General features: G+C 59.8%; 54 protein-coding genes and 1 riboswitch (1 of these 55 only partly in view). Of the genes, 31 read left to right on the top strand and 23 right to left on the bottom strand.

Annotation, left to right across the window (positions count from 1 at the left end):
- A protein-coding gene (locus V7066_RS05665) for a conjugal transfer protein TraG N-terminal domain-containing protein (RefSeq protein ID WP_292637032.1) crosses the window boundary here: on the top strand, positions 1–2092 show its 3' portion. The gene continues 746 nt to the left of window position 1, outside the view; the window shows 2092 of its 2838 coding nt (coding positions 747–2838); the start codon falls outside the window, past its left edge; the stop codon is at positions 2090–2092.
- On the opposite strand, the gene V7066_RS05660 is transcribed toward V7066_RS05665, so the two are convergent.
- Positions 2082–2285, bottom strand: coding sequence for a hypothetical protein (locus V7066_RS05660; protein ID WP_132470484.1), 204 nt, complete (start codon positions 2283–2285; stop codon positions 2082–2084). The two genes, V7066_RS05665 and V7066_RS05660, sit on opposite strands and share 11 nt — an antisense overlap.
- A gap of 257 nt (positions 2286–2542) precedes the next feature.
- On the opposite strand from V7066_RS05660, the gene V7066_RS05655 reads away from it, so the two are divergent.
- The 4 genes from V7066_RS05655 (at position 2543) to V7066_RS05640 (ending at position 6396) form a co-directional block, all read left to right on the top strand.
- Positions 2543–3625, top strand: a complete 1083-nt coding sequence (locus tag V7066_RS05655) for an IS630 family transposase (protein WP_054434212.1) — start codon at positions 2543–2545, stop codon at positions 3623–3625.
- A 179-nt stretch (positions 3626–3804) separates the two neighbouring features.
- The gene (locus tag V7066_RS05650) at positions 3805–3948 is read left to right on the top strand and encodes a benenodin family lasso peptide (protein WP_132470482.1); all 144 of its coding nucleotides are present in this window, start codon (positions 3805–3807) and stop codon (positions 3946–3948) included.
- Positions 3949–3997: 49 nt separating this feature from the next.
- A complete protein-coding gene (locus V7066_RS05645; RefSeq protein WP_082370052.1) occupies positions 3998–4651 on the top strand; it encodes a lasso peptide biosynthesis B2 protein in 654 nt (217 codons plus the stop codon).
- A 71-nt stretch (positions 4652–4722) separates the two neighbouring features.
- Complete coding sequence (locus tag V7066_RS05640) at positions 4723–6396, top strand: asparagine synthase-related protein (protein ID WP_334182233.1); 1674 nt, start codon at positions 4723–4725, stop codon at positions 6394–6396.
- Here V7066_RS05640 and V7066_RS05635 read toward each other — a convergent pair.
- The 10 genes from V7066_RS05635 to V7066_RS05590 form a co-directional block, all read right to left on the bottom strand.
- Entirely contained in the window at positions 6354–8390 is a 2037-nt protein-coding gene (locus V7066_RS05635; protein ID WP_334182232.1) for an Atxe2 family lasso peptide isopeptidase, read from the bottom strand. The two genes, V7066_RS05640 and V7066_RS05635, sit on opposite strands and share 43 nt — an antisense overlap.
- Positions 8390–10942, bottom strand: coding sequence for a TonB-dependent receptor plug domain-containing protein (locus V7066_RS05630; RefSeq protein WP_082370054.1), 2553 nt, complete (start codon positions 10940–10942; stop codon positions 8390–8392). The genes V7066_RS05635 and V7066_RS05630 overlap by 1 nt, the downstream gene beginning before the upstream one ends.
- Before the next feature lie 86 nt (positions 10943–11028).
- Entirely contained in the window at positions 11029–12051 is a 1023-nt protein-coding gene (locus V7066_RS05625; RefSeq protein WP_334182231.1) for a FecR family protein, read from the bottom strand.
- Entirely contained in the window at positions 12048–12584 is a 537-nt protein-coding gene (locus V7066_RS05620) for an RNA polymerase sigma factor (protein ID WP_165913359.1), read from the bottom strand. Before V7066_RS05620 ends, V7066_RS05625 begins: the two co-directional genes overlap by 4 nt.
- 588 nt (positions 12585–13172) lie before the next feature.
- Positions 13173–14303, bottom strand: a complete 1131-nt coding sequence (locus V7066_RS05615) for a hypothetical protein (RefSeq protein ID WP_132470124.1) — start codon at positions 14301–14303, stop codon at positions 13173–13175.
- Positions 14304–14434: 131 nt separating this feature from the next.
- On the bottom strand, positions 14435–15358 hold the full coding sequence (locus V7066_RS05610; protein ID WP_132470126.1) for a HEPN domain-containing protein: 924 nt from the start codon (positions 15356–15358) through the stop codon (positions 14435–14437).
- Positions 15355–16350, bottom strand: a complete 996-nt coding sequence (locus V7066_RS05605; protein WP_334182230.1) for a HEPN domain-containing protein — start codon at positions 16348–16350, stop codon at positions 15355–15357. Before V7066_RS05605 ends, V7066_RS05610 begins: the two co-directional genes overlap by 4 nt.
- Positions 16334–16795: a TA system VapC family ribonuclease toxin gene (locus V7066_RS05600; protein WP_054435592.1), complete on the bottom strand. Its 462-nt coding sequence runs from the start codon at positions 16793–16795 to the stop codon at positions 16334–16336. The genes V7066_RS05605 and V7066_RS05600 overlap by 17 nt, the downstream gene beginning before the upstream one ends.
- Positions 16792–17016 (bottom strand): CopG family transcriptional regulator, encoded by a 225-nt coding sequence (locus V7066_RS05595; RefSeq protein WP_054435590.1) that lies wholly within the window; start codon positions 17014–17016, stop codon positions 16792–16794. Before V7066_RS05595 ends, V7066_RS05600 begins: the two co-directional genes overlap by 4 nt.
- A 53-nt stretch (positions 17017–17069) precedes the next feature.
- A complete protein-coding gene (locus V7066_RS05590; protein WP_165913360.1) occupies positions 17070–18860 on the bottom strand; it encodes an ATP-binding cassette domain-containing protein in 1791 nt (596 codons plus the stop codon).
- Between the two features lie 415 nt (positions 18861–19275).
- Here V7066_RS05590 and V7066_RS05585 point away from each other — a divergent pair, with 415 nt between their 5' ends.
- The 5 genes from V7066_RS05585 (at position 19276) to V7066_RS05565 (ending at position 21851) form a co-directional block, all read left to right on the top strand.
- Positions 19276–19845: a helix-turn-helix transcriptional regulator gene (locus V7066_RS05585; protein WP_054435585.1), complete on the top strand. Its 570-nt coding sequence runs from the start codon at positions 19276–19278 to the stop codon at positions 19843–19845.
- Between the two features lie 56 nt (positions 19846–19901).
- Positions 19902–20249: a hypothetical protein gene (locus tag V7066_RS05580; protein WP_054435583.1), complete on the top strand. Its 348-nt coding sequence runs from the start codon at positions 19902–19904 to the stop codon at positions 20247–20249.
- Positions 20250–20293: 44 nt separating this feature from the next.
- Complete coding sequence (locus V7066_RS05575; protein WP_054435581.1) at positions 20294–20728, top strand: hypothetical protein; 435 nt, start codon at positions 20294–20296, stop codon at positions 20726–20728.
- 84 nt (positions 20729–20812) lie between these two features.
- On the top strand, positions 20813–21181 hold the full coding sequence (locus V7066_RS05570; protein ID WP_054435580.1) for a winged helix DNA-binding protein: 369 nt from the start codon (positions 20813–20815) through the stop codon (positions 21179–21181).
- Between the two features lie 262 nt (positions 21182–21443).
- Positions 21444–21851, top strand: a complete 408-nt coding sequence (locus V7066_RS05565) for a hypothetical protein (RefSeq protein WP_054435578.1) — start codon at positions 21444–21446, stop codon at positions 21849–21851.
- A gap of 45 nt (positions 21852–21896) precedes the next feature.
- Here the strand turns inward: V7066_RS05565 and V7066_RS05560 are convergent, their stop codons facing one another.
- Both V7066_RS05560 and V7066_RS05555 read right to left on the bottom strand, forming a co-directional pair.
- Positions 21897–23159 (bottom strand): Y-family DNA polymerase, encoded by a 1263-nt coding sequence (locus V7066_RS05560; RefSeq protein WP_054435576.1) that lies wholly within the window; start codon positions 23157–23159, stop codon positions 21897–21899.
- Positions 23160–23162: 3 nt separating this feature from the next.
- Positions 23163–23612 carry a LexA family protein gene (locus V7066_RS05555; protein ID WP_054435604.1) on the bottom strand — a complete coding sequence of 150 codons (450 nt, stop codon included), beginning with the start codon at positions 23610–23612 and terminating at the stop codon, positions 23163–23165.
- A gap of 447 nt (positions 23613–24059) precedes the next feature.
- Here V7066_RS05555 and V7066_RS05550 point away from each other — a divergent pair, with 447 nt between their 5' ends.
- Positions 24060–24746: an alpha/beta hydrolase gene (locus V7066_RS05550; RefSeq protein ID WP_231635598.1), complete on the top strand. Its 687-nt coding sequence runs from the start codon at positions 24060–24062 to the stop codon at positions 24744–24746.
- Positions 24747–24811: 65 nt separating this feature from the next.
- On the opposite strand, the gene V7066_RS05545 is transcribed toward V7066_RS05550, so the two are convergent.
- Positions 24812–25003, bottom strand: a complete 192-nt coding sequence (locus V7066_RS05545) for a DUF6771 family protein (RefSeq protein ID WP_082370165.1) — start codon at positions 25001–25003, stop codon at positions 24812–24814.
- 240 nt (positions 25004–25243) lie between these two features.
- On the opposite strand from V7066_RS05545, the gene V7066_RS05540 reads away from it, so the two are divergent.
- Positions 25244–25762: a MucR family transcriptional regulator gene (locus V7066_RS05540; RefSeq protein ID WP_054435575.1), complete on the top strand. Its 519-nt coding sequence runs from the start codon at positions 25244–25246 to the stop codon at positions 25760–25762.
- Positions 25763–25953: 191 nt separating this feature from the next.
- Here V7066_RS05540 and V7066_RS05535 read toward each other — a convergent pair whose 3' ends face one another.
- Complete coding sequence (locus V7066_RS05535) at positions 25954–27294, bottom strand: anti-phage deoxyguanosine triphosphatase (protein WP_054435601.1); 1341 nt, start codon at positions 27292–27294, stop codon at positions 25954–25956.
- 608 nt (positions 27295–27902) lie between these two features.
- Between V7066_RS05535 and V7066_RS05530 the strand changes: the two genes are divergently transcribed.
- The 7 genes from V7066_RS05530 to V7066_RS05500 all read left to right on the top strand — a co-directional run bounded on the left by V7066_RS05530 (position 27903) and on the right by V7066_RS05500 (position 36832).
- Positions 27903–29102, top strand: a complete 1200-nt coding sequence (locus V7066_RS05530) for an AAA family ATPase (RefSeq protein WP_054435572.1) — start codon at positions 27903–27905, stop codon at positions 29100–29102.
- Entirely contained in the window at positions 29099–30112 is a 1014-nt protein-coding gene (locus V7066_RS05525; protein WP_054435570.1) for a ParB/RepB/Spo0J family partition protein, read from the top strand. Before V7066_RS05530 ends, V7066_RS05525 begins: the two co-directional genes overlap by 4 nt.
- A 160-nt stretch (positions 30113–30272) precedes the next feature.
- Complete coding sequence (locus tag V7066_RS05520; RefSeq protein WP_132470132.1) at positions 30273–31535, top strand: replication initiator protein A; 1263 nt, start codon at positions 30273–30275, stop codon at positions 31533–31535.
- A 2579-nt stretch (positions 31536–34114) separates the two neighbouring features.
- Positions 34115–34234, top strand: coding sequence for a type II toxin-antitoxin system prevent-host-death family antitoxin (locus tag V7066_RS05515; RefSeq protein WP_243692782.1), 120 nt, complete (start codon positions 34115–34117; stop codon positions 34232–34234).
- Positions 34235–34619: 385 nt separating this feature from the next.
- Positions 34620–34958 carry a GFA family protein gene (locus V7066_RS28770; RefSeq protein WP_165913361.1) on the top strand — a complete coding sequence of 113 codons (339 nt, stop codon included), beginning with the start codon at positions 34620–34622 and terminating at the stop codon, positions 34956–34958.
- Between the two features lie 1258 nt (positions 34959–36216).
- Positions 36217–36498 (top strand): type II toxin-antitoxin system Phd/YefM family antitoxin, encoded by a 282-nt coding sequence (locus V7066_RS05505; RefSeq protein WP_054435564.1) that lies wholly within the window; start codon positions 36217–36219, stop codon positions 36496–36498.
- Complete coding sequence (locus tag V7066_RS05500; protein WP_292637007.1) at positions 36491–36832, top strand: type II toxin-antitoxin system RelE/ParE family toxin; 342 nt, start codon at positions 36491–36493, stop codon at positions 36830–36832. The genes V7066_RS05505 and V7066_RS05500 overlap by 8 nt, the downstream gene beginning before the upstream one ends.
- A gap of 13 nt (positions 36833–36845) precedes the next feature.
- Here V7066_RS05500 and V7066_RS05495 read toward each other — a convergent pair whose 3' ends face one another.
- Complete coding sequence (locus tag V7066_RS05495; RefSeq protein ID WP_054435558.1) at positions 36846–37763, bottom strand: hypothetical protein; 918 nt, start codon at positions 37761–37763, stop codon at positions 36846–36848.
- A gap of 459 nt (positions 37764–38222) precedes the next feature.
- Here V7066_RS05495 and V7066_RS05490 point away from each other — a divergent pair, with 459 nt between their 5' ends.
- From V7066_RS05490 to V7066_RS05465, 6 genes are all read left to right on the top strand, one after another.
- Complete coding sequence (locus V7066_RS05490) at positions 38223–39140, top strand: recombinase family protein (protein WP_017503726.1); 918 nt, start codon at positions 38223–38225, stop codon at positions 39138–39140.
- Between the two features lie 131 nt (positions 39141–39271).
- Positions 39272–39342: riboswitch (Fluoride riboswitch) on the top strand.
- 23 nt (positions 39343–39365) lie between these two features.
- Positions 39366–40754, top strand: a complete 1389-nt coding sequence (locus tag V7066_RS05485; RefSeq protein WP_010339505.1) for a voltage-gated chloride channel family protein — start codon at positions 39366–39368, stop codon at positions 40752–40754.
- Entirely contained in the window at positions 40747–41148 is a 402-nt protein-coding gene (locus tag V7066_RS05480) for a DUF190 domain-containing protein (protein WP_008830660.1), read from the top strand. Before V7066_RS05485 ends, V7066_RS05480 begins: the two co-directional genes overlap by 8 nt.
- 74 nt (positions 41149–41222) lie before the next feature.
- Positions 41223–41960 (top strand): universal stress protein, encoded by a 738-nt coding sequence (locus tag V7066_RS05475; RefSeq protein ID WP_008830659.1) that lies wholly within the window; start codon positions 41223–41225, stop codon positions 41958–41960.
- 75 nt (positions 41961–42035) lie between these two features.
- Positions 42036–42869, top strand: coding sequence for an IS5 family transposase (locus V7066_RS05470; RefSeq protein WP_054434066.1), 834 nt, complete (start codon positions 42036–42038; stop codon positions 42867–42869).
- A gap of 89 nt (positions 42870–42958) precedes the next feature.
- Entirely contained in the window at positions 42959–44272 is a 1314-nt protein-coding gene (locus V7066_RS05465; RefSeq protein ID WP_008830658.1) for a phospholipase D-like domain-containing protein, read from the top strand.
- 67 nt (positions 44273–44339) lie between these two features.
- On the opposite strand, the gene V7066_RS05460 is transcribed toward V7066_RS05465, so the two are convergent.
- The 3 genes from V7066_RS05460 to copM are packed head-to-tail and all read right to left on the bottom strand — an operon-like array spanning position 44340 to position 46908.
- Positions 44340–44912: a DedA family protein gene (locus V7066_RS05460; RefSeq protein ID WP_008830657.1), complete on the bottom strand. Its 573-nt coding sequence runs from the start codon at positions 44910–44912 to the stop codon at positions 44340–44342.
- The gene (locus V7066_RS05455) at positions 44909–46345 is read right to left on the bottom strand and encodes a YVTN family beta-propeller repeat protein (protein WP_008830656.1); all 1437 of its coding nucleotides are present in this window, start codon (positions 46343–46345) and stop codon (positions 44909–44911) included. The genes V7066_RS05460 and V7066_RS05455 overlap by 4 nt, the downstream gene beginning before the upstream one ends.
- A complete protein-coding gene (gene copM, locus V7066_RS05450; protein ID WP_243692798.1) occupies positions 46342–46908 on the bottom strand; it encodes a CopM family metallochaperone in 567 nt (188 codons plus the stop codon). The genes V7066_RS05455 and copM overlap by 4 nt, the downstream gene beginning before the upstream one ends.
- Here copM and V7066_RS05445 point away from each other — a divergent pair.
- The 5 genes from V7066_RS05445 to V7066_RS05425 all read left to right on the top strand — a co-directional run bounded on the left by V7066_RS05445 (position 46908) and on the right by V7066_RS05425 (position 51432).
- Positions 46908–47504 (top strand): uracil-DNA glycosylase, encoded by a 597-nt coding sequence (locus V7066_RS05445; RefSeq protein ID WP_008830654.1) that lies wholly within the window; start codon positions 46908–46910, stop codon positions 47502–47504. The genes copM and V7066_RS05445 overlap by 1 nt on opposite strands.
- An 83-nt stretch (positions 47505–47587) precedes the next feature.
- Positions 47588–48457 (top strand): LysR family transcriptional regulator, encoded by an 870-nt coding sequence (locus tag V7066_RS05440; protein WP_008830653.1) that lies wholly within the window; start codon positions 47588–47590, stop codon positions 48455–48457.
- A complete protein-coding gene (locus V7066_RS05435) occupies positions 48454–49608 on the top strand; it encodes a TDT family transporter (protein WP_230588550.1) in 1155 nt (384 codons plus the stop codon). Before V7066_RS05440 ends, V7066_RS05435 begins: the two co-directional genes overlap by 4 nt.
- Positions 49609–49693: 85 nt before the next feature.
- Positions 49694–50944 (top strand): molybdopterin-dependent oxidoreductase, encoded by a 1251-nt coding sequence (locus V7066_RS05430; RefSeq protein WP_008830651.1) that lies wholly within the window; start codon positions 49694–49696, stop codon positions 50942–50944.
- An 11-nt stretch (positions 50945–50955) separates the two neighbouring features.
- Positions 50956–51432, top strand: a complete 477-nt coding sequence (locus V7066_RS05425) for a hypothetical protein (RefSeq protein WP_008830650.1) — start codon at positions 50956–50958, stop codon at positions 51430–51432.
- A gap of 230 nt (positions 51433–51662) precedes the next feature.
- On the opposite strand, the gene V7066_RS28765 is transcribed toward V7066_RS05425, so the two are convergent.
- The 4 genes from V7066_RS28765 to V7066_RS05410 are packed head-to-tail and all read right to left on the bottom strand — an operon-like array spanning position 51663 to position 55372.
- Entirely contained in the window at positions 51663–52802 is a 1140-nt protein-coding gene (locus V7066_RS28765) for a TniQ family protein (RefSeq protein WP_080727012.1), read from the bottom strand.
- Positions 52799–53722, bottom strand: coding sequence for a TniB family NTP-binding protein (locus V7066_RS05420; RefSeq protein ID WP_334182229.1), 924 nt, complete (start codon positions 53720–53722; stop codon positions 52799–52801). Before V7066_RS05420 ends, V7066_RS28765 begins: the two co-directional genes overlap by 4 nt.
- Positions 53719–54813, bottom strand: a complete 1095-nt coding sequence (locus V7066_RS05415; protein ID WP_334182228.1) for a Mu transposase C-terminal domain-containing protein — start codon at positions 54811–54813, stop codon at positions 53719–53721. The genes V7066_RS05420 and V7066_RS05415 overlap by 4 nt, the downstream gene beginning before the upstream one ends.
- Entirely contained in the window at positions 54806–55372 is a 567-nt protein-coding gene (locus V7066_RS05410) for a hypothetical protein (protein ID WP_231635503.1), read from the bottom strand. The genes V7066_RS05415 and V7066_RS05410 overlap by 8 nt, the downstream gene beginning before the upstream one ends.
- Positions 55373–55684: 312 nt before the next feature.
- Here V7066_RS05410 and V7066_RS05405 point away from each other — a divergent pair.
- Positions 55685–56625, top strand: a 941-nt coding sequence (locus tag V7066_RS05405; protein ID WP_334182259.1) for a tyrosine-type recombinase/integrase, incomplete at its 3' end; no start/stop codon positions are given.

Raw genomic sequence — 56625 nt, 5'->3', positions numbered from 1 at the left:
TGCCGCAGCTGCCCAGAAGCTCCGGCAAGACGTGCCGATCGTCAACGCGGCCTTCACCGGCGCGAATTCCGACTACGTGACCGTCATGCGGCAGAACACTGCGATCAACGCCTTCATGCAGGCCCGTGATGCGATGTCCGGAAGCGCGGGCGCCGCCTCGATCGACGCATTCGCGACGACGCGCGCGGACATCCAGGCGCGCAATACCTACAATTCGATCGCGCAGCAGGCGATGTCGTGGGTGCCGATCCTCAACATCGTGCTGACCGTCGTCTTCTACGCGATGTTCCCGGTGATCTTCCCACTCTTCCTCATGCCGCAGACCGGGATCGCAGCGCTGAAAGGCTATGTCACCGGCTTCTTCTACCTCGCTGCGTGGGGGCCGCTCTACGTCATCCTCCACATGATCTGCATGACCCGCGCGACGAGCGCCGCCATGGGCGCAGCGCAAGGCGGCACGTCCCTGGCAAACTTCGCCGGCATCGGCGCCGTGAACGCCGAGACCGCCACGATCGCCGGGTTCATGCTCATGAGCGTCCCCTTCATCGCCGGCGGCCTTGCCCGCGGCGCCATGGGGATTTCCGGGCAAGCGACTTCGATCCTGGCGCCGGCCCAGAATGCTGCAGAAGCAGCAGCGCTCGAACAGACAACCGGGAACTATTCCTATGGTAACACGAGCTTTACCAACTCGACGTCGAACATGCGCCAGACCGCGCAGTGGTCGGATGCCCCCAGCTATTCGACCGGGGCCGCTGGTTTCACCACCCGGTTCGACAACGGCGCGACCGAGTCCGGTTTTGGAAATGGCTCGATCGTCACGGACACTACCGGAGCCTTGTCCAGATTGCCGATGGCGCCCTCCGTTAGCTCGGGCTTTGCGGCGGAAACCAGGCAAGCCGCATCAAGTTACATGCGGGCAGCAGAGAGCTTGGAGAATTCGGCAGCTCAAATCCGGACTGCGACCCATACCAATCGCAGCACCAGAGCGACAAGCACTGACGTATCGAACGGATCCGAAACCGGCAGCCGAACCACCGAGGGAACTAACCGAGAAGAGTTCGATAGAACCTCTTCCGGGAAGTTTGAGGGTCTCGACAATCGCAGCAGTGTCGGGACGCAGTCTCGCGTAAGCAGGGGCGCCGCGCGTACTTCAAGCACTCTCGATACTACCTCAGCATCGCTCGGAGTTGGCGTGGGTGGGGGCGGAGGCGGAGGAGGGAGCGCGAGTGGAGGAAAAGGAGCGAAAGGTAAACCTCAACCTGGCCGCAGCACAACACCACTTCGCGCTGGCGTAGATCATACCGACACCGTGCAGCAGGGATTTCAACTTCACTACAATACGGACGAAATTCGGTCGAATGATACCTCTTCGAGCGCCAGCAACGGCACTCGAGACGAACGTGGAAATGGTACCAATCTCTCTATATCCCACGGGACTGCGGATTCCGGCGGCGTATTTGCCAGAAGCTCGGTCTCCCAAACGTCGTCAGTTGGGCAAGAAGATTCCCTCTCGCTTGCAAATTCCTATGAACAACGCGCGCGAGCGTTTCGTGAGAAAGCCGAGCAGTTGTCACGAGACGCCAGCTATGCGGAGTCTCACAATCTGCAGATGAGCGAAAACCTAAGCCAGGAATTAGCAGATTGGTATCGTCGCGAAGCGGCACATAATCCAGGGCTTCAGGCCCCCAGCCTCCATGAAGTGTCTATGAGTAATCATCAGAGGGACGTTCGCGAAAGTCTGGTCGCCAAATTTCTTCGAGAACGCCAACATGCTATTTATGCCGAAGTTGCGCCATTCCTCAAGGAACCGGAACTTGCGGCGGATATCGAAGCCCCGGCGATCACCTCGTCAGCTGGCGTTACCGCAGCATATCATCCGACGGGATTGAGGGTTACTCCGACGCTTGCTGACCCAAGCGACGGCTCAGCGGTAGGCGTGGGGATTGCAGCCGGCAAGCGGGAGATCGAGGATCACGCCGAAGCTGCCCGTGTCGGTCGAGGTCAGAGCATAATCGGCGGCGTAGATCTCCAAAACGAAGTCAATCGATCGCTCGATAAAGGCTTCTTCCGCGATCCAAATCTCAGGAAATGAGCGTAGCCATCCAGATCATCACCGCTGCGACCAAAACCACGGTTAGACCGAACCCGATCTTTTGCCCTAAGGAGGCCGGCTGGTCGTCGTCATGGAAATCAGCCTCAAGATAAGCGTCATCCATCTCCCAGATGTACACTGGGCCATTTGGGAGATCGCTAGTTGCCAAATAGGTTTCGAGGTTCAGTTTCATAACTACCGTCCCTTTCCACAGAGAGGGTTGCTCGCACTCGGGAACATTGCAACCAAGAACACTAACCTTGATCAACATGCCTTTTCGACACATTCCTCGAATTGGCACCTTACCCTCTACTCGAGGGAAGCAGCTTTCAACCCCACGCGGCATACGTTCCGGTGTTTTTCGTAAAGCAAGTATGCTAATGGATTGACCGGAACGAAAGAGTCCAGTTGGGGATTCCCACTGGCTTGCTGGCGTGTCAGTCTCGGAGGATGCGTGATGGGATCAGCTTCATCGTTTCGGCCTCCGACCGTCAACGCCTGCACGACATCGTGTCGGCGCCCTTGAGTCCACAGAAACATGTCTGGCGCGCCCGTATCGTTCTTTTGAGCAGCGACGGCCTGGGCACCTCGGCGATTATGACGGCAACAGGAAAGTCGAAGACCTGCGTGTGGCGCTGGCAGGAACGTTTCATGCACGAAGGCGTCGATGGCCTGCTCCGCGACAAGTCCCGTCCGCCCGGCAAGGCGCCGGTATTGCCCAAGCGCGTGGCCGAAATTGTCCGGCTTACGCAGGAACCGCCGCCGCATGAGGCAACCCACTGGACGGCGCGCGCGATGGCCAAAGCGGTCGGGCTTGCCGTTTCGACAGTGCAGTCGATCTGGAAGGCGCATGGGCTTGCTCCGCATCGCTGGCGCAGCTTCAAGCTGTCGAACGATCCGGCTTTCGCCGAAAAGCTCACCGAGATCGTCGGCCTCTATGTCGATCCCCCCGCCCATGCGGTGGTCCTGTCGATCGACGAGAAATCGCAGATACAGGCGCTCGACCGCACCCAGCCCGGTCTGCCGATGAAGAAGGGCCGCGCCGGCACCCTGACCCATGACTACAAGCGCCACGGCACGACCACGCTGTTCGCTGCGCTCAACGTGCTCGACGGAACCGTGATAGGGCAGAACATGCAGCGCCACCGCCACCAGGAGTTCATCCGCTTCCTCAATCGGATCGAGCGTGAAGTACCCAAGGGCAAGGCGATCCACGTGATCCTCGACAACTATGCCGCACACAAGAAGGACAAGGTCCAGGAGTGGCTCGCCCGCCATCCGCGCTGGACTTTCCACTTCACGCCGACATCTTCCTCATGGCTCAATGCCGTCGAGGGCTTCTTCGGAAAGCTGACCAGGCGGCGCCTTAAGCACGGCGTCTTCCACTCCGTCGTCGACCTCCAGGCTGCCATCAACCGGTTCATCCGGGAGTACAACGCCGACAACCCCAAGCCCTTCATCTGGAAGGCCAATCCGGACGAAATCATCGCGGCTCGAAATCGAGGGTTCCAAACGTTGGAGTCAATCCACTAACTTCCTTTTAGAAATATAAATTTGGCACTTAAACCAAATTATTATGAATATTATTCAATTTCATAACCTCAAAACCACGGGACATCGGCCAACATCTGTCCCATAATGATTTTGATATAAATTGGTTCTGAAACACATTCTCCAAGTCGCGATTCAGCGACATTGGAAAGGAGAATGTTATGACCCGTGAAATCGAACAGCGTGACGAACATCTCACCGACCTCGGTGCAGTCACCGCTGAAACCAAGGGCCAGGGCGGCGTCCAGCTTCCGGACGTCGAGACCGGGCTGCGCTACAATATCGCCGGCCTCAGCGACGATTGAAACCGCACGGGGCGCGCAAATTTTTGCGCGCCCCAACCGGTACAAAGCGATGACGCTCAGCCTCCAATCCACCGTACGATATGCTTATGTCGGAGATGATATCATCCTCTTGGACATCCGAGCCAATCGCTACTTCGCAGTCCCTCCTGCTAAACGAGCCTGCTTTCGTCGAATGCTCGCGCAGACCAAACTGAGTTCGTCAGACCAAGATGAACTGCGTATCTATGTCGAATGCGGAATAGTGGTAGAGGGCAATGTCAAAAGGCCGGACCGCCCACCCTGCAACGATGACCTCGAGGTCCTGACTCTACAGGAAACGAGACCTACCGCAAACTTCGTGGTGCACGCAATCTTGGGTAGGCAGCGCTCACGGGTTGAACTCAAGTTCCGTCCCCTTTGGCGTGTCTTATCCGGAATTGAGCGCTCCAAAGAACGTTGCAGTGGCAATGGTTCGGTCGAAGCCCTGCATCGGGTCGCATCCGGCTTCCAAGGTATTTCCGGTCTATTTGGCCGACATGACCAGTGCTTGCCGCTTTCGATCGCGATTGTTCGAGAGTGCCTTCGCAATGGGCTATCAGCGAAAATGGTGCTTGGTGTCCAGACCAACCCATTCAATGCACACGCCTGGGTTCAGTTCGGCAATATCCTCCTTATTGACGATCCAAATTTCGTGAAAGATTTCACGCCGATCTTGGCCGTGTGATCATGCAAGGCCGGTACGCAATAGTCATCGGACCCGACGTACAACACCGATTTGCCCTCAGCAGCAGCCTTTTGGCAGCTGGCCTTGAAACCACCATTGAAACGGAGAACCTCGCGATCTACGTTTCTGGGGGACTTGCAAAGAGCCATCAGATCCTGGGGCCCTTCCATATATTGGGGCCTCATCGCCACAGGCGATCCGCGCGCAACGACATAAGCGTCAAATCCAGCAAGCAGCTTCTGCAATCCGTCTGGGGCGCGTATATCGCCATCGCCTCGGGCGCTCACGAAGGCGTTTCCGTTACGAGAGACCCTTCCGGACAGATCCCCTGCTATTACGCCTGCATTGGTAGCACCTGGGTTTTTGCTTCCGACGCAAATCTACTTCGCAACGTTCCGGGAACCTCATTCACGATCGATTGGGACGAACTGACCAACCTACTTTACTTCCCCGGTCATTTTAGCGGTCGCACAGCGGTAACCGGCATCTGCGAATTGCTCCCCGGAGAGACAGCAATCATCGAGGCGAATGCTGTAAGCATTTGCTCAGCTTGGAGTCCGTGGACCTTCTGCGGTCCGAATCCATGCAGAAGTGAATTGGATGCAGTCGAACTCCTGCGAGCAGCATTCCGCGAGGTGCACGAAGCTCTCGCCGATTGGTTCAAACATCCAATTGTTACCGTATCAGGCGGCCTCGACTCATCGATCGTAGCAACCGAACTCCACCGCGCCGCAGCGAAAGCCCATTGTGTCAATCTGTTCACCACCTCTCCGTCCGGCGATGAACGCTGCTTTGCCCGCATCGTAACGAAAGGATGTGATTATCCTCTGAATGAGGTTCCCTTTGCTGCGCCTAGCATCGAGAGTTACATCGGCTCCCAACCACACCTCCCGCGCCCCACCCAGCGTTTCATGGCCAACTCAAGCATGGAATTGTTTCGGTCGGAGAGCCTGTCGGGCTGCCACGATGTCATTCTCACAGGCTATGGCGGAGACAGCGTATTCTGCTTCCTGAACTCCTCTTTGCCACTCCTTGACCTGCTGGCAAATAATCCGTCCGTACGGGACCTTCGGCTATGCCTAAATGCTCTAGAAGGTGTTACTGGTGCATCGTACTTCCAGATCCTACGGCACGCTGTACGAAACGAATGGCGCAGACGACGCCTTGGGAGACCGTTCTCGTGGCCCAAGCGCTCCCTGTTCCTTCGCACAGATCCGCTCATGCTTTCTCAACCAAGAGAGGTTCATCCATGGTTGGTTGCGCCGACCGACGCCTGCCGCGGCAAATCCGCTCATATCGCCGCCATACTCCGCGCCTACAACCATCTTGAGCAAATGCCGCGTGCAAGTAATATCGCAATGCTCTCGCCCCTGCTCTTGCCCCCCATCGTCGAAGCCTGCCTTGCCATTCCGACATGGCTTTGGATTTACGGAGGCATCGATCGGTCGATCGCAAGGTCGGCCTGCGAAGTGCTACCACGAGACATTGCTAAACGGTCGACGAAAGGTACGCCGTGCGAGATACACGCCAAGTTTTTCGAGCACCACGCACCGCAGCTTATCGACCTTCTGCTTCGAGGTGAATTGGCAGCACACGGAATACTCGATGTGGACGCCATCAAGGAATACGCCGGCAGGCCCTTCCCCCGGAAAGACAGCGATTATCTCACCTTACTGGAACTCGTGGATACCGAAATTTGGCTTCAATGTTGGTCCACCGAATCATTCCCGGTCAAAAATTCATGAGCCCACTCGTTCTGCTTTCCGAGCAGATTTTGATCAAACCACGCCAAATTTCTCGCGTATGCGGCTAGCCGGTGAATGGGTTGCCAGAAAATATGGAACTCGTCTGGATATACGTACAGATCGAATGTCTTGCCATTCTGGCGGAACGCATCAAAGCTCTGTAATCCAGCAAGAAATTCCCGGTCGCCGGACTGAACAAGAATTGGAGTCTCTACCCGCCCCACATTGGGAGCAAGATCGTAGTCATTAGGCTGTTTTGAGAGGTCATCCCGCAGGCTTGGATAACCCATTTCGCGATAGGAAGCTGCCATCAACGGCCCCATAAACAAGTCGCGGCTGATCGGCCCGCCACAGCACCCGATGAAGGATGCCGCCCTATAGTTTCGTCCCTGAGACAACGTGAACATGGCCCGCGCCGTCCCGGCGCTGAAGCCCGTGATGCCGACACGGTCGCGATCAATTACGCCCTCATCATCCAGCTTGCTCAGGATGATCTCGATCGCAGATTGGAAACTTTGGTAGTCGGCCCAATTATCCAGCCCTCGACGTCCGGCTTCTGACCAGTCCTTCATGGGATCCTTGAAGCCGATGGGATACGGGAGCTGGTAGTAGAGCACGGCATACCCTTCCCCGACAAAGGGCAGTATTGGGAAAAAATCTCCGCTGCCGCCGCGGGCGAAACCACGGTTCTGATATCCAACAATGATGAGGGGGAGCTTGCGATCACTTGCGCGATTTGCTTTTGGCAGAATGAGCTTCGCAAAGCACTCGAGACCGAGCGAATTACGCCACCGAAGGTTTCTGACTTTCCCTTTTTGTTTCTTGACCCATTCCGGGTTGGGATCCAGCAGAACCGAGCGCCTGCCGGTGTCATAATCGATTGACTCGAGGCGCCGTGGTTGCAGGGTGCCATCGATTGCGCAAAGCAACTGATCCCGGGCCGCCCTGCATCCGCCGATATTATCTTCGGTTGCAACAACGACGCGGCTCCTGCCGCTTACCGGATCCCATCGAACGATCTGGGTTAAACTATCACTCCACCCAGCCTTTCGAAGGAACAGGATGCGACGATCTTCCGGCCTCATCCAGACCTTTTCCGCGGTAGCGCAAGCATCACTCCTGCAGAGTGCCTCGGCCGTCGCACTTCGGGACTGGATTTCCTTAAGGCTGTTTACAAACTCGGGATCTTGGAGACGAATGACAGTTTCTGACTTCCCTGGGCCAAAGGCACGCTGCGCTGTATCGAGATCGATTTCGCGGAAGGGGACCTCGTGTACCGCCCCTGTGGTGGCGTTCACGGAAAACCGATGCTTCTGAGTTACAGGCGTGAACGGTTGGAATTTCCACATCGGGACCCATCGGTCATCGTAGTGAAAACCGCGTCGCCCCTCGGCTTCGAGGGCAACCTTTTCGCGCGAGGCTTCCGATCGCGCGACATATTCCAATTGCGACGCATCGTTCCCCCATTGGAACTGCAGCACGTCGACCTCCGAATTGGTCAATTGCCTACGTTTCTCGCTACCGTCAGCAGGTACGATCATGACCTGATCGATCCCATCCCGCTTCTCGAGGTAAGCGAGGCTCTTTCCGTCCGGCGACCACTGCGGAATGAGCGCCCGCATCACACCCGACCCGAAATCGGCCAGTTTTCCGGCGAGATCTCCTCTCTCGAGGATTACCCCCCCTTCTATTGCGGTAACCTCATGTGACGTTCGAGAACGCAGGTCGATAACCAGGATACGCGTGCAATAGCTATTCGCTTCGGCCACAGCTTCGCGCACCGCGACGGCCACGCGCACTCCGTCCGGCGAAACCGCAAAAGGCGCGCTGTCGTCGGACAAACTACCTATGTCGCGCAGTTGCATCAGATCCATTGCCGAAACGGTTTCCCGCGCCGAAGCGATAATGCGCTGGCTTGCCGAAACCGCACAAGCCGAGGGATTTGGATGAACAAGATGCGCGCCAGCTAGAGCTGTCAGCAAGCCCATGATCATTACATGGCCTTCGTGATGGAGAAGCTGATGTAGCGACCGATCGGCGAATAGTTCGCCGAATCGTAGGGCAGGTTTATGCCCGTTGCGCGAATGTGATCCGGTCTCGCGTTGAATAGGTTCGCCGCAGAAATCTGCGCTTCGACGCTACGGTCGTCCCCGAACCTGCGCTTGAGTGTCAGGTCGAACGTGGTCATTCCATCCACATTGACCTGGGCGGCGAGACGATTATCTTTCACGCCGCCGATATGATTGACGATTGCATTGACGGAGAGGGGTCCTCGATCAATGCTAACCCCACCGCGAACGCGGACATGAGGCGGATAATAGATCGTTCCAGCCATCTCGACAGCAGCTAGGCCGTCAACCACCACCCGCTGCGAACTCAGATACGTGGCCGACACCTGTAACGTTACCTTGGAGTGGGGTGTGAAATCGAGCGAATAGCTTCCGGAAACATCAACGCCTTCTGCTCGATCGCGAGACACGTTTGTGTAGCGGTAGTCTACAATTGCGAAGACAGAGGCTGGGTCAAATGGCTGGCCTGTGCCCGTCACGTCCAGAATGCCTGCAGGCGCTTGTGATAGTAACTGCTCGATTCCTGCCGATGTGGGATTGAGAGACACAAAGCCCGCATAAACCGGATCCGTGAGCATCCGAGAGACAGCGACCGCGGGCATGGCAATCCGATCGCGGTAATTGACCTTGAAGTAGGTGGCACTCACACTGAAGCCTGTCAGACTTCGAGGATGCAGTACGACCGTCGCCGAAAGGTTTGACGCCCGTTCCGGTTTCAGATCAGCGTTGCCGCCATCGATCTGAAGGATCGTTTGACCCGCAGGCGCGCTCCGCTCGCCCCATAGATCTCCTGGAAAGAGAGTGAGCTCGGGAAATACCAGGCGCTGATATAGCGTCGGCGCCTTGAATGAACGCCCCCAGCTTCCCTTCAAATCAAAATCCGGCGTCGGCGACCAGTTCACACCCAGCTTAGGGGTCACTACGCTTCCGACGCCCCTGTAATCCTCATACCGCAGAGCTGCGTCAAAATTCAGCCGATAAACACCGGGAATTGACATGGCTGGGCCGACAATCGGTACGCCGAGCTCCCCATAAGCGAAATGGCTTTCCTGGTCGCCGCCAACCTTGCGCGCAGCACTCTGCGAGTGAAGACTGTCTTTCCGATATCCGCCGCCAACTGCGGCACGAATAAAGCCCGCAGGCAGAGCAAGCAGCCTGCCTTCGGCCCCGACTTCCACGCCGATGGTGTCATTCTTCATGCGCACAGTGCTTGACCCGCTTGGGTACAATCGGCTGACTGTCGTTACGCCAGTCTTGCCATAAACGCCCTGGATGAAGAGATTCCATTCACCCGCAGTATAGTTCAGTTTGGGCGCGACATTCAGGCTCCAGTTTGAAGAATGCCGATACAACCCAGATTGTGTGACAGGTCCGGTCAATGTGTAGGCGTACTGGTTGTACGCATCGCGCTCGGAGTACAGCGCATCGACAGACAAGGTGAGCTTCTGCGACAAATCTTGATGAGCTACCGCTACGAATCCGAACGCTTTCAACAAGGGGAAAAGCGAGATCGCCGGGTTCACCGTTGAGGTGAAGGGCCTTTCGCCCGCGAGAATTCCTGTGCTCCTGTCATAGTTCCCTGTAATCATGAGACCGCCCGAGCCCCAGTTCTGACCCGTCACGGCGTTGTAGCTCTGCGTGATATATCCACCTTCGGTAGCGGCACCGATGATGGCGTTGGCCCAGAGACCCTCGAACGAATCTTTGAGGATGATGTTGGCGACGCCGCCGACCGCGTCCGATCCATAAATCGCCGATGCTCCATCTGGCATCACCTCTACGCGCGCGACTGCTGCGAAAGGGATGCTCGAAAAGTCGACAGAATTGCTGTTTTGATTGTAAGCGAGCCTATGCCCGTTCATCAGCGTCAACGTTGCGTCCGAACCTAAACCTCTCAAATTGAGCGATGTCGAGGAATTGCCGTTGGAGTTGCCTCTACCCTCGCCTCCGGTCCCCACTCCAGGGTTCTGACCGCCCGTAAAGTTTTGCGGAATGACGGCCGCCAGCGAGCGCATATCGGTGACACCCTCGTCTCGAAGCTGTTTGGTTTCGTATCTGAATACTGGCGAGGAGGTTATCGCGCCCCTGATGCGCGACCCGGTGACCGTGATGTCACTAGTAACGTCGTTCTCAGTTAGCGGCGTGGGCGCCGCTTCAGATCGCCCCGAAATGTAGATGGCCTCTCTTGAAAACTCGACCTTGAACCTGGTCCCCGCCAGCAACAGCCTGACCACTTCGTCTGCCGAATAAAGGCCATGAACTTCGGGGGCCTTCAATCGCGCCATCACCTCCCCAGGGAAGATGATCTGCCGCTTGGTTGCCTCACCGACCTTGAGCAAAGCGTCCGAGAGAGATTGTGGGGGAAAGTCGTATCTGACTTTCTGGCCACCGCCTTCATCAGCCATTGCAATCGATGGACAGCAGATCACGCTCGCGGCAAGCACAGTGCCTGCCACTCCGCGGCGAATAACGCTCATGAAGACCCCCTTGGTTGCGACCCGTCTGCGGGTTCACCAAGCATCAACTGATGTTGATGGGAGTTACCCTAAACACAACTGCAATTTTATTTTTGCGAAAGACTGATCCCGGTACTTGTCTCGACGACTTCTAGGTCGAGACTGCGGGCTAGTACTCGCGCAAGCTGTTGAGGGTCGTCGATTTTCAAGGTTCCATAAACCGGGCGGCGCGAAGTTGCGCCATCCCCAGTCGTTAGCTTGAACCCTGCTTCACCGTATCGATTGGCTTCCTCAAGTACTGCTCCCAGCTCTTTTCCATTGTACGTCACGAGACCCTCAGGCCAGAGGCGTGATGCCACACTTCTAGGAACCACAACACTCTGCATGACGCCGTCGGCATCGAATTCCACGCTTTCGCCTGCCGCCAACCGCTCATGCTGATCGGTCCGACTTTTGCCCGATCTGTAAGACGTTTTGACCTCGACGGAGCCGCGCAGCAAATCCACTCGCACAGACTGATCATTCAGAATGCTCACATCAAATTTCGTACCCAATGCCCGAACGCTGCCTCTCCCAGCTCTAACAGTAAACGGCCTTCCATCGTGAGTGACTTCGAATCTCGCCCGCCCTTTCTCAAGCCTAAGCTGACGGCTGCTCTCGTCGAGCCGCACCGTTACCCGGCTATCTGCATCCACGATAACGGTCGAACCGTCGTTGAGATGGAACGTGCGACTCTGCGAAGCCGCAGCAAGCGAGATGATGCCTGTGTCACGCTTGCTTTGAAGAACCTCGGGCACCTGTCGGGAGGCCGTAATGATCACGGCCGCACCGGCAATAGTCAGCCCCCCGATAAGGAGCACTCCGATTCCAGCCCTCATCAGTCTGCCTCGGAACTGTTGATGCTGCCGCCTCTCGATAGCCGGGGTTTCCATCATTTCTGATCGGAGTGTCGCGCCGAAGCGATGGAGCTCGCTCATTTCGCTGAAAAGTTGACGGTTCAGGGGAGTCAGCGCCAACCAGCGCTCGAATTCCAGATCGACAGACTGGTCGCCACGACCATTTACGCGGACACACCAATCCGCAGCCTCCGCACGAGCGCGTTCTCGATCGGTAGCATGTATCTGTGTCATTCGCCGTAAAAGGCCTGATGTAGGTGTTGAAGGGCCTTGCTCATATGATATTCGATCGCCTTAACCGTTACGCCGTAGCGGGCAGCGATCTCATGGTAAGTGAGCGCGTCTACACGATTCAGTTCAAAAATCTCGCGAGTGCGAGGTGGTAAGTCTCCCAAGACACGGCGATACTTTTCCATCGCGTCCTCCGCCTCAAGTGCCCAGCCTTGCTGAGGCGCAACGCTTATCGCGACATCGTCGTCGTCCCATAGGGGTCCTGTTACCGGTTGGTTCCTCGAACGCCTGAACCTATCAATGACGACATTCTGGACGACCCTTTGCAAGTAAGCCTCCGGACGCTCATTCAGCGCCGCCGGTTTAGCCAACACCAAGCGCATAAAAGCCTCTTGCAGCACATCCTGGGCATCATCCTGCCCATCCACGCGCTTCGATAGGTATCGCAGAATGCCCCGTCGTTCGTCTCGGAACAATTTCTCTATGGCAAATTCGATGCTGGACGAAGCGGGTGCTTTCCCGGAACCCCCGCTCACGGCGAAACACCGTGATAACGTGTCACGTCGTGTACAAAAACGTTTTCGAACATGCAAAACCAGAAGCGGCAACACCGAACGCCCAGCAATTGCCGGTCTCACGGTTCACGAGGTGATGCCGCCGTTAGGGTGAAGCCCTGGTCCGGTGCGGCCGCCTGTCAGCATTGCGACTGGCGTGCATGCCTGGCGAGGTTATTCCACGGATCGAGCGCCAGCTCTACCGATCCGGTAGAGATAATGACCGAACCGCCATGAAATTGCAATGTACCAACCCTCGGCTCGATACGGGCACCTGCGTCCATCTTCACGAGGTCGCCCCTATTGGCCTTGGAATGCGCTGATGCGACGGCGGAAATGCGCCTCTCGCCCAGCGCCGGTTACACAATAGCACCCGAGGGCTTGAACGCGGCGATCCTTTTCACGAGGCGGGTGCTCATCTGCAGGGCCATGGATCCTGCCCTCCCCATCCTGCGGCGTGTTTCAAGCACATTCCCCCGACGGAACTCCGATTTTCTGTTGCCAGGGGGCGAGATGCTGGCGGGCGGGTACATATCGGTTGATGTTCACCGTATTTTCGAGCAGCGCTTCTCAGGAATCAAGTCGGCAATCGGACCAAGAGCCCGCGTCGTCCCAAAACACCACTCCCGGCGAAATTCGCGTGTCGTGGTATGGAAGATTAGTGAATTCCGACGTGTCGGATCTGATTGATCCGGCGCGCAGTTGTAGTCTTGTGCGAGTTGCTTTTTCGACCGTGGCAGCGAACCGGAACGCCCTGCCCTCAACCATCAGCTTTCTGCAAACGGGAGTGCCGACCTCAGAAAATCGCTTGGCGGCAGCGAGGTTCTCCGCGTCTGTGGGAGCGATCAACCCCTCTGCGCGCGCCTTTTCCAACTTTGCGGCAGCGATTTGCGCCTCATTTTCCTTACGTCGAGCCGCCACCTGCGCGGTGGTTCGTGCATCCAGCAATGCGTAGTACCTGTCGTATGAATCCATTCGCCCCTCGCGAATCAGGTTTGCGCCATCAATCGCGTGATAGACCTCTGAGCCCGAGCGAGGACGGAAACCATTGCGCTCGAGAACAGCCAGTGTCTCGTCGAAATGAGGAACTTGATCGTCGTTCGTGGAATAGAACGTCAGGCACGAAAACCTCCGTTCGGGCGGCCCCCAATCCTTTTCACACAGTCGCGCTCCATGGTCGTAGAGCCACTGCACCTTTTGAGGGCTCGTCCGATTGTGTAGAGCATAAGCTTCCGCGACGGTCCTCGCTTCTCGCGCTCCCCGCTCAGGATAGACCGCGTTGAGCACTTCAGGGCTTGGGTCCACCATAATCTCGTAATCGGCACCGACATCGAGAGTAAGGGCTACCGCCACACGCCCAGGCTGCGTCGTGGCTCTTTCGAACAGCCGCTCGTAAATGCTTCTAGCCTCCGCAGCCTGAGGCAACTTGGCCCCAGACGGGTAGAGGAACATTTCGCAGGCACCTGAATAGGCGCTACGTTTGTAGCCCGTTTCCGCGAAATGGCGGCAGGCTGACAATGCCTTCTTTGGGTTGCCGATCTGGTAGTCGACAATGAACGGCCCATTCTTCCGATAGCGAAATGGACCAAAATATTTGGCGTAAAGCTCCGAGCCTTCTTTCCAGTCCTCTCCGCTCGTGTCGGCATGTGCCACACCGCTCATCAGCAACATCGGTGCAATAAGTAAGGCCGCAATTCGCATCGAATCCCCCTCTTGCTGAGGGGACAGTTGGCCAGATATTACAAGCCCTGAAAAGAGATTAGCGCCCCAAAGGGCCATTTTCGAAGCGTTGATCGCCGCTTTCAGGCGCAATCGCTATCATAAATGATAGCTTATGGTTTCAGATTGGCTTCGAGATCGGCCAGCTTAGATCTGCAGGTACTTTCCACCAGCCCGATCAGCGCCTCCGTGCGCTCACCCAGCCAGGTGAGTTGATCTTCCCGGATCTGATAGTCGCGCGGGTAACGCGCCTTCACATAAGCCTGCTGGAGCTTCTCAAAGGCCGCGATCTCTTCTTCGGCCAGCCGCGGCCAGGCTCCTTGGAGCACGGGATCGTGCTTCTCTGCCGCGCTGCGGAGCTCGACGATGTTGTGGCTGTGCGGCGTGTAGAGCGTGAAAACGAGAAGAACGGTATGGTACAGTCGCTCCACGCATTGATGCAGCTGGAACGCTGCGTTCTTGAGGCGGCCTTTGTCCCGCGAAAAAACATAGCCGTCATAGAACTCCACCGCACTCTCGTACCAGTCTTCAAAATAGTCACGGCTCATGCCGTAGGCCCGCTTCGGCGATAAACTCTTGGGCGTCGTAAACTCGGCAGTGTCGGTCTGATGGACGACGATCCCGTCTCGGAGAAAGTCGACGAAGAAGTAACGTCCACTCTCGAGGGATCCGTTGATCTGGTCCATCGTGTACACGAAGTAGTGGGCCGGTGACCTTAGCCGGTGGGTGTACCGGTACTCCATGAAGAGGCGATCGGTGACGTTCTTCCAATACTTCACTCGATCCGTCAAACGTTCGTCGTTGACGATTACGATGAGGTCCCAGTCAGAATGCTTGCCAACCCGAGTATGATGTTCATCCACCCAATCGCCCCGAGCGTGACTACCATAAAGCACAATCTTCGTGATTTGGCCCTTGCTCTTCCACTCGCGCTGCGCAAGCGAGAGGACATCCTCGAACTCTTCAAGGATCATCCCAAGAATACGCTCGAGCTCCGGTCGTTCTGTGACAGGCACATGCTCAATACCAAATTTCATGTCCGGTCTTCCAATGACATTGCTCGAGCCGGATAGCCGGGCTCGATTTGATCTGATCCTTCAAGGTTAGCTTCTATTTGCAGCTCTGCAATGCGCCCGGTACAGACTTCCTGCACAACCTCCGCGAGATCCCTGGCAATACCTCCGAGCCATTCAAGCTGGTCTTTCGTGATCTTGTATCCCCTCTTCGCGTAACGCGCTTTGACATATGCGTCGCGCAACACGTTAAAAGCGGCGTTCTGCCATCGAAAGTCTCGGGGCCATACATGAACAAACCGACGGTCGAGTTTGTCGACCATCCCCCGCAACGCACGGATATTATGGTTGTGGGGCGTGTAGAATGTCAGAACGGTGAGAGCGGCATTGTACAAATGCTCTACGCTCTGGTGGAGTTGGAATGCAGCGTTTGGAAGTCGTTCCTTGCGAAGCGCAAACTCGTACGCGTCATAAAATTCGCCTGCAGATGGAAACCACTCCGCGTAGTATTCCTTCGCCAACCCTAGCTTGTCCGCCGCAGTCTTCGGCCGCGGCTTCGGGAACGGAGTATCATCCGCATCGTAGAGTAGTATTCCGTCCTTGATGACATCTTGAAAGAAGTAGCGGCCCTCCGCCAGCGCGTTATGGACCTCCTGCCGGGTGTGCACGATGATCGATGGCAGGCTGAGCAATTGCCCTTTTGCGCGGGCCTCGATGAACTTCTCGTCGAGCGCGGACCAGTACTCTACGTTCTCGACCACCTGCTTGCGGTTCACCATGACAAGCAAGTCGTAATCCGACGAGTAGGCCTTCTTGGTATGCGGCTCATAAACCCATGTTCCGCGCGCAAAGCTGCCGTAGAGGACGATCTTGTGGATCCGGCCCTTCTTCTTCCAACCTGTCACCGAACGCCCGTGGGCATCCTCGAACGACGAGAGAATGGCCGGCAAGACTAAATCGGCTATTTCCCGGCGGCGGTCCGCCGGCAAATGATCAAGATCAGACCGCACCGACATCCCTTCCCCCAGCCCCATCAATCAGGTGAAGCGCTTTGCGTCCGCCTCGCACCGGTCGAAGCGAAAGCTTGCGATCGAATGTGGCAAGTTTGCCCTGATGCGTCATCGCCAGCGCGAGAAGGTAGGTATCGGTGAGCTGTGCAGACGTGCGGATTTCACCGGTATCGACGAAGTCGCATTCGAGCAGGTTGACGGTGTCGCCCCAGAACTGGTGCCCATCAAGCGCACAAAGGCGGCGCATGATCTCGCTAGCTTCTGCCGGCGAGCCGGCGCTGTTGGGATAGCGCGGGTTTCCGATGATCCGGATGACGCCGTTCTGGGTGAGCGGACAGGTGGCCCAATTCCTCCGGCCTGTCCCGGCGAACCAGGCATGAGCGGCCTCATGTCCGACATGTGCTGGATCGATAAGTGCAACCAGAACATTCACGTCGGGCAGATAAGTCATGACGCCTCATCACGCAGCGCGTTCACGATGTCGAGCGTGATGATGACGTCACTCTTGGTGGACAGGAGCGGAACGCCATTACGTTCATCTTGATCGCTCGGCCTCCTGATCGACTGACGCGCAAGTTCAGAGATCACCTCTCCGATCGTGCGCCCCTGCTGATCCGCGATCTTGCGCGCGGCAGCCAGTACATCGTCATCGATTGCCAAGGTTGTGCGCATCGGAGTCTCGCTGCATCAAGCATCACACATCTACCAAAGATGCATCGATCCGCCTAGCCCAATATAGCCAGATTATCGTCCTGCTTCTTACGTTTACCTATCCCCGACCAGAGGCGCCGGTACTCGCTATTCGCCTTTAACAGTTCCACGTGACGCCCTAGCCCCACGACCCTGCCTCCTCGCATGAAGATCACGCTATCCGCGTGCTGCGCCACAGTTTGCCGGTGTGTAACGAACAGGACGGTGGTCGCAGGCAGGAGTTCGCGTCGGAGTCGGTCTATGATCTGCTGTTCGCTTACCGGGTCAAGGGATGAGCTGCTTTCATCGAACACGATGGCCGGCACCTTTACGCCGAAGACGCGGGCAAACTCGACCTTCTGAACCTGCCCGCCCGAAAGCTTCTCGCCCATTTCGCCTACCATGGCGTCCAGGTCGATCGCCTGCCCCGCACTCGCAAAGCGCCATTCCGACAGCAGGCTAGACGCGGCCGCCTCATCGTGATCGGCGGGATGGTAGAGAAGGTTGTCTCGTAGCGGACGATCGAACAGGCTGATGAACTGCGGGACGTAGAGGATATGGCGGGAGCGCTCACCGGGCTCGACCGACGATAGATCCGCGTCTCCTATCATTACCCGACCGCGCGCTGGCGATTTGAGCCCGGCAATCAACTGGGCCAGCGTCGACTTACCAGCCCCGCTGGGCCCAACGATCGCAACGAATGACCCCGAGGCGATTTCCAAATCGATTTCGCCGATTTCCGGCAGACCGGCGCCGTAGCTGAAACCCAAACGCTCGATGCTTATCCGTGCGGGCCCCGCAGGCCGATGATGCTCACGATCGCTATCTGCTGGCATGGGCGTCGCCATGTCCAAAACGGCCGCAATATTTTCCATCGCCACGCCTGCGCCCAGGATCAGAAATACGAAGCTGGCGGCAGGCTGCGTCAGGCGGAACAGATAGCTTTGGATTAGAACGAAGGTTCCCACCGTCATGACGCCGGCGCGGATATCCAGCGCGCCGAGGTAGAAGATGAACAGCACCCCGGCGCACAGGAGCGCGTTCTGCACGAACGAAAAGCGAATAAGGGAAACCGCCCCCGCCTCCGCGGCCTGCCGCCTCTCAAGCCCCCCACTGGCGATCCATCGCAGTTCACCCGCGACATTGCCGTTGAACACCACCCTCCGCGCATTTCGGATTACATCCGTCTGGATGTGAGACATCCGACCCGATGCGGCGTTGATGCCAGCCGCCAGTTTCTTCCACCGACGCGCATTAAAGTAGGCGCAGGCCAGGACCAGACCAAGCAGACCCGTCGTGAGCCAGGCATAGACCGTCGGCGCAAGGCCTGCCAGAACGATCAGAGAGACCACCAACTGCACGGTGAGGGGTAGGACCTGCCACATCAGCCCATCCACAATGAGCTGGAGACTGAACGGCATCCTTTCCAAGGCGCCCAGTATCACCCCCGTTTCACCCTTGGCCGTTGTCGCCAGGAGAGGAAGCTGGCTCGCCACGCTCCGCCGCGTAAATTCGTTCGCGAGAACCCCGCAGATGCGGGTCGTGCAAAAATGCCGGCATGCGCCTGTGAGGTTCGGGCCGGCCCAGCAACCCGCCGCCAGAACAATTGCTGAGACCAATGCAAGAGCGCTTCCGCCCTTCCCTGCCAACAAATCGATCAGGTCCTTCAGTGCGACCGGATAGGCAACGGTCATGATCAGGCCCAGAGTCTCCAGAAGAAGGCCCAAAATCACGAACGCCCGAAGACGGAGCGCCCTGCCCATCATTTCTGCGAGCAGCGCCCTGAAAGTCCTCGTCATCGCTATCGTGGGGTTCTCGCCGGCCACCGAATCTCCTCGTCCAGGCATGTCGACATGCCAGGTCCAGCGCAGCAGCGTGACATCGTTTCCAACGCCGACCTAAGACAAGAAGGACAGATTCTGCCCAAAAACCCGCTAGAGCCTACCAGCAAAGAGGACGTGCCTATCGCCTCGCTGCAAACGTTCACATCGGAAAAACGAAAAGAATTTTCGCACTCTTTTAGGGTACGCGGCCTTCGTGGCGTTGATGGAATTTGCACCGAAAATTGAATGAGAAACGGCGTGAGCGCTGAGACACCCGGCCAGAGCGGCATCACCTTTACACCGCGGGGTCGCGCCCGTGAGGCACCGCAGCGGCGGCCGGTGTCATCAGAATGTAAACGAGTCGTTGAATATAAGTTGCCCTTTCAGTGCCTTGGCGGTCTGTGCATAGTGACCGGCGATGCCCGCAGTTCGTTACTCCAAGCTCAGCGACGCCCAACGCGACACTCTTCGGCTTGTGCATGCACATCTGCAGATCAAGGAAATTGCCAAGACCCTTGGGGTTTCGGAGTCGACAGTAAACCACAGGCTCGCGCAGTGCCGGGAGATCGTTGGGGTGTCGAGCAGCAAGGCAGCTGCGCTCTGGATGGTCGAATACGAACAGAGCCTCGACCATTGGAGAAAAACTCCAAGCAGTTTTTCTCCAATGGTCAATCCGCCCGCGGCCGAGCCAAGTGGGGCTGTAGGCATGTCGGGTGACGGTTACGAGACCGATAACTCGGAGCCCGCCGAAATTGTCGATACCCCCCGCGGTATCGACGAGGAGGCGTCTCTCCGGAAACGTGGTTTCCCCTGGCCATTCCCGACAGCCGGACGACAAGAGAACGATCTCAATTGGAAAACCCGCCTGGCGCTGGTGTTCCCGGTTGCGATCATCCTCATGGTCTGTGCGATGACCCTCGTCGTTCTGGGGATTGGGTTTCAAGAGCTCCTCGTGGGCTCTGAATCCTGGGTGATCCGCCTGCCTTGATCCACCCGCTTGTTGAAACGCCTGCAACGTGCCTGACCGGCGCGAGGAGAACCTGTATGCTCAAGTCCCATGCCCTCCAGGCCGCCGCCCGCACGGTCGCCGAAAAGATCGTGCCCCTCGAAAGCAGTCTCGACGAGAGCTTTTCGCAGACCGCCGGTCTCCTCGCTTACCTCCCGCAGGCCAGGCTGAGCGCCGGTCTGCCCATGGAGACGGGGCACGCGGCCATAGTCCAACTCGTCGCATCTCTCCAATCGATTACCGACGCGCGCGGTGCGATGATAGCAGCCCATGCAGCTCTTGCGGGAACGAGGAACGACCTGAGGCTGCCTGAAACGGGATTTGGGAGCCTCGCAGGCTGCCCGTCTTCGGCAACTCTGCAGGTCGTCCGCGAACACGCGGCCTGAAAGCACCGGCTTCATGCTTGCTTCCCGCAACAGATCGAGAAACTATGCCGAGCATGGTCGTTCCCATAGCGTTTTTGATACTCCTTGTGGGAAGCTCTGCTTTCGCATTCTGGAAGGGCGACCAGTCACTGCGGCTTGTAGCAGCCATCGTCCTGGTCGGCTCCATTTTGTCCGCGTTAGCCCAGACCCGCGCTCCCGATCCCTGGCACTATGGGGAGATTGGCACGCTCCTCGTCGACTTTTCCATGCTGGGGGCATTCGGCGCCATCATGTTTTCAAGCAACCGTTTCTGGCCAATCTGGATGACCGCCGCGCAGCTACTGACGGTCGTCGCCCATTTCGGTCCGGTACTCCGGCACTCCCATATTGCCATTCCCTTTGCCATCAGCGAACAAATCTGGAGCTGGTTCATTCTAGTACAGCTCATCGTGGCAACGGCTCTTCACCATCACTCCTTGGTGAATTCGCGCGCGCCGTAGCACTTGGGTCGCGCTTCTTTCCGCTCTGTCCGGCGCCGAGAATCTATCGGCTCTGGTTCGGCGCGGAATCGCAAGCCCGCGAAAATGTCGCTACGTCGCGTCACTGATGAGCGAACCTCGTCGTTCGCTCGCCGGCTCCTTTCCGCCGACATTTCTCGTCGCAAGCTCATCGAAGGGCGGCCGACGTCCTTCATCCAGTGGTACATCATCCTGGAGATTTACATCGCGGCGAGTGAAGACCGGCCGGTCGTCATCACCGACCTAATTCACCTCGCCGGGCACCCCAGGAGCACAACGCTCAAGGCGATCGCCGATCTGGTCGGCAGCGGAAATCTGCGAAGAACCCCGGACCCCACAGATCGACGACGGGTCTTCATTTCTCTTGAGCACGGTTTCCATGTCCGTGTTGACGACATCCTACTCGAACTGATGGAGGCCTATGATGGGCAATGACCTCTTCCGCCCGTGCGAGGGATGCAGCAAGCGGCATCTTGGGTGCCTGCAAATTGCTTCGCCAGTCCTCAGATAGCCTCGCGAATCTCGCCTGGTGCGCGTTCCGGGCCCTGCCCTGCAACATCCAATGCATTCCTTATCATCCTCGGGGGGCAGCGGCGGGTTTGTCTGCCGAAAAATGGCCTGAACCCTCCGATTGCTGCCTCTCAACGACTCCAGGCCGGAACTCATAATTGGAGACGAATTCATGGCGTCACATTTGATGAGAAGCGTCCTTTCCGTGGTCACCGGACCGGGTTGCGGCTGCCGCAGCGATGTCGAGCAATCGAACAGGGCGGAAATTTGCCAGATCGTCATGCGCATGCGCTACACCGCCACCAAGTTGCTCGGGAATGTGCTCAGCAGTGACCCTTACTGGGATGCCATTCTGGATCTCTACCTCGCGGGTTCGGAGGAGCGGTCGGTTTATCAATCGGCGATCTGCATCCGGGAGTTGTCCCAACCCAGTGCGCACCGGCTCGCGAGCAGGCTTGAGAAAATGGGGGCTGTGATCCGCACGCCGGATGCTTTCGATTGCCGAAGGCGAAATCTGGTTTTAACGGAAGAGGTACGCCAGGCGATCGACGAGGTGATGGATCTCATGGTCCGAAATATTCGCTATCAGGTTTGATCTGGTTGCGGCCATCCCCGGGCGGACCGAGCACCGGGCGCGGCATCAGCGGGCTATGGGCACCTGATCAATCCGCGTCGTCCATGATGGGCTCTTCAGAGCACGCTTGGTATCATAGGCTTTGACACCCATTCCTTCGGATCCGAGCCGCAATGTCTGCCGTCCGAATTTTCCATTGATCGCATCCAGCGCGGCCAAGAGCTTCGGTGATCTGGGATCGGGAACGGAAAACATGTCGAGTTGCCCCCTCGCCTCCTGCTCTAGCCCTTCAAGCATCACGCCGCACTTGGTGTAGACTGCTCCGCGCTCGAAGATGGCTTCAGCGATCCTTCCAGCCATCCCGGCGATGACGCGCGGGTCATTGGTGGCCGGGGAGAGCCGGGCCATGCGGGAGGCCGATGGTGCGTCCGGCTTGAAACGGCTGCCGTGCGCAAAAGCAATCAGACGGCTCGCCTGCAATTTCTGGTTTCTGATCTTTTCGGCTGCGCGCACCGCGCGCCGGACCATCGCCTCTCGAAGCGCCTCAATATCGCGCACCGGTTCTCCGAAATTTCGCGTCACCGCCGTGGATTTGAGTGCAGCAGGCTCTGGTTCGAAGCCCGCACATTCGATCCCGTTGAGTTCGCGAACCAGTCGCTCCAACACGACCGTCCCCACATCGCGCGCCACCTCGGGCGGCAGCGCCGCAAGGTCCGCGGTAGTCTTGACCCCCAGCGGCCTCAGCTTTCTCGCCATGGCAGCACCGATTCCCCAGACTTCCTCAATCGGCCAGGCCGCAAAAAGACGCCGCCGCAATCCTTCATCGTGCAGATCGACAACGCCGTTCCAGACTTTTTCGGAGGCTTTCGCGAGCCCATTGGCCACTTTGCTCAACGTGCGGGTAGGCCCCAGGCCGATCCGGGTCGGAAGTCCAACCGAGCGTTTGACCGCCTCGCGGACTCGGTGCGCCATCTCGACGTCGCCGAGCCCGCCGGGCAGCACCGGCAGGCGAAAGAAGGATTCGTCGATCGAGTAGATCTCGACCGTGTCGGTGAATTCGGCAATCACCGCATTGAAGCGCCGATTCATGTCCGCATAGAGTTCGTAGGACGACGAGCGGCACTGGATGCCGTGACGGCGGACAACATCACGGATCTTGAACATCGGGGCTCCCATCTTGATGTGCAGCGCCTTGGCCTCGGACGAGCGCGCAATCGCACAGCCGTCGCCGTTCGAGAGCACGATCAGCGGAACACCGCGCAGCGAAGGATCGAACACACGCTCCGCGCTGCAATAGAAGTTCTCGATATCGAGGATGGCCCAGCTCATGGCCTAGCCCTGAAGATTGCGTACGCTGGCGCGCACGACGCCCCACACTTCCACGCTCTCGTCTGCAATGACCGGGTCATAGTGCATGCGGCTGTTGCGGGCCTCGAGCATCGGCACGCCGCCGCGAACGCACAACTGGCGCACAACGAAGCCGCCGTCGACCACCGCGATAACGATACGCCCATTCACAGGTTTCGCATCGCGATCGACGACGACAACGTCTGAATCGAATAGTCCTGCATCGATCATGGACTGACCGCTGATCCGAAAGACAAAGCTTGCTGCCCGATCCAGTCGAAGCAAGTCAACGAGATTGATCGCCGATTCCTCCCAATCCTGCGCTGGCGAGGGAAACCCTGCGCCGGCGATGCCAGCGAGGCGCAGGCGCCATTCGTTGGGCAGCTCCTCAAGCGGCAAAGGAATCGAACAAGGCAAGGCAAACCCGGATGACATAGTGTCCCCATAAAGCATCACGGAACATTATGGGAACATTGTAAGTTCACGCGGTGCCCAATTTTGCGCGAACAACCGCATATCATATTGTATTTCAGATGTATTTTTTGCCTGGAAAATCTCGTCTCCGGCTACCGCAGGGTGCGAAGCGGCTATCTGGCAACCAAGGGCGCCGATCTTATCCTCACTATCCACAGCCTGTGCATAAGCTAGTCACTGACGAGCGGATTCGTTCCAGGTATCCTTCCCCCATGTCGGTGCTCTGCCTGATCGGGCGTCATAAGCCCTCCCCGGTGTCGCTCGCACGCAGCAAGGACGATCGGTATCTCGCACTTTGCGATACTTGCGCCGTACCATTGGAGCTGATCGGCTCGGGATGGCGCGCGGTTCGGCCGAGCGTTGTCCGATCTGTAGACTGAGTACCGCTAGGCCAATGGTGCGCTTCGCGTGACGCTGAAGCCCCGCATCCTTATCGAGAGTGTTCCCATGGTACTTGATGGCCCCCGCCTTGAACCGCTGTCCGGTTCGAAACCTGATGCGCTGGTAGTGCTCATCCATGGGTACGGCTCGAATGGCGACGATCTCATCTCGCTTGGCAAAGCGATGCAACCCTCACTCCCCGGCGCTGCATTCGTCGCCCCAAATGCCCCGGACCTTCTTCCGTTCACGGCTGACGCCCATCAGTGGTGGCCGATCGAAACATTCTCGATGGCCGAGCGGACAGCCGGTGCAGATGCCGCAGCGCCCAATCTCGATGCTTTCCTATCTGCGGAGTTGGAAGCTGCCGGGATCGAGAGTTCGCGCCTGCTCCTCATAGGCTTCAGCCAAGGGACAATGATGGCCCTTCACGTTGGCCTTCGTCGGCCGACTGCCTTGGCGGGGATCATCGGCATCTCCGGGATGCTGGTCGCGCCCGATCGCCTCGAAACGGAAATCGGGAACCGTCTGCCTGTGCTGCTGATCCATGGGACGGATGACGACGTTGTGCCGTTCCAATCCATGGAATTGGCTTCGACCTCGCTCAAGGCCGCGAAAGTGCCGGTCGAAACGCACGCCTCTCAGGAGGTCGGGCACTGGGTATCTCCGGACGGCCTTGAGGCCGCCATCGACTTTGCAGGACGCGTGCTTGCGTGACATCATAGCGAGCGCCCAAAAGGCGCAAGCCGCTGATCAATCCCTGGACAGTTCGGATAGATCGGTCACGGAAACAGAGAGAGTTGGTTCGGATCTGGAATTTCAGGATAGTCCGACAAGCGCTCGACAATGCAGTTTGCCACTTCGTCTGCGGCCTTTTGACGCATCCGTTGGTCGCGCATCGTAAGGCCTACCCGCGCCCAGCCAGGTGCATTCAGAATGGCGTCCGAGAGCTGCCGAGTGTCGAGTCGATCCATTTCTCGATGTTGGAACATTTAGAGAACAAACGGCAAGCAAAAATCCGCCCCATTACTGGTAATGGCATCCGCACCAGGGAACGCATCGCACCCAGAGGTACACAAGCCCTCAAAGAATAAATCCTAAATCGATTCAGTCGCCACGTGCCGGGAAAAGGCATTGCTATGCTCTTGCTTCAAAGTAAGCATGGTGCTTGGGGCGACGCGCCAAGAAACAACAATTCGGGTAAAAGAAGCATAATGGCCGACGAAACTCTTCTCACTCTCGCTACCGACATCATTTCCGCGCATGTAAGTCACAATAAGGTTGCGACCGAGGCTCTGCCGGACCTCATCGCCGCCGTCTATGATTCAATTGCCGGGCTCGGCCAGGCACCGGGGCCCACGGTGGAAGCTCGCACACCCGCCGTTTCAGTTCGGGCATCGGTCAAGCCCGACACGATCACGTGTCTCGAGTGCGGCAAGAAGATGAAGCTCATCAAGCGTCATCTGGGAATCGACCACCAGTTGACCCCCGAGCAATACCGCAACCGCTGGAATCTGCCGGCTGACTACCCTCTCGTCGCCCCCAACTACGCCGAGAAGCGCAAGGAACTGGCTGTGAAAATCGGCCTGGGACAAAGTTCGCGCGGCCGTCCCAAGGCCAAGCGGGCCGAGAGCAGCCCCAAGGCGGAAGCCGCCACGCCTGCCGCGTCAAAGCCCTCAACGCCCAAGACCGCCGGACGAAAGAAGGTCACACCTGCCGACGACGGCCAGTAAAGCCGGCACCGACACCGGGGCGCTCGCGCGGTGCCCCGGTGGACTGTGGGATGACGAATGCCCGCACGGTCCGCGGGGAAACGTGCTCCCCCATCTGGCTCGCAGCAGCACGCGAGCCGCAGAAGTCAGAACTCAAGTCTTTTTTCGGCGGACCGTAGCGCCCTCCTTGTCGTTGACGCAGAGTTCGCCGCTCAGAATTGATCGAAAATCGAACCCATGCGGGGACTGAACAGCCGGTCGTAGGCCTTGAGGAGGGCGCCATCGGTCATGCCGGCGATATAATCGCAGATAACGCGCGGCACGTTCTCGCCAGCCCGCACTCTTGCCAGTTGGTCTGCCGGCAGGAGCAGCTCAGGCTCCGAGGCGAGTGCCTCGAACACCGAAACCACCATTTTCTGCCCCTTGAACTCAAGTTGCTGGACGCCTGCGCTCTGGATGACGGCCCGATAGACCGCGTCCTTCAGCGCGCCAAGGAACGCCCGCGGACCAGCCTGCATTCCGGCGCGGAACCGGATCATGGGTTCCTCGAACTCTTCCCGGGTTTCGATCTCGCAATGCGTGATCAGGTGACCGACCATTCGGCCGATGCATCTCTTGCGCTCGCCGCCGTCGCTGAACAGCATCGCGATGAGGCGCTCGTAGACGTTGTTCTCGGATTCCTGCGGATACTTCTGCTTGAGATATGACAGGAACGAGGCGCAGCTCTCCTCCGGCACGAGCGTTCGGAATGCCCCCTCGTCGACCAACCGCAGCGCCAGGGCATCCTCCAGGTCGTGAACGCCGAAGGCAATGTCGTCGGCGACATCCATGATGCTGCAGTCGAAGGATTTATGAACCGCTTTATGATGCTTCCCGCTTTGGGTCTGGAGAGTGGTGAACCGCTCGCGATCGGCGCTGGAAAGCGGCTCGAGCACCCACTGCACGACATCGCGTTCGGTATCGAGATAGCATTTGGGAGGCTTGGAGACCGCGCGGTCGATGATGCTGATCGCCGTGGTCTTGCCGTTGAGCCGGGGAGGACAGGCTGGGTTGTACGCCTGCGAATAAGGAACCGGATACTTCAGCACGCCAAGCAAGGTGCGCCGCATGAGGTTTGCGCCGGCACCGGCCGAAAACTGCTCGAGTCTGGAAAGGATGCGCAGCGTCTGCCCGTTCCCTTCAAAGCCGCCTGCCTCGCGCATGCAGTAATTGAGCGCCACTTCGCCGCCGTGGCCAAACGGCGGATGACCGAGGTCATGTGTGTTCCCGATCGCCTGCAGTATGCTGTGCTCCGGCAGATGGGGAATGGCCGGGTGGTCGGGAAAGTCCTTGCGGAACTGCCGGGCAATTCCGCCGGCGATCTGCGCCACCTCCAGCGAATGGGTCAGCCGGGTCCGGTAGAAATCGCTGTCGCCCAGATTTAGGATCTGCGTCTTGCCCTGCAGGCGGCGGAACGATGCGGAATGGATAACCCGCGAATAGTCGATGTCGGCTTCGTCGCGGGCGTCACTGTTTTGGGCCTGCCAGCTTTCCTGCCTCGCGTACCAGCTCATTTGCGACTTCACACTCCTCTATACGCCAGCGCTTCTCGGTGACCGAAGGGAGCCTAGCGCCCGCACCGGGGAACAGAAAGCTCTCTGCCGACATGTTTTCCGCATGTCTTTGATCACCCGCCTTCTCGATGCTGTGGCGGCGATGCACTCGTCGGAGCCACAACTACTGCGCTCATCCCTTGGGGTTTCAGATCATATCAGTCATGACAGTCGCGCGATGAGCGAGACTTCAACCGAAAGCGCATAAGCCTCGCCTCTGTATAGGAGCGCTGACACCGCCTCCCGGAATGTCCCAAAGTGGTTTTGAGAATTGGCCTCGCCGGGTATTCGGATTCCTCTGGCGGGACGCCAATTCGGGCGCCCCCGGTTCGCTGGACGCTACTGTTCGCCGTCTGGTATTCGAAACTAGACGTCCGACAGCGCCGCATAGATGGCTTCGTTCGGAAGTGAGACGGTTCCGTTATTGCAGTTCGCGACCCGAGACCGGATTCGTCAGTCATTCGGCTCCAAGCGCTCCGGATGGGTCAGGTTTGACTTTCAGAGCCAATTCTGCTCTCTAAACCCAAACTGAAACAGCATTGCTGATTCACCAGGGAGCGTATTGGGCCATGTCGTACACCGTCAACACGCTGCGCGCGATCACGCGGACGTGCGAAGAGATGCGCGATCGGGTCAAGAAGATCGTCTTCAACCCCGAGGACCGCAAGGTTCTCGATCTGACCTTCGGCCCCGGCGTAGCCGCCGAATTGGTCGGCCGCACTCCCGAGGCGCTGGCAAAAGCGGAAAAGGAAGGCCGACTCCCCTCCCCCAAGCAGTCGGCAAATGGCCGCCGCTTCTACACCCTTGAAGATCTTACCAACATTCGTGAGACGCTTAGCATCCACCCCGGCAAGGCCGAAGACGAAGATGCGGTGATCATCGCGGTCCAAAACTTCAAAGGCGGCGTCGGCAAGTCGACGATCACCAAGCATTTCGCAGATTATCTTGCGCTTCACGGTTACAAGGTCCTCGTGATCGACTGCGATCCGCAGGCATCGACGACGACGATGTTCGACATTCAGCCCGAGACGCTGATCGATGTCGAAGAGACGCTAGGTAACTTCCTGTCGCCGCGCAGCACTTTCGACGATTTTCCGGCGTCCATCCACGACACGGCCTGGCCGACCATCAAGATCATCCCCTCAAGCCTTGGCCTCCAGGACGCTGAGTGGGATCTCACCGCAACGCTGCAGGAAGGCAGTCAGGCTGTACGCGAAGGGTTGCAACGCCTGCGCATAGGAATTTCGACCATTAGCAAGGACTTTGACGTCATCCTGCTCGATCCGCCGCCAGCGATGGGCTTTCTCGGCCTGAACGTCATGGCCGCGGCAACCGGTCTGGTCGTCCCCGTCCCGGCACGCCAACTCGATTACCTGTCGACGATCCACTTCATGGAGACGATCGCGGATAATATCGAGATTCTGGAAGCGGCGGGCACGCCGGTCGATTACGGCTTCATCCGCGTCGTATGCTCGACCTACACGCCCAGCAAGCCAGGCGAAAACGACATGTGGAAGATGATGCAGGCAACCTACGGCACATTCCTACTCAGCCAGCCCATTCTTGCCTCGGAGGAGATCAAGAACGCGACGCAGGCCTTCCGCTCGGTCTACGAGAGTAAGCCTTCCGCTTCCCACGCGACCTACAACCGGTGCCGCGAAAACCTAGATTCCGTGTTCAGTGAAGTTGTTCAGCAGATCCGCCAGCAGTGGCCCTCGACAAGCATTGCCGGCCGCGCGGCTGACGCCTTCGCGAGTGCTGCAGCATGAGCCGGCGTTCCCTGATCGGCGAGGCCCTTGCCTCGGCCCCGGCCGAGCCGATTGTCGTAGCCGAAGAGGCCCCGCGTACCGAACCGCGCACGAGCTTTACCAGCAAGCGGCTCGATGCTTTCGGCGAAGCGTCGCGAATGGTAAAGAAGCCATCGATCCGCCTGAAGCCGTCGGAATGTTCGATTTGGCCGGGCAATGCCCGAGACTACGCCCGGCTGACACAGGATCGCTTGAGCAGCCTCATCGATTCTCTGCAGGCGGAAAACGGCAACCGCATTCCGGTCGTCGTCCGCCGCACGCCCAAGGCGGAACTCCCTTACGAGCTCGTCATCGGGACGCGCCGCCATTGGGCGACCAGCTGGCTCAACGCCAATCACTACCCCGACATCGAACTTGTCGCGATCATCGAGGACATCGATGACGAGGCCGCCTTCCGGCTTGCCGACATCGAGAACCGCGAGCGCGAAGACATTTCCGACCTCGAACGCGGCCTCAACTACAAGGCCGCAGTCGACACCTACTATGATGGCGTCCAGTCGAAGATGGCCGAACGGGTCAAGCTCTCGAAATCCAGCCTCGCTCGCTACATCGGCCTGACCGAGATCCCGCAGTCGATTGTCAGTGCCTTCAATTCGCCGATGGACCTTCAGGTGCGCCATGGCGACAAGCTCCTGCCCCTCGTTCGAACGCCGGCAAGCCTGGCCAAAATGGAAGAGGCAGCGGCGCATATCGCCAATGAGCAAAGCTTCCGGCAGTCGGGCGATGAGGAACCGATCAGCGGCGCCGAGGTCGTTGCCCGTCTGGTACAGGCGACAACTGCCCCTCGCCGAGGCCGATCGCAAAAGACGCTCATCGAAGTGGCGGGAACGCAGATCGGACAAGTCGATCGCAATCAAAGCCGGGGCCTTACCCTGACACTCACGCCGACTGACCGGACCACCGATGAAATTCTGGAGGCGCTTCGCCCCCTCATCGAAAACGCCAAGATCCTCAGGAAGGCGGGTCGCTGAGTACGTTTGTTGCAAAGCTGATAACACTAATTTTTCTTATTAATTTCAGATGCTTAAATGACATTTCCCACGCGTGGGACGGGTGTAAGAGGGATGGGTTTGCAGCGTGACTTCTGACGCGTCACCGACCGCCAATGGCGGCCGGAAGGTCCAGTTCGAGATGTTTTTCACGCTGCCCGACTTCAGCGATATCTCGCTGCGCGACTATCAGGAAACAATGCAGCGCCCCTTCTTTAGCCTTGCGAAGAAGAAGCGCATCAAACCCATCGACTATCACAGCCCCGATAAGAGCGTTCATGTCCATGTGTCCGCCAACCCCGAGTACGGGATGGCGACGATCTGGGACGCGGACATCATGATCTACCTCGCGTCGCACCTGAATGAGCTGCGCGAGCGAGGCGACAACGATCTCTCTCCGACGATCCGGCTCCAGCCCGGCGACTTGCTCCGGCGGATTTGCTGGGGGGTCAGCGGCCGTGCCTACGAGCGTTTGATCGCGGCCCTCGACCGGCTACAGGCGACCACGATCAAGACCAATATCCGCGCGAACTCGAAATCGCGCGAGACGACCTTCTCATGGATCGACAGCTACACGCACCTCGTCGATGAAAAGACGCAGCGTTCACTCGGCATGGAAATCACGCTCTCGAAGTGGTTTTTCGAAGGCGTCATGGACAAGCGCAACGTGCTGGCCATTTCGCCGCTCTATTTCGAGATCACGAGTGGACTCGGGAAATGGCTGTACCGGGCAAGCCGCAAGCACGCGGGCGGAAACGGCGCCGAGGGGTTCACGATCGGGTTCGAGACGCTGCACCAGAAGAGCGGCAGTGAAAGTTCGCTGCCCTCGTTCAAGAACAAGATCCTCGAGCTGGCACGGGCGAACAATCTCCCCGAGATCAGCCTCGAAGTGATCGGCGCCGACACCCCGCGCCCTAAACTCAAGATGGTCATGAGGAAATACCTCGAGGACCAGCCAGGCAGAACAGCTAAGGCCCCCGCCCTGCCCTCGCCCAAACCGGCTGCCCCGGCCCGCGCATCAATCGCAGCGTCTCCTGTGACGCCTGCGCCAGTGGATCTGGTCGACCCGCGTCTCACCCGCGGCCTCCTGGCGCGGACGGCAGCTAGCCTGAAGTTCGAAGATGCCAATCCAGCGGGCGATCCGCACGCTGAAGTCTATGCCGAGACCGCCAAGGAAACGCCCAAACTGCGCCGAGGCCGCCGGGCACAGGACGTTCTCGATCCCGAAACCTATGAGGCGATCCGTCAGGAGTGCCCCGGTTGGGACCTCGACGTTCTCATGAAGACGTTCGATGCGTTCCTCAACGCGAACCCAAATGAGCTGCCGCGCAACTACTCGAAGCGGTTCTACGGCTTCATGAAGAAGCACCACGAGCGCAACAAGTACCAGCTTCCCGGATTCTAGGGCCCTCTCTAAAGGCAATCTTCGCCCAAGTGCCGGTCCATCCTGGCTTACACTGCACTGCACTGCACTGCCCCGCTCTCGCATCATCGCGTGATCATGCCGGCCCGCTGTACCGCCCTCTCCGCTCTGCCATTGGCCGCCAGCGCCTTCCTCGACATGCGGACAATTGCGACTTAGCGAACTGGGTCGCCCATCAACCCAAGACGCAGGAACACAAAACGCGCTGGCATGTGGCTCCGCCCTCCCCAACCGAGGCGCCGGCACGCGTGCATCCGCACCGATGCCCTCTCGGGCCCCCTTCCCTGCCGCTGTCCGCCTCGGAAGTTTCGCAGCAGAGCTGCACCTTGATCATCCATCATCTGAGGAAGCCATGTTTGCCATCGTGGCGGTGCCCGGCGCAGGCCTCGCCAGAAGTCAGCGCCCTCTCCCAAGATCCCCTTACCGGACACCGCCTTCATCTCGGCAGATATGCAGATGGGCCACTTCCCTGCGTCATATTGGTCTGCAGCAGATGCCCTTGCGGTACTTCGTTAGAAAGAGGGGCAGGGGATCTGCAAGCAGAGGCTTTGCAAGCGCCGCTCCGATCTCCGACGAAGGGCGCGCCGGGGCTTTCCTATCACCGATTGATAAGAGCCCACCGAGCGTCCGCCTCCAGGTTGGCAGGATGGATCGCCCGCATCTGAGAGACGCTTCGCATGGCTTCTCATCGCAGTGGCATTCCAAAAACCGATCCTGCACACGGCGGGGCAGGGCAGGGCGACGCGGAGCGGGACAGGCAAAGGCCACCCCAAGACACGCATGATGTCAGGATGCGATGAGGGGCGAACGTAAACCGACAACGAGCGGTCGAGAAGCGCTGTCATAACGTGTTTTCGGAAATCGCGCGTTTGTCCGCTTCGCCCGCGACACTTTCCAAGGAACTCTCCGCAAAGACGAGGCTGCAACGCAAGCGCGGTTGTGATTCTAAAAACACGATGGGGTGCTGGCGAACATTGCCAATCGCAGCAATTCCAATCGGTTCACCGATGCCCTTGCGGATTGAAAATGGAGGCCGGCAACGTGTCGATCTCGAGGCGCTCTAACTCAGCTAGAATCGCTGCGCAGGGGCATATCGCCATAATCGCCATTCCTGAAAACACGTCGAGAGCGCTTTGTCGCTTTGCGCAGACATTCCCGAAAACACGACGCAGTTTGAAAATCCGCTGAAACGGCCTGCACGGGATTTAGGGTGACAATGAGCCGAGAAGACGAGAAAATGGCGCAAGCACAGGGCGTGCGGACGCGTGATGGAATGGCTGGGTATCGACCTTGTCCACTTGTCCACACCCCCCGACGGGCAGAACGTGTGATCAGATTCTCTGGAGCGTGTTATTAGAATCTCACTCGCGTGCTATCAGAATGCTTACCGCGTGTTATCAGATTCTATCCACAGGCCGCGACTCGCGGAGTCAGCCCGGACTCAGGCGGGCGATGGGACCCCTTAACTCTCTAACTTAAAAATATAACCCCTTTAACCCTGCGCCTGCGGCGGATCTTCGAGATTGATTTAAGGGAGAAAAGGGAAGGGGCGGACGATCGTAAGGACTTTGCACGCATTGCGAACTGCGCATGTACAGCCCCCATCATCCGACGTTCCATCACACCAAACAAAAACCTCAGCCGTCGGCGCAGCTGGACCACGGAACTGAGCGCGCCGACCCAGCGCAAACACACACTCGCACCACGCCAGCTCTAAGCTCACCTTCACGCAACCTTTCATCCGCGCTTGGCTCTGGCGCGATCGACCCTTGGCGGCGTTGGCCAGGTAACCCGGTAAGCCGATCAGGCAGAGCTTTGATTCGATCTGGGCTCCAAACAGCTCAAGCTTTTGAGCGAATCCTGCCGGCAATTCTGCAACGACCTGTCATCACGGTCGGAACGTGGATGCTTATGATGGTGCATCGCCAGGGGAGGGGTATCACGCTAACACTTGTCATGCCGTCAGAGTGCAGACCTGGGGCTCGATCTGGCTAGCTGTACAAACGAGCGCCGAGTAGATGGTCATACGGCATCCAAACGGAGATCCGATGACCTCGGTAACGGGATCATCGACTCCGATTTTCCCGGCGAAGGATCTCGGGAGCTGATCGACACGTCCTTCAACAAGCCTTCAGCACGAGGGACACCGTCGGCCACCTCGAGAGGCGGAAAATCACGAAATCGTGTGCTTTGCCCTCAGAGCCACCGAGGGCGCGTTTGAACCCGAAAATGATACCCAGGTCATCGAGAGGTCGAAATCCCGCTCAGAGAGCTCCTCAGCGGGCCCAAATTTCAGGTAGGATCGCCCCGTCATCTGCATTTGATCGTCGTCGCGGTCGCTCGCAATGGCAGATGGGGTCGTCAAACCGATACCGATGACCTATCCAGACGATTGTCCCCAAACGCTGATGAGTTCGCTCTAGAGATAAACGATCCAGCGGAAGGGGACCATTTGCCTCTTTAATCGCCGCACTTCACATTGGGTCCTAATGAGATCCGTCGAGGTTTCTCTAATGGCATGATCGCTTCGGGTCCGATTCAGCGGCTACCTCAAGAGCAATGTGGACGAACTCCTCGGCAATCTCGCCAGCACGCGGCAGCCGCTGGTGATCACGCAGAACGGCAGGCCGATGGCTGTGTTGCAGGCAGTCGGCTCATTCGACCAAACCAGGGGCTGCTAAAATTGCCGACGCTCGGTCCAGAGGATATCGAGAATGGAGGCACCAAGGCGGCCCGCTGAGTTGTCAGGCGTCCGGTGGCCAAACCGTCCGATGGCTGGGATGCGCCGCGCGGAAGACCTCGGTTCACTGAACTCAAAGGGAGCCTGATACCATTTCCGCAAGGCTGTTAATTCGCATTTACGCGAGAAAATCCGCGGGGTTAGGGGATCTGTCCCACGCGTGGGAGAAATCCTGGTTGAGTAGCTCTTTGCTGTTTTCAGCTGCTTGAATGATGCAGGCGTGGAAGTGTGGTCGCACGAAGGTGGGCAGCTAAGTGGGGTTGCCCCAAGAGGGTAACGAGAGAAGATTGCTGCCGGTATGGTCGTTCGAAACCGGGATTAGAAATATGGCCATAGGCGTTCACGGAAGCTGCCACTGCGGCAAGGTGCAAATAGACGTGCCGGATGCGCCCCAGTGGGTCGCGGAATGTAACTGTTCGCTTTGCCGGCGATTGGCTTGGCGGGTCGCTTACTTTCCACCTTCTGAAGTGAGCATCTCAGGTGAGACGACGGCATATATATGGGGGGACCAGATGATCAGCATCCATCACTGTCCGGTGTGTGGCTGCGGTACGCACTGGCAGTCACTTGGCGAGGATTTTGGCAGAGTGGGCATCAATGCCCGCTTGCTGGATGGCTTCGAAGAATGCGCGGTTGAAGTCCGGAAGTTCGATAACGCGGGATGATGCGGCTGCGGGCCCACGCCGTATCGTCTCCAATCGGAGGTCACGCCGAAACCCTTTCTGAAGTCGATGGACGAAATCGGCCGAATGATCGGCCATAATGACCTCGGCTGAAGCGGTAACCGAAACCGTTTGTCAGGAAATCGGCGCGCTTGCGATTGGAGACAGGCTTAAAGCCCGCTCCAAAGATCGGCCAAATTTGCCGCCTGTCTGCAGCCGGAGAGATTGGGTTAATGGCCGCGCTAGGACCCGGCAGACACTGCGGCGCCGGCCGAAACCATGGTTTCGGAATGCCGATAGTCTCGTCTGAAAAGGGGAGGGCTCCCGAACTGGCCGGCGACCAAACTGTCGAAGGGAGGGGCCCGTGAATTCATCGACCTAGGTTTCGACAGCTTGCAATGGCAGATACAGGGGGTGAGGGGGCGGATGGTAGAAGTTGCCAGCTGCTGCCGAGCCGACGTTGCACCCATTCGAAGCAGCGCGTCGAGCAACCCCGGGGGGAATGCCGATCGCCTTGGCCACCAGAGCGCAGTCTCGGAGCGCACTGTCCAGTAAGGTCCTGTCGTGGCCTTGGTCCTGCGTCCTCGGATCGCCGTCGATCATCGGGATGTAGGCGACGACAATGGTGCAATGATCGGGCCTATCCCGTACAAACATATCGGGCACGTCCGCGTTGTGGATCGCATGTCCCTTTTTGGGGTACCCGACCCGCTCGCCCTCCGGATCGACGACACCGAATATTCGGACTATGGCCATGCGTGCCAGTTTGTTGGCGGCCCTATGGAAATGGCAGCCGACCTGGCCGTTCCATTCGAGGTAGCGGCGCGATCGTGTAGGACTGAATCGGTCGGGCCTTAGTGTACAAGGCATGCCGTCTATATCGGTCGCTACTGGTGATCGAGGCTTAGTCAGAATCTACATCGGGTCCGAAGCAGCGCTCATTGATTTAGCGATAATACGTCGTGAATGCGTGAACAAAACGCGAAATAGCGATAAAATCGCCTGCAAGGCCTCTTACAGCGCCTTAAGCGGCCTGATGAAGATTGGTGCGTCTTGGTGATGTTTCGCGACTGTAGAGTGGCTTTGCGGGCAGGCCGTCTTTAACTCAGCGAAACCCGCAGAATTCCTTGGGTTTTTGCAAACCGGGACAGATTTGGATCAACAGAATGCCATCGAATGGGTCGACGCCCTCGCCCGGTTGCTAAAATGCATTCGGAGGACTAAATAGAGACTGAATTTAGTCCAGCGAGGTTTTCGCATCATGCGACTGTCGACCCAGGTCCGACCCATCAGCTATCTCAAGGCCAATGCGGCCGAAGTTCTCGCGGACCTGGCCGACACGCGGCAGCCGCTGGTGATCACGCAGAACGGTGAAGCGAAAGCGGTGCTGCAGGACGTGGACTCGTTCGAGCAGGCACAGGAGACGTTGGCGCTGCTGAAGCTGTTGGCGCTAGGCCAGCAGGACATTGATGCCGGTCGGACAAAGTCGGCTCGCAGTGTTGCCGAGCGCCTGCGAGCAAAGGCGCCGCGCCCGGATGCCTGACGCCGTTTACGCCGTCGAACTCACCCAGGCCGCCGAAGACGATCTCGAAGAAATTCATGGTTACATCGCCAAGGTCCGCGGGGCGGATGATGCAGATGCGCTGATTGATCAGTTCCTCGCGGTGGTCGATACGCTCGAGAGCTTTCCCGAGCGGGGAGGGGTGCCGAAGGAACTCGAAGGATTGGGGCTGCGCGAGTTCCGCCAGGTTCTGCTGCGGCAGTTCCGGCTCATCTATCGGGTGATCGGCGAGCGCGTCGTCATTCTACTGGTCGCCGATGGGCGCCGCGATATGCGGGAACTGCTTGAGCGCCGTCTGCTCGGACGTCCGCACTGAACTTGGGGCCAACTCAGCTCGGCAAAAGATCGCGAACTTTCATTTCCAGTTTGAGCGCGCCCTGCGGCGAGATGCCGAGGAGGCGCGCGATCGCCGGCACCCGCAAATCCGGATAGGCCAGCTGGAGCCGTGCCAGCAGCGGCGCCTTGCTGCGTTTAGTGACCTTGAGATCTAGCGGGATGCGTTTCAATCCCAGTTCAAGCTGATCGAGTTCCCACAAACCCAGGAGCGCTGCTTCCAAGGTCCGGCTTTGCAATTCATCGGCGAGCACGCGGGGATCGTTGGGCAGAAAGCGCGGCAGGCCGACGAGAGAGGGCAGGGCGCGAAGTGTTAGTCCGGCCGCAACATAGGCGCGGGGCAGCAAAGTGCCGAGGACCCAGACGGTGTCAAACGTTCGCGGATCGATATCGAGCGACCGGCCGTCGGCGGTAATGACGCGCCGCCCTGTGCCGGCCTGTAACCCGAGTTCGTGGTGCACGGCGATAAGCCGCTCGGCCAGCGGCAGAATGCCGGGAGAGGAGAGGGGGGTGAGCAAGGCCCGCTTGGCGTCTACAAACACCGATCCGAACCAGGCGAGATCCGGCGCAGCGTAGAGTTCGGCTTCGGCGCGGTCGTCGAGCAAGGTGCGCAGTACGCGCAGTGAGGCCTCGGCGACCGGATCGCCGGCGGTTTCTTCGGCCTGGAGCGCAAAGTGAAACAGCGCTGCGATCGACAGCGGATCGTTCAATCCCTCGCTGCGGCGCGGCGGCGGTGTGCGGCCGCAGATCCACGCCAGCAGGCTGTCCTCGGTGATCGGTACCCTGGCCAATTCCGCGAGGAAAACGGCGCCTTTCAGTCGCGCGCGGGCCAGCCACAGGTCGGTTGCCGGGCTGCTCTGGAGTCGTCCATCGAGGCGGCCGAGCTGCAAAAGTGTGTGGCTTTCAGCCGTCATAGTGGAGGGCGTAGCACAAGAGCGAAAACAACCAAACCGACAAGTTGGTTAACCTCTTCGATAGCGTCAGCAAGTGGACATGTGATAATTGCAGTTATCACAGAACGGGATTTGACGTCTCTTTATAGAAGGTGTCGTTTTCAGGATACGACTGGACGCTCCAGCGCCGCCCAATTTCTGGATCCTGCGTTGAAAGAATACGGCTGGATTCAGGGAAGAATACCGCCGGACGCCTGGATGCTGCGTGGCTGATCTCCAGCGTTTTTCGGCGACACTTTCTTAGCGCATTCACAGGCTAGGACAGGCGGGGCAGGGGGCTTCTCTCAACGTCCGCACACTCGGTTCAAACGGGATGGGTGCCAGGCATCTGATCCGCCTCGGACGATGGTCAACCGGGGCTCAAGCGATTACCATACGGGGACAACCGGTCGGTTGACCCCGTTAGATCGATTGTGACAAATGCCCTTGATCGGTTACGCCCGCGTTTCTACCGACGAACAGGATACCTTCGCCCAGATTAGTGAGTTAAGACGCGCAGGCTGTGTAACCCTATTCGAGGACCGGGCCAGCGGCGCTAGCCGCAGCCGTCCGAAACTGGCCAGCGCGCTCGCAGCGGTGGGACAGGGGGACACCCTCGTGGTTGTGCGGATCGATCGCCTCGCACGATCGTTGTCACATTTGCTGGAAATCGTCGAAGCGCTCCGCGCCAAGGGAGCGTATTTTCGCTCGATCAATGATCCGATCGACACCAGCAGCCCGCAAGGGATGCTGATGACACAGATGCTTGGCGCCTTTGCGGAGTTCGAACGTGCGCTTATTCGCGAGCGGACGCGGGCAGGGCTGAAGGCCGCGGTTGCGCGCGGCGCCAGACCGGGAAATCCGAAGATGCGCGCGAGAGACCCGTCGGCGATAGGCGACTTGCGCCACAGTTTGAAGGAAAAGCATCTTCACGAATTGGTCGATGGCCGGCTTCGATGGCTGCCAATCGTCGAGCGGTTGCGACCGCACTTACCCTGGAGCTTGGTGCTCCGGCGTATTCAGGCGCTTAAGCCGCCGGTGCGGTCGTTTTCCGAGCGTACCCTGGTGAAGGCATGCCGAACGTTGGTCGAAGCGGGCTACGCTGATCGGGTGATACTCGAGGCGGCGCCGCGATTGGCTCCCGACAGTCGGATCGCATTGCTGGTGGCCGACAAGCTCAACAACGATCCAGATGCTACTCTTCGCAGCCTCGCGACGTGGTTGAGCAAGGATTTGCGAGAGCCAACGCCGCGCAAAGGTACGCAATGGTCGCCTGAGGGGGTGAGGCGCGTGATTTCTCAGGCGCGGAATTTGGGCTTGATCGTCGTGCCGAAGTTACCGGCGACCTTATCGCCGTGAATGCCGGAGAAGGTCGGCTGCGGGCCGAAAGGCGACTGACAGCTTCCAGCGCAGGAGAGGCATGAAGTTGCCGTACAGATCCACCTCCGCATGCGTTGCTGCTTGACCAAACGCATTCGCCATACGATATGCGCCGGCAAGGCGATGGATTTCCGCCGGGCTTCGGCCGAACCGCCTTCGGGCTGATGATTCCTACCTGATGCGTTTTCGCAACAAGGAGGAATCGTGCGCGCTAAATTCGCAATATTGCTGTCGAACCTGAACGTCCTGACCTTTGTTCGGGACCGGCACGACCATGCTCTGTCCGTGTTGCGTTGGCTGGCGCTCCTTGTTCCCATGGCGGCGGCGGTGGGCAGTCTCTGCGCAGCCTTCCTCTGGAGCCTGGATATTGCCACGCGCACGCGCTTTGCGCATCCATGGCTGCTGTTCCTCCTGCCGGTCGGCGGGTTCGCGGTCGGGCTGCTCTATCATCTGTTTGGCCGCAGCGTCGAAGGCGGCAACAACCTGATCGTCGAGCAGGTCCATGAACCGGGCGGCGGCGTACCTTTGCGCATGGCGCCGCTAATCTTCCTCGGCACCGTTGTCACGCACCTGTTCGGCGGCTCGGCCGGGCGAGAAGGGACGGCTGTGCAGCTGGGCGGCAGCCTTGCCAGCGCCTTCGCCACGATGTTTCGGCTTGATGCCGAGAGTACCCGCATCATCCTGATGGCGGGTATTGCCGCAGGTTTCGGGGCCGTTTTCGGCACACCGCTGGCAGGCGCCGTTTTCGCTCTCGAAGTGCTGGCAGTCGGCCGTGTGGAATATCGGGCGCTGGTGCCGGTACTGATAGCTGCGATTGTCGGCGACTGGACCTGTCACCAGTGGGGAATCCACCACGGATTGTACCATATCGACTATCTCCAGCGCGCGGTCGGACCGATTGCCGTCGACCCGGTGCTTCTGCTCGAGGCGGGCGTTGCCGGTGTGGCGTTTGGACTGGTCGGCCTGCTGTTCTCCGAACTGTCGCACGGCTTCGGCGACTTCGTGAAGCGCCACGTCCGCTTCGGGCCGCTGCGTCCCTTCCTGGGCGGCCTGGCGGTGATCGCTCTGGTCTATCTGCTCGGTACGCGCGACTATCTTGGCCTCGGCGTCTGGGCGCCCGACGCCTCGACACCCACCATCGCCGGCTTTTTCGCGCCGGGGCCTGACTACTGGAGTTGGGCGCTCAAGCTGCTGTTCACGGTCGTGACGCTGGGCACCGGCTTCAAGGGAGGCGAGGTAACGCCGCTGTTCTTCATCGGCGCGGCGCTCGGCCACGCCCTTGGCACCCTATTCGGCGCTCCTGTCGATCTTTTTGCCGGTCTCGGGTTCGTTGCTGTCTTTGCCGGGGCAGCGAACACGCCTTTGGCCTGCACCATCATGGGCATCGAACTGTTCGGTGCTACCCATGCCGTCTACATCGCCGTAGCCTGTTTCGTCGCCTATCTGTGCTCAGGCCACAGCGGCATCTACCTGTCTCAGCAGATTGCCGTCCCCAAGCATCCGCGCATTTCCATCAGCCCCGGCATTACGCTGCGGAGCGTTCGCGCCGCGCGCCCTCAGATCACAAAGCAGGATCTTCGTAAAAATGACTGACACGGCTATTCTCACGTCCAGCGAGATCGGCATGCTGCGTATCTACATGGCGCCGCGTGATACGGCAGAGCCGCGCAAGGCATGGAAGCTGTGGTCAGCACGCCCGCTCTATCGTGAGCTTGTCGTCCAGGCCAAGGCTGCCGGTCTGATGAACGCCGTAGCCCATCATACCCATTACGGCTTCAGCAACCACGGGCCGGTGCTCGATCAGGGCGCGGAAACGAGCAATCCCTATCTGACCATGTGCGTCGAACTGATCGGCCACCGCGCCGATCTTGAACTGTTCTGCCAGCGGCATGCCGCCCTGCTGTCGACGAAGGTGGTCATCTACAAACAGCTCGAACATTGGTCGATCGAAGCCCCGGCAAGGCCGCATCAGGAGAGCAAAGCATAAAGATCCTTTCCGTCATCGTCGGAGCCGACAGCACTGCGACATGCCTCAATGCAGCCGTTCTCGCAGCGCAGAGCGTGGGGGACTGTACAATCGAAGCGCTGAATGTCGTGGTCGATCCCGGCCTGCTCGTTGCCGCCAGCGAAGAGGTCGATATGCAGCGTCTGCGCGAACATTGGGAAGGCACGGCCAGCGAGCGATCGGCCGCCTGCCACACGGCTTTCGTGGCATGGACCGCAGGAGCCGCCCAGGACGCGCCACCCGTTGCCTGGCGAACCATCGTTGGGGATGAGCAAGTCGTGGTGACGCAGGAGGCGAACAATGCCGACCTGCTGGTCGTGATCGCCCACGAGCGAAACATGGACGGCGGGGACGCCCTGCATGCCGCGCTGTTCGATAGCCAGAAACCGGTGCTGATCGTCCCGGTTTCCTGGAAGCCCCAGCCCGGTCAGAGCTTTTCGCGTGTGGCTGCCGGCTTGAGCGACTCCGATGCGGCAAGGCGCGCCATCGAGGCGGCCACGCCCTGGTTGGAAGGCGCCACTGACGTCACCGCTATTCGGATCGGCGATGCAGGTGATCCGGCGCTCAAGCTGGAAGCGCTGCTCGACGATGCAGGGATTGCGCACCAGCTCCACGTCGTGCCGCGCTCGCACGAAAACCTTGGTCAGCAACTCCTGACTGAGGCCCATCTGGCGGGAGCGGATATGCTTGTGACGGGAGCCTATCGGCATAACCAGCTGATCGAATGGTTCGCAGGCGGAACCACCCGGCACCTGCTCGCCAAGGCGGACATCCCGCTCCTGATGGTTCGCTAAGAGCCCGCCCCGAAAGTTGTTGAGCAATACCAGCCATTTATGATTCACGCCGTCCTGCGAGAGATGGAGTGATCAATGGCATGGACTGGTATTGCCCGGCAGGAGCATAGCCGGAAAGGATTGCGCTACTCCAGCGATATGACGGAGCGGGAGTGGGAATTGGCGGCGCCGTTTATCCCGCCAGCCAAGCGCGGAGGTCGACGTCGCACGACGGACATGCGCGAAGTGATGAATGCCTTGCTTTACATTGCGGCAAGCGGCTGCGCTTGGAGGCTTCTACCCAAATGCTTTCCACCGGTCTCGACGGTGCAGCGCTACTTCTACGCGTGGCGCAACACCGGTCTGCTCGAAGCCATGAACACGGTGCTGGTAATGAACCTGCGCGAGATTGAAGGGCGCGACGCCTCGCCGAGTGCCGGTGTGATCGACAGCCAATCAGTGAAAACCACCGAAAGCGGCGGCCCTTGCGGGTATGACGCGGGCAAGAAGATCAAGGGCCGCAAGCGCCACATCCTGACGGACACTTGCGGCTTTCTCATATTCATCCTCGTCCACACCGCCGATATTCAGGACCGCGATGGTGCCGTCGATGTCCTCAAGGCCGTGCGCAAACGTTTCCCGTGGCTACGCCATGTCTTTGCGGATGGAGGCTATGCCGGCGACAAGCTCCGTGCAGGCCTCCTTGGATCGGGAACCTGGACGATCGAGATCATCAAGCGCTCTGACAAGGCAAAGGGCTTCCAGGTTCTCCCTCGGCGATGGGTCGTCGAACGCACCTTCGCTTGGCTTGGCCGATGCCGCCGCCTCGCCAAAGACTGGGAAGCCACCATCGCATCGTCAACGGCATGGGCCACCATCGCCTCCATCCGCATGCTCACCCGCAGAACTGCAAGGTATTGCTACGGTTGAGAAACTTCCGAGTCAGGCACTAAGGTTGAAGGGGGCGTGATCTGACGGGCGCATCGACACGACGCAGCAGAGACAGGTAGCATCGCGCGATGATCTCCATCCCGAACCTGACGCTCGCTTATCTGCTGCTCGAATGGGCGATCCGGCTCATCATGGTGGTGGTCATTCCGCTGCGGCGTCCGCCCGAAGCGGCGCGCAGTTGGCTGCTTCTCGTGCTGTTCTTGCCGGTGCCCGCCTTCATCCTGTACCGCCTGATCGGCCGGGCCGCGTTCCCATCCTGGCGGCGGGACCGCTTCAGGCGGGCGGCGCCGGAGCGGGAGAGTGCCGGGCAGGCGCTGATGAGCAGCAAAAGCGCGCCTTCCCGGACAGCTGTGCTTGCACAATGGCTGGGCGGTTTTCCAAACTGTGGGGGCAACGCCCTCCATCTGCTTGAGGACTATGACGGCACGATCGACGCTATGGTGACGGCGATAGATGCAGCCCATGTTCGGGTGCATCTGCTGACCTACATCTTCGCAGACGACCGGACGGGACAGAAAGTCGCAGATGCCCTTGGCCGCGCACATGCACGCGGCGTCGATGTCCGCGTCCTGATCGATGCGCTGGGCTCGCGCCCTTGGGCAAAACGCAGCCTACCGATGCTGGCGGACCGAGGCGTCACTGCCCGCCTGGTCCTGCCGGTTCGCTTCGCGGCGCTTCGCCGTGCGCGAAGCGATCTGCGCAATCACCGCAAGCTGTGCCTGATCGATGGCAGGGTCGCTTTCGTAGGGTCGCAGAATATTGTGAACCGCGATTTCAAGCCCGGGATCGTAAATGACGAACTCGTAGCGCGGGTTGAAGGCCCGGTTGTCTGCGCGCTCGATGCGGTCTTTGCCAGCGACTTGTTCCTTGAGACCGAACAGACCATCGCGGCCTTGCCCGTGCCCGATGCCTCAGGCGCCTCAGAATTGCAGGCGATGCCCAGTGGGCCAGACTACCGCGTGCCCGGCTATGAGCGATTGCTCGTCGAACTCGTTCACGAGGCGCAAGAGAATATCACCATTGTCTCGCCCTATCTGATCCCAGACGAAGCCCTGCTGACCGCGCTCAAGAACGCGGTCGCACGCGGCGTCGCGATCGACCTCGTCGTTTCGCGTGTCGTGGACCAGCGGCTCGTGAACCTTGCCCAGCGATCCTATTATAGCGAACTGCTCGAGGCGGGCGTACGCCTCCACCTCTACCGCGACAGGTTGCTGCACGCGAAGAACGTATCGATCGATGGCCGCATCGCCGTCATCGGATCCAGCAATGCCGATGTTCGCTCCTTCATGCTGAATGCCGAGATCAGCCTGATCTTGCATGATGAAGCGTCCACCGGACCTCTCGCGGATGTCCAACGGGGATACATCCGCCGAAGCGACTGACTTTTGCTGGAGGAATGGCGTGATCGCCCGCGTGTTTCCCGCTTCTGCGAAAATCTAGCTCGCCTCGTCAGTCCTTTGCTGTGACCTCGCGCCTGCGGTGCCGGAAGTGTGCGGCGAGGCCGACGAGGAGCAGCACCGCGAGTACGGGCAGCAGAACATGGCCCACATCGCGGACGCGGCCAAAAGCAGCCTCGATGCCCTGACCGAACAGGTAACCCAGGGTCACGAAGACTGTCGCCCAGACCACGGCCGCCAATGCGTTGATAGCCATGAAGCGGGAGGCAGGAAGCGCGGTCGTGCCGATCGCGATGGGGCTGACAGTGCGCAGGCCATACAGAAAGCGGAAGCCGAACACGAACAGCACTGGCCGCTGCTCGAACACATCGATGGCGCGGCGGAACGCGGCCTTCTGCTGGACGCGCCGAACATAGCGATGATCGCGGAACCGGCGGCCGAGGGCAAAGAAGATCTGGTCCGCGATACAGGACCCGAGTGCTGCCGCCGCGATGGCCGCCGGGTACGCGATCAGGCCACGGTGGACCATCACGCCGCCCAGCACGACCACCGTCTCGCCCTCGATCCCGGCGCCGAGGAACAGAGCGGCAAGGCCGTACTGGCTAAGGACCGCTTCAAGCGTCACGGCTTCTGCCGCTGGACCACCGCGCCTGCCTCATCCGGCGCGCCGGAACGGATTACGAGGAAGCGGCGCTCTGCAGGCGCGGCGTCCTTGACGATCTGCCGGATCGGGCCAACCGCATTGACGATCGCCGCGCCTGCCGGATTGGTCATGAACTTGGCCAGCGGCTCGACTGTATCAGTACCATCCTGACGCGCCGCCAGACCCAGCGTAAAGGTCTGCTTGGGCGCCAGTCCGGCGACCGCGGCCTGCAGGATCTGCACCTGCCCCTGATCGAACAGCGACACCTGGCTCTGTCCCTGACCTTCCAGCACGACCTGCACTTTGCCCTGCGCCTTGGCGAGCGGCACGAGGTTGTCGAGGCCTTGCCCCGAAGGCACGGCGCCGGGCACATAGGCGACGCCCTGCGGGCCCTGTCCGATCGGGATCGTGGCAATGACCTTGTTCGTGGCCGTATCTATGACGGCGACTGCATCGTCATTTTCCAGCCCGACATAGATCCGGCTGCCATCGCCTGAGGGCCAGAGCCCATGCGGCAGCGCGCCGACCGGCACCGAGGCGACTTGTTCGAAAGTGTCGGTCCGGAAGACCTTGACGATATTCTGCGTGCCGACCGTTACATAGGCGAACTGGCCTTTAGCTGTCCTGGCGATGTTGACGTGGTTGGTGATCGGCCCGGTGTCGATCGTCTTCATCACGGCGAAGGGCGGCTTGGCGTCGAAGACCATCACCTTGCCGACGTCCTTGAGCGTCAGCCATACCTGCTTGCCGTCAGGCGTGGCGGCGATGTCGGGGCAGAAGGGGCTGTCCTGCTTCACGCGGCCAACGATGCGCTTTGACCTGGTGTCGATGACGACGGTTTCTGGCGAGAAGCTGGAACAGACGTAGCCATATTTCCCATCGGGCGAGAAGATCGTCATGCCCGGCCCGTTGGGGACAGCAATACGGCCCGTCTCCTTGAAGGTGGTCCCGTCGAGCACCGCTATATAATCCTCGCCGCGCACGCTCACCCAGGCTTCTCGGCCATCGGGCCGGAAGAAGGCTTCATGCGGGGAGCGCCCGACATAGGCGGTGTGCTTCACGGCATTGGTCGCGGTATCGATGAAGCTGACCGAGTTGGACCCGATCGACACGACCGCCAGGGTACGGCGATCAGGCGAGAAGCCCATGCCATGGACCAGAAGCTGACCGCGATAAAGCGGGCTGAGATTTGCAGGCGTGGGATCGCCGAGCTTGATGACCCCCAGCAGCGTGTTCGTCGACGGATCGATGACCGATACCGTGTTGGAAAACTGGTCCGAAGTGTAGAAGCGGTCCTGCGCACTGACTGCCCTGTCGGGCTGGGCATTGGGGACCTGCTGCGCAGATGCCGGGAGTGCGACCAGGGCAGCCGCTATCGGCAAGGTGCATGACACGATGCTCAGCGTCTTGTTCATTTGTCGTCTCCCATGTGATGATGCGCGCCGGCAGCGGGGCCGGTCTTTTCGGCGAGGATGTCCTGCATGACGGCGATCTCCTGCCGCTGCTCGACGATGATGCCCTGAGCCAGACGGCGCAGGCGTTCGTCTTTTCCATACCTGAGTTCCGCTTCCGCCATCTCGATTGCGCCCTGGTGATGGGGGATCATTATTGCCGCGAAGTCGCGGTCCGGGTCGCCCGATGGCGCATTCATCATCGCATGGTGCATCCGCTCCATGGAGGCTGCCATCTGGCTTGCGAAGCCATCGGGCGATGTCGCCAGTGCGGCCGCCGATGCTGTCGCCGCGCAAAGGCCGGCCAATCCCCATAGCAGTTTCAAGTGAAGCCCTTTCGTCATGGCGCTCCGGCGATAACGCCCACAGCGGACGCAAGTGTCATCGTCGCAGTGCGCAACGGAAAAAATGCGAGCTGCTGAGGAGCATGTGCGCCAACGCAGGCGTTGCCTATCGAACGGATGGCGCAACCGTCGCGATCGATCCAACCGATGATTTTTGTAGTTTCGACAGGATTTGACGATCAATGGTCTGGCTGGATGATCCCGCGTTGATCGCCGAACGCAAAGCGGCTCTTGGTGCGCCGCACATCGCGCCGCTGGAGATATGGCGTGAGGGGCTCGTTGGCGCAGGACACCCGGTGCCGCATTTCGACCCGTTCGATGGCGGCATAAATGCGCGCCTTCTCCTGCTTCTTGAGACGCCGGGGCCCGGGCCTGATCGCACTCGCTTCGTGTCGCGGGACAATCCGTCAGGCACAGCTCGGAACCTTCGCCGCTATCTTGAGGCTGCAGGCATTGGCCGAAACGACATCGTTCAGTGGAACTGCGTGCCCTGGATCGTCCACGCCCCCGGCGCCCGCAATCGCGCACTGCGCCGCGCAGAGATTGCCGAGGGTCTCGCAACGCTTCCCGGCCTGCTTGCGAAACTGCCGTGCGTGCGGGTCTGCATATTGGCGGGACGGGTGGCTGCAGGTGCGGAGGCGCTTATCAAAGAGGCGCGGCCCGATGTATCAATCATCACCATGCCCCATCCTAGTCCGGCCAATGTCTGCAACAGTCCTGATGTCGGCCAACGGATCGCGAGCGCGCTGGTGGCCGCCAGGACCGTACTAATCGAATGATCTTAAAATACGATTGGAATGATATAATCAATGCGTTGGAGTGATTGATAGGGCTGAGGTATCGATGGTGACAGGAGATCACCATGACCCTTGAACAATTGCGCATCTTTGTAGGTGTCGCCGAACGCGAACATATGACGCGGGCCGCAGAGGCACTGGGCGTGACCCAGTCCGCCGCCAGCGCCGCGATTGCCACACTGGAAGCCAGACATGACGTTCCGCTCTTCAACCGCGTGGGTCGCGGCATCGAACTGACCGAGGCGGGTCGCATGTTCCTCGATGAGGCACGCGCCGTCCTTGGCCGCGCCGCGACGGCGGAGCTTACCCTGGCCGAGTATGGCGGCCTGAAGCGCGGAACCCTGCGCCTTGTCGCCAGCCAGACCATCGCCAGCTACTGGCTCCCTTCGCGCCTCGCCCAGTTCCACAGCCGTCACCCGGCGATCCGCGTCGAACTCGCAATCGACAACAGCGAAGGTGCGGCAGCGCGGGTACTGGATGGCCGCGCGGAACTGGGCTTTGTCGAAGGTTCGATCGACCAGCCCGCACTCGCCCACTGGAAAGTCGGCGAGGACCGGATGCTGCTTATCTCGGGGCAGGCTGTCGATACCATCAATGAGGACTGGGTGCGCGGCGCCAACTGGATCGTGCGAGAGCACGGGTCCGGCACGCGGTCGAGTTTCGAGGATGTGCTGCGTGATCGCGGTATCGATCCGGCAGACCTGGACATCGCCATGACGCTGCCGTCCAACGAAGCCGTACGGTCTGCTGTCGAGGCCGGCGCTGGCGTCGCGGTCCTGTCCGAACTGGTGGTGCGCCGCGCGCTTGCTGCGGGGCACCTTCATGAATTGCCGCTCGCGATGCCAGCCCGTCCATTTGAGGCGTTACGCCACAAGGAACGGTATCGCACTCGGGCAGCCGACGCGCTGACCGAACTGGTCAAGGAGTTTGGATGATGACCACGGATATCAAGCCCATCCTCGAAGGGATGCGCCCGCTCAGCCGGCTCGATCACCCGCGCGAGATGATCCGCCAGTTCACGCCCAACTGGTTTGCCGCAACCATGGGCACGGGCATCCTTGCGCTGGCCCTCCCGCAGATGCCGGGCATCGGCGCTTCGCTCAAGCCGGTGGGAGAAGTGATGTGGTTCTTTAACATCGGGCTCTTCACCCTTTTTACCGCGCTCTATACCGCGCGCTGGATCCTGTTCGGCCACGAAGCGCGGCGCATCTTCGGGCACAATACCGTATCGATGTTCATCGGCACGATCCCGATGGGCCTCGCCACGATCATCAACGGCTGTCTCGCATTCGGTATCGCGCGCTTCGGCGAGGGCATCGTGCCGGTCGCCACGGTCTTGTGGTGGATCGACGCCGCCATGGCGGTGAGCTGCGGTGTGCTGATCCCGTACTTCATGTTCACGCGCCACCAGCATTCACTCGATGGGATGACGGCGGTGTGGCTGCTGCCGGTCGTGGCGGCCGAAGTGACGGCTGCCAGCGGAGGACTGTTGGCGCCGCATCTGGCGCAGGGCAGCGCACAGTTTGGGATGCTCGTCACGTCCTACATCCTGTGGGCCTATTCGGTCCCGGTCGCCTTCAGCATCCTGGCGCTGCTGATCCTGCGCATGGCGCTGCACAAGCTGCCGCATGAGGGCATGGCCGCATCGAGCTGGCTGGCACTCGGCCCCATCGGCACCGGCGCGCTGGGCATGCTGGTTCTGGGCGGCGATGCGCCTGCGATCATGGCCGGGCATGGGCTGGCCGATGTCGGCGCTGTCGCCCAGGGTATCGGCACAATCGCCGGCCTGCTGCTCTGGGGGTTTGGCCTCTGGTGGCTGGCGCTCGCCTCGCTCATCACCTGGCGCTACTGGCGGGCAGGTATCCCGTTCAACCTTGGCTGGTGGGGTTACACCTTCCCGCTAGGCGTCTTCACCGTGGCAACCTTTCGCCTTGGCACGACCCTGAACCTTGCCTTCTTCGGTATCGTCGGCACCGCCCTGACCCTGGCGCTCGCGCTGATGTGGATCGTGGTGGCCGCCAAGACCCTGATCGGCGGATGGCGCGGCAATCTGTTCGTATCACCCTGTATCGCCGCTACAAACTGATCGGGCATTGCGATCAGTAACGGCGTTCTGATCGCTTGCTTCTCACAGCAGCACCCGCCACCATTTTGCCCGAGAGGATACGACCATGGACAGACTGGATGCTGAGCTCGCGGCCGAAACAAGCCGCCGCCGTTTCCTGCAGAATGCCGCGCTCGGCGGTGCAGCCATCGCTGCCGCACCCGCTCTGGCGCAAGGCATCACGCAGGGTCTGACCGACCTGCATCTCCCCGGCGGCAATGCGCAGCGCCCAATGACGAGCGCATTTCCCGGCAAAGGAAGCATGATCCTCCAGCGCGTCCATCCGCCGTTGCTGGAAACACCGATGGATGTCTTCGACCGAGATGTGTTCACCCCCAATGACCAGTTCTTCGTGCGCTGGCATTGGGCGGACATCCCGACCTCGATCGACGTCGATGCCTTCCGGCTCACTATCCGCGGGCACGTCAACAAGCCGATCGCAATCAGCCTCGAACAGCTGATGCGCCTGCCGCGGGTGGAGATGGCCGCGGTGAACCAGTGCTCGGGCAATTCGCGCGGGCTGTTCCAGCCCCGCGTCCCCGGCGCGCAGTGGGGCAACGGGGCGATGGGCAATGCGAAGTGGCTCGGCGTGCGCCTGCGCGATGTGCTCGATCTGGCCGGGGTGAAGGCGGGGGCGGTCCAGGTCCGGTTCGGGGCGCTCGATCAACCTGTGGTCGCCGGTGCCCCGGACTTCGAGAAGGCGCTCGACATCGATCATGCCCGCGACGGCGAAGTGATGATCGCCTTCGGCATGAACGGCACGCAGCTGCCGCTCCTCAACGGCTTCCCGATCCGGCTGATCGTGCCGGGCTGGTACTCGACTTACTGGGTCAAGATGCTGAACGACATCGAGGTCTTGCCCGGGCCTGATGACGAATACTGGATGGCCAAGGCCTACAAGATCCCGGCGACGCCGGGCGCCAATGTAAAGCCCGGCGCCAAGGACTTCCCAACCGTTCCGATCAACCGCATGATCCCGCGTTCGTGGGTTACCAGTCTGGGCGAAGGTCAGCGGATCGCACACGAGGCCTCGATCCCGCTCGGCGGTATTGCCATGGGCGGCGACTGCGGCGTGGCACGGGTCGATGTGTCCACCGACGGCGGTCGCCACTGGTTTGCAACCAAGCTCGGACCGGACCACGGGAAGTACAGTTTCCGGCGGTGGGACGCCCAGGTTCCCTTGCCCGGCCCCGGAAAGACGTCGCTTATGTCGCGCTGCTGGAATACGGCAGGCGTCGCACAGCCGATGGCGCCGATCTGGAACCCTGGCGGTTTCATGCGCGGCAATATCGAAACCACTACCATCGTGACGGCATAAGGAGCTTTGGCATGAAAGCGCCAACCCCAGGCATGCTGGCCGTCGGACTGCTCGGCGTGACCGTCTTCACCCTCATGATGGTGGGCCCTCCCGGCAGCTACACCCCGCTGCCCGAACCCCAATCCACAGGGCCTACACCCAGCAGCATTTCCGTGAACGGCTTTACCATGACCTCGGATACGGTCGATCTTCCTATCGATGAGCAGCAATATCCCGATGGCCCTCATGCCGATGTCATCAATGCGAATTGCACGTCTTGCCATTCCGCCAGCATGGCGATGACCCAGCCAGTGCTTTCAGCGGACCAGTGGAAGGCAACGGTCACCAAGATGAAGGATGTCTACAAGGCTCCCGTGGCGGACAAGGACATTCCGGCTATCGTCGACTATCTGACGGCGATGAGTGCAGCGCAGGATGGGGCGCCGACCGGAAAGGCTCAGGATACCGCCCCCGGCACCGCGCCGGATGCCTCCGGAGGAACGGGTTGAGGCGCCAAGCTGCGTAACGTCTGCTTTCAGGCGCTACCCTAGGAGCATTGAGCGGCGGGAATGGGCGCATGTTGCCCAATCGCGGGACGGAATGGAATTGATGAAATCCAGCAGAAGCGCCGCATTCAGGTGCGCGCCGCCAACCTCCTAAGTTAATGGACACTTGCCGCTAAAAAGCGTGCGGCCAGCTAGAGGCCAAATGCGCCTGCCATCCGTAGGCTCGCGGGTACTTAATGGCGCGAAGAGAACGCATTTCCGGCCGCGTCACGGAAGAGAGTTTTGTAGGCCGTCGAGGCGCTCCGTAACGCGGACATCCGCTCGACTTTTTCGTTCCGATGGCACGCTGCTTCCACTGTTCTTTTCAACGTCGGCGAGCACGCCTGACGATCTTGAATGAACTGTTGGAGTGCGATGCTATCGACCATCCGCGCCCATACGTCGACAACCGGCTCGTCCTCGTTTCGCACCGTTGGGTCACAGTCTGCATCGAGCATCGCGGCGCAGATTGCGATAAGGCAACGACGCATTGAGGGGCTGGCAAGCGCGAGCGGCATTTCACAGGAAGGCTCGTTGGGGCAAACGTTATCGAGCGTGAGCACAGGCGCCGCAAACCGATGTAGGAGTCTATCACGCAGTCTCCAGCGCCTGTGGGCCCTTGCGAACAGTAGACAGATTCTGGCGGATTCTTCGAGCAGCTGACCGGCTGAAGTGTCGTTGAAGCGAAATTGATCTGGGACCTTTCCCCTAAGCGCACCCCTCAGCGCGGCTTCAAAGGCTACGATATTGATCCAGATGGGCTGCGCTGCTGGCTCAAGCTCGAGCGCCCTGGGGTGCGCCCGTTCGAGGCCCCGACGGCAGCGAATACAGCACAATCTTGGCGGCCCCTGCGATGACCGCTTAATCGCCCAATGACTACTCCCGCAAGACACGCATCGATCGACGAGTGGCCAGTGGTGCCGGAAACAGAAGCCCCACGCAGCCATGGCCCAGTCCGCACGGATATAGGCGGGGCGGCCAGCGGCATAGTCCTCGGCAAGGCAACGACTGCACCAGCTCAACCGGAGGGTAAGAGCGGGCGCGAAATCTCGGCTAGGATCATCGGATGGAACGTGGTGCCAGGCTACAAAATCCGGGGTGATCCTCGGATACCGATAGCAAAGACCGAGTTCGGCGACACTGTTTTCCGTGAAGCCCTCGCTTGCGGCAAGCTCAGCGATCATCGATTTTTTTGGGTTTACATCGGGATGCCGCCAATGGCCTGCGCGATTTCGATAGGCGCGCAGCAAAGGCTCACCCGGAGCCCGCTGATCGCGCACGCGCGCCAGCCATGAACTGAGAAGTTCATCCGCGAATGGCTCCACGAAACTCATACGGTCGCCCGGCCGATTGTCCTTCGCTTGCCTGCCGACGTAAACATGGAGACGAGAGGAAGCGTCACGTCGTTGGCCTCGAAGCTTGCGGCATCAAGCATCTCGCGGCCATCGCGGATAGCCGTGACAGCGGCTGCCTCGATGAGCCGGAATATTCGGCCCGTCACACCCTGGGTGAGGGCCAGCACGCGTTGCCGCGCTTCGACGGTGTCGAGCATCGATGGGCGTCTCAGGGGCAGCAGGCCCGAGAAGCTCGCAAGCAGCTGGCGCAGGGCATGATCGTTGCGCCATGGCATCAATTCGAACGCCCCAAACCGGTCGGCAAGGTTCGGATCCATCAGGACCGCCATCCGCGCGTCCTCGGTCCCTGCGCAAACAATTGGAATTTTCAGATCGTTGGTCAAAAAGCGGATAGTATTGAGGAACACCCGCTGCTGGCGAGGAGTGCCGGCGAGCATCTTGTCGATTTCATCCAGGACGAGCACCTTGGTTTCGACTTCGGCAAGCAGTTGCCTGGCTTCCGCTCGCATCGATCGCACGGACAGTCGGCTAAGGTCGACGCAATTTAGCGCGGTCAGCACCTCGGTGTAAAATTGCTCCTCACTCGGCTCTGGCGGTATCTGCGCGAGCAACACCGGCATCTTGCTGAGCCCGGTCCTGATATCGAACTGAGGAGCGTGAAGTTTCGAGAAGCGGCTGACAATTTCGGTCTTGCCCATCCCGGTGGCGCCAAACAGTAACAGGCAGGGCATTCGCCCTCGCGGCGGATAGATTACCAGGTCTTCAAGGTGGCGGAGCGCGGCCTCAGCCTGTGGCAACGATATCCAGCGGTCGCGGCGTAGCCGGTCGATCCGGGCCTCATCGGTCAATTCGGCATACTCGCGATAAGCCGGGAAGATATGGCTGTAGAGCACGTTCATGACTGCTCCTCGATCGCGAGTGGTACAACCGGCCCGTCGAGATTTGGCGGTGTCAGCTGCGCGTTGGCCTCTTGGTGCTGGACAAAGGCCGCAGGCGGTTCGCCGCGGATGAGCGCATCGACGATGCGTTGGGTTGATCGTCGAGCTCCGCGCGTCTTCTCTACGGCCCTAAGCACAATCCTGCGCTGCGTGCTCACCATCTCGAAAAGCATCTGCTCATCGACGGCGGTTCGCCCGCGCTCTCGAAGCGCTCTCAGGGCTTGGTCGTGCTCGAACTTGGTAATTGCAGGACGCCGCTTATCGCGAAGAGGAACTGTGACATGCTCGCCGCCGGGCAGTTCGAGATAGACGGCCGAGAGGTTGAGCGGATTGTATTTGATCGGGAATTTATGAACGCTGTTCGCGACCAGCGTGGCCAAAGCGCCATGCCAGTAGAAAACGTGGAAGAGTTTGATGCCCTCGCGCCGGACCCGGCGCATCTCGAACGGGAGGAAGTCGAGCAGAAAACGTTCTTCATCGGCCGGCAGGCGCAGGGCTGCAACGCGCTTACCTTGATCGTCCTGCCACGCTGTCATCGGGGGGACGCCAAGTGAGCTGTGAATGGTGCGATGATAGATTCCCACCTGGAGGGCGAACCATCGCTCGAATTCCTTGAGGGTCATGCAGGCTTTGCCCTCAGCGTCGTAGTCTCCCTTGTCCTGGATGTTGGAGAACGTAGTACCCGGAAGAAGGTGAACTTCGCCGATGGCGGTGCCGATCATGCGCTCGATGTGCCCGCCAAAGTGCGGAGTGCGCGGTGGACGGTAGTGAAGCTCGATCCCAAATTGCTGGCAGCCCCGAGTCAGCGCGCGTGAGTGAAATTCCGAGGCATTGTCGAGATGGAGGATGTCTGGCAGGCCGAAGACAGGCCATGCGAAGGTGAGCTCTCGATCGGCCAGCCAATCATTCTTGGGCAGTACTGCATGACGGATCGCCATGCCGACCGAAATCGCGGAAGGTCGTTCCAGTGAAATGTAGAAGCCGGGTATCACCCGCGTCGCTACGTCGATCTGCAGGGTCAGCGTTGGCCGCCCGACCGGTCTCCTACTCATCGACGATGATGATATCGACCAGCGTGTGGTCCATCTGTACGACCTGAAGAGGGTACTGCGCCTCGTATGAGCTGACGACGGGTCGGAAGCGGTCTGCTGCGGCTTTGGTCCCATCACGGGCGCCTGTCAGGCGTGTCCGTTCCACGGCGTTGACCCGCAGGACAACAGTTTGCCGTGCTGGAGGTCGCAGATTCTGCTCCAGGCACGAAAAGCGAATTTGACGGACCAGTTGTGCGATGGTGGGCTTTGGACGGCTGAGATAAAATTGCTCTATTTTGGCATCGATCAGGCGTTCCACCTCGCAAGGGAGGCGAGAGCGCCCTTTGGGAAATCCATCGTGCTGGTCGACCAACGAACTGGTCACTGGGTTTTCCCGGTATCTCGCGAGCAGTTCGTAAATTCGGGACCGGTTGAGGCTCAGCTTCAGGCCGGCCTCAGCAATCGCTTTGCGTCCGAGCCGGGGCTCTGCCGTAAGCGCACGAATGATAGGCTCGCGCTCACAAGCTTTGCGCCATTCTGTATGATCAACCGTCGTGAGGGCAGTGCCTGTTTCGGCCATGACCTATCCCCGATTTTCGCCAGGGACTCGTGTTGCCGGGTCCGGTCGTTTTGTAGCAGAATCGCGCTGTCAGGTCGAACGTCCGGAGGTATTCTTGTACATGATCCACGCAACTCGGCCGTTTTCTCGTCCGCCCGTATTCTTTAAGTGACAGAAGGGGCTAGGACAGGCCCCGCGAAGGAGGCGGTCGAAATGGCGCAAAGCGGGGAAAAGGGAGGCGCGAGGCAGGACGGTCGGAGTGATCCTGCCGGGGACCTCGTCCCCGTGGGTGCTGCGCGCCCGCTCGAAGGCTTGGGCTGGGCGGTCGTCAAGATGAAGGCGGAGGCCGGTGTCCTGCTCGACGCCGCGCTCCTCGCCGCCTACGAGGCCGCGTCATCACCGCACTCGATCCGTGCCCTGAAATCCGACCTTGAGGCCTTTGACCTGTGGTGCCGGCGCCTGGGGCTGGCCGCGCTCCCCGCCACGTCGTCGCAAGTCGCGGCCTATCTCGAGGCCAGGGCCGGGGAAGGCGCGAAGCCCGCCTCGCTGAGCCGGTACAAGGCCTCGCTTGCCAAGATCCACCAGTTGCTGGGGCTGCCCGATCCGACAAAGGCGGAGCTGGTCAAGCTCACGCTCGCGGCGCACCGGCGCGCGGTCGGCTCCGTGCAGGCGCAGGCGCGTCCGCTGCGCTTCAAGGGGCCGGTCAAGGATGTAACCCGCGACACGGCGCGCGGACTCAACGTGCGTGCCCTCCTGGAGGCTTCGGGCGAAGACCTCACCGGGCTACGCGACCGCGCGCTGCTCTCGGTTGCCTACGATACCGGCCTTCGCGCCAGCGAGCTCGTGGCCATCACGGTCGAGCACATCCTCGAGGCGCTCGATCCCGAGGCGCGGCTGCTGGAAATTCCGAGAAGCAAGGGCGACCAGGACGGGGAAGGGGCCACGGCCTATCTCTCGCCGCGCTCGGTGCACGCGATCACGGCCTGGTGCAAGGCAGCAGGGATCGCGGAGGGGGCGTTGTTCCGCCGGGTCCAGGTGCGCCGCTACAAGGCGCGTACGGCGGTGAAGCCGCGCCGGATCGAGACGATCTCGGGGCGCGAGGCCTGGGATCTGGAAAAACTCAGGGGCAAGCCGGCGGTTGCGGCCCGCGCCGAATATACTGTTGGCGAAAAGCCGCTCCATCCCGGCTCGATCGGGCCGATCTGGCGGGCGATGGTGGTGCGCGCCTTCGACGCTGGTGCGCTGCCCGATCTTACCCGTGACGACATGGGGCG

Source organism: Novosphingobium sp., assembly GCF_036820275.1.
GTDB lineage: Bacteria > Pseudomonadota > Alphaproteobacteria > Sphingomonadales > Sphingomonadaceae > Novosphingobium.
The sequence above is the reverse complement of the archived record's forward strand: the minus strand, read 5'-3'. Positions and strand labels throughout refer to the sequence as shown.

Excerpts from the sequence above, each read along its gene's own strand:
- V7066_RS05480 (WP_008830660.1), top strand. The coding sequence starts at position 40,747 with ATGACTGACACGGCTATTCTCACGTCCAGCGAGATCGGCATGCTGCGT.
- V7066_RS05645 (WP_082370052.1), top strand. The coding sequence starts at position 3,998 with ATGACGCTCAGCCTCCAATCCACCGTACGATATGCTTATGTCGGAGAT.
- V7066_RS05625 (WP_334182231.1), bottom strand. The coding sequence starts at position 12,051 with ATGACACAGATACATGCTACCGATCGAGAACGCGCTCGTGCGGAGGCT.
- V7066_RS05415 (WP_334182228.1), bottom strand. The coding sequence starts at position 54,813 with ATGAGTAGGAGACCGGTCGGGCGGCCAACGCTGACCCTGCAGATCGAC.
- V7066_RS05660 (WP_132470484.1), bottom strand. The coding sequence starts at position 2,285 with ATGAAACTGAACCTCGAAACCTATTTGGCAACTAGCGATCTCCCAAAT.
- V7066_RS05535 (WP_054435601.1), bottom strand. The coding sequence starts at position 27,294 with ATGAGCTGGTACGCGAGGCAGGAAAGCTGGCAGGCCCAAAACAGTGAC.
- V7066_RS05435 (WP_230588550.1), top strand. The coding sequence starts at position 48,454 with ATGATGACCACGGATATCAAGCCCATCCTCGAAGGGATGCGCCCGCTC.
- V7066_RS05420 (WP_334182229.1), bottom strand. The coding sequence starts at position 53,722 with ATGAACGTGCTCTACAGCCATATCTTCCCGGCTTATCGCGAGTATGCC.
- V7066_RS05555 (WP_054435604.1), bottom strand. The coding sequence starts at position 23,612 with ATGTCATCCGGGTTTGCCTTGCCTTGTTCGATTCCTTTGCCGCTTGAG.
- V7066_RS05600 (WP_054435592.1), bottom strand. The coding sequence starts at position 16,795 with ATGACTTATCTGCCCGACGTGAATGTTCTGGTTGCACTTATCGATCCA.
- V7066_RS05520 (WP_132470132.1), top strand. The coding sequence starts at position 30,273 with ATGTTTTTCACGCTGCCCGACTTCAGCGATATCTCGCTGCGCGACTAT.
- V7066_RS05615 (WP_132470124.1), bottom strand. The coding sequence starts at position 14,303 with ATGCGAATTGCGGCCTTACTTATTGCACCGATGTTGCTGATGAGCGGT.
- V7066_RS05560 (WP_054435576.1), bottom strand. The coding sequence starts at position 23,159 with ATGAGCTGGGCCATCCTCGATATCGAGAACTTCTATTGCAGCGCGGAG.
- V7066_RS05605 (WP_334182230.1), bottom strand. The coding sequence starts at position 16,350 with ATGTCGGTGCGGTCTGATCTTGATCATTTGCCGGCGGACCGCCGCCGG.
- V7066_RS05580 (WP_054435583.1), top strand. The coding sequence starts at position 19,902 with ATGCTCAAGTCCCATGCCCTCCAGGCCGCCGCCCGCACGGTCGCCGAA.
- V7066_RS28770 (WP_165913361.1), top strand. The coding sequence starts at position 34,620 with ATGGCCATAGGCGTTCACGGAAGCTGCCACTGCGGCAAGGTGCAAATA.
- V7066_RS05530 (WP_054435572.1), top strand. The coding sequence starts at position 27,903 with ATGTCGTACACCGTCAACACGCTGCGCGCGATCACGCGGACGTGCGAA.
- V7066_RS05440 (WP_008830653.1), top strand. The coding sequence starts at position 47,588 with ATGACCCTTGAACAATTGCGCATCTTTGTAGGTGTCGCCGAACGCGAA.
- V7066_RS05565 (WP_054435578.1), top strand. The coding sequence starts at position 21,444 with ATGAGAAGCGTCCTTTCCGTGGTCACCGGACCGGGTTGCGGCTGCCGC.
- V7066_RS05545 (WP_082370165.1), bottom strand. The coding sequence starts at position 25,003 with ATGGATCGACTCGACACTCGGCAGCTCTCGGACGCCATTCTGAATGCA.
- V7066_RS05650 (WP_132470482.1), top strand. The coding sequence starts at position 3,805 with ATGACCCGTGAAATCGAACAGCGTGACGAACATCTCACCGACCTCGGT.
- V7066_RS05465 (WP_008830658.1), top strand. The coding sequence starts at position 42,959 with ATGATCTCCATCCCGAACCTGACGCTCGCTTATCTGCTGCTCGAATGG.
- V7066_RS05410 (WP_231635503.1), bottom strand. The coding sequence starts at position 55,372 with ATGGCCGAAACAGGCACTGCCCTCACGACGGTTGATCATACAGAATGG.
- V7066_RS28765 (WP_080727012.1), bottom strand. The coding sequence starts at position 52,802 with ATGAGTTTCGTGGAGCCATTCGCGGATGAACTTCTCAGTTCATGGCTG.
- V7066_RS05635 (WP_334182232.1), bottom strand. The coding sequence starts at position 8,390 with ATGATCATGGGCTTGCTGACAGCTCTAGCTGGCGCGCATCTTGTTCAT.
- V7066_RS05540 (WP_054435575.1), top strand. The coding sequence starts at position 25,244 with ATGGCCGACGAAACTCTTCTCACTCTCGCTACCGACATCATTTCCGCG.
- V7066_RS05610 (WP_132470126.1), bottom strand. The coding sequence starts at position 15,358 with ATGAAATTTGGTATTGAGCATGTGCCTGTCACAGAACGACCGGAGCTC.
- V7066_RS05525 (WP_054435570.1), top strand. The coding sequence starts at position 29,099 with ATGAGCCGGCGTTCCCTGATCGGCGAGGCCCTTGCCTCGGCCCCGGCC.
- V7066_RS05595 (WP_054435590.1), bottom strand. The coding sequence starts at position 17,016 with ATGCGCACAACCTTGGCAATCGATGACGATGTACTGGCTGCCGCGCGC.
- V7066_RS05470 (WP_054434066.1), top strand. The coding sequence starts at position 42,036 with ATGGCATGGACTGGTATTGCCCGGCAGGAGCATAGCCGGAAAGGATTG.
- V7066_RS05575 (WP_054435581.1), top strand. The coding sequence starts at position 20,294 with ATGCCGAGCATGGTCGTTCCCATAGCGTTTTTGATACTCCTTGTGGGA.
- V7066_RS05490 (WP_017503726.1), top strand. The coding sequence starts at position 38,223 with ATGCCCTTGATCGGTTACGCCCGCGTTTCTACCGACGAACAGGATACC.
- V7066_RS05500 (WP_292637007.1), top strand. The coding sequence starts at position 36,491 with ATGCCTGACGCCGTTTACGCCGTCGAACTCACCCAGGCCGCCGAAGAC.
- V7066_RS05630 (WP_082370054.1), bottom strand. The coding sequence starts at position 10,942 with ATGAGCGTTATTCGCCGCGGAGTGGCAGGCACTGTGCTTGCCGCGAGC.
- V7066_RS05495 (WP_054435558.1), bottom strand. The coding sequence starts at position 37,763 with ATGACGGCTGAAAGCCACACACTTTTGCAGCTCGGCCGCCTCGATGGA.
- V7066_RS05445 (WP_008830654.1), top strand. The coding sequence starts at position 46,908 with ATGGTCTGGCTGGATGATCCCGCGTTGATCGCCGAACGCAAAGCGGCT.
- V7066_RS05570 (WP_054435580.1), top strand. The coding sequence starts at position 20,813 with ATGTCGCTACGTCGCGTCACTGATGAGCGAACCTCGTCGTTCGCTCGC.
- V7066_RS05425 (WP_008830650.1), top strand. The coding sequence starts at position 50,956 with ATGAAAGCGCCAACCCCAGGCATGCTGGCCGTCGGACTGCTCGGCGTG.
- V7066_RS05430 (WP_008830651.1), top strand. The coding sequence starts at position 49,694 with ATGGACAGACTGGATGCTGAGCTCGCGGCCGAAACAAGCCGCCGCCGT.
- V7066_RS05585 (WP_054435585.1), top strand. The coding sequence starts at position 19,276 with ATGCCCGCAGTTCGTTACTCCAAGCTCAGCGACGCCCAACGCGACACT.
- V7066_RS05505 (WP_054435564.1), top strand. The coding sequence starts at position 36,217 with ATGCGACTGTCGACCCAGGTCCGACCCATCAGCTATCTCAAGGCCAAT.
- V7066_RS05655 (WP_054434212.1), top strand. The coding sequence starts at position 2,543 with ATGCGTGATGGGATCAGCTTCATCGTTTCGGCCTCCGACCGTCAACGC.
- V7066_RS05455 (WP_008830656.1), bottom strand. The coding sequence starts at position 46,345 with ATGAACAAGACGCTGAGCATCGTGTCATGCACCTTGCCGATAGCGGCT.